Genomic DNA, 57,671 nt, shown 5'->3' with positions numbered 1-57,671 from the left:
ATGGAACTGTGCCCGCAGCTGGACATCAGCATCCCGGTGGGCAAGGACTCGCTGTCGATGCAGGCGCAGTGGCACGACCAGGGCGAAGCACACAAGAGCGTGTCGCCGGTGTCGCTGGTGATCTCGGCGTTCGCGCCGGTCGCCGACGTGCGCCAGCAGCTGACCCCGCTGCTCGACCGCGACGTGGACAGCGAGCTGTGGCTGATCGGCCTGGGTGCCGGCAAGCAGCGCCTGGGCGGTTCGATCCTGGCCCAGGTGCACGCCGACCATGGCGACCTGCCGGCCTTCGCCGGTGCCGCTCCGGACCTGGACGATCCGCAGCGCCTGCGTGGCTTCTTCGAGCTGATCCGCGATGCGCGCCAGTCCGGCCTGCTGCTGGCCTACCACGACCGCAGCGACGGTGGTGCCTTCGCCGCGCTGTGCGAAATGGCCTTCACTTCGCGCCTTGGCCTGGACATCACGCTCGATGCCTGGGGCGATGATCCGTTCCGCAGCCTGTTCAACGAAGAACTGGGTGCGGTGGTGCAGATCGCGCGCGAAGACCGCGCTGCGTTCGCCGACCTGGTCGAACGCCACGCACTGACCGAATGCGCACAGCGCATCGCCAAGCCGACCACCGCGCCGGTGGTGCGCGTGTCGCTGGGTGGCGAGAACCTGGCCGAATGGCGTTGGGACGCACTGTTCGACGCCTGGTGGTCGGTCACCCACGCGATGCAGAAGCGCCGCGACAACCCGGCCAACGCCGATGCCGAGCGCGAGGTCGCCCGTGCCTTCAACGCACCGGGCCTGAAGCCCAAGCTCAGTTTCGACCTGAACGAGGATGTGGCGGCACCGTTCATCAGCACCGGTGCGCGTCCGCGCGTGGCGGTGCTGCGCGAGCAGGGCGTCAATGGCCAGATCGAAATGGCCAACGCCTTCGAACGTGCCGGCTTCCGCGCCTTCGACGTGCACATGAGCGACCTTATCGAAGGCCGCGTGGCGCTGCAGGATTTCACCGGCCTGGTCGCCTGCGGCGGCTTCAGCTACGGCGATGTGCTCGGTGCCGGCCGTGGCTGGGCCACCTCGATCCTGGAGCGCAGTGCGCTGCGTGATGCCTTCGCCGCGTTCTTCGCGCGCGAAGACAGCTTCGCGCTGGGCGTGTGCAACGGCTGCCAGATGATGAGCCAGCTCAAGAACATCATCCCGGGTGCCGGACACTGGCCGCAGTTCCGCCGCAATGCCAGCGAGCAGTTCGAAGCCCGCACCGCGCTGCTGGAAGTGGTGGAATCGCCGTCGATCCTGCTGCGTGGCATGGCCGGCTCGCGCCTGCCGGTAGCGGTGGCGCACGGCGAAGGCCAGGCCGTGTTCGACAACGCCGTCGACCAGGCTGCCGCCCGCGTCTCGCTGCGCTACATCGATGGCCATGGCAACGTCGCCAGCCAGTACCCGCTGAACCCGAACGGTTCGCCGGACGGCATCACCGGCCTGACCAGCACCGACGGCCGCGTCACCATCATGATGCCGCACCCGGAGCGCACCCCGCGCGCGCTCAACCTGAGCTGGGCACCGGCTGAATGGCAGAGTGATTCGCCGTGGATGCGCATGTTCCGCAACGCGCGGGTGTGGTGCGGCTGATCGCATCGTTCCGCGCAGGCCGCAATGCCACCGCGTATGGAAAAACCCGCCGCTTTGTCGGCGGGTTTTTCTTTGTGTGCGTGAAATTGCTGATCTGGCCGCTAGTTACATCCGTTTTCATGCGCCAGCAGTTCGTCACGTATGTCTAACAAAATGCCTTTATAAACACGTGAAATAGTGAACTGCTTCACGGCAATAGGATTTGTCGTGTCAAAGTCTTGACGATCTGCAAAGTTGCCGTTAACACTTGAACCCCGTTTCAGAATCATTCATTTCGCAGTAACCGGTTGGCGCACGCGCTCGGTTTTCTGTCGCTGCGCGCCGTTCGGCAATACCCCGCAGTAAATCACGCGAATAAACGCCCCCAGGGGACGTTGGGCCGGAAAGCCCAGCGGTGGCGTTGCTTTGCCCAAAACCAGTCCAATCAGGAGCCGTACCGATGAATCGGATTTATCGCAAGGTCTGGAACAAAGCACTGGGTCAGTTGGTGGTGGCCTCGGAACTGGCCTCCTCCGACAGCAGCAGTGGCGGGGTCGTCGACCAGCGCCGCGATGCGACACAGGCCACGCCCGCACTGCTGGCGGTGGCACTGGGCCTGGTATTGGGGTTGGGCATGAGCGGCAGCGCGACGGCACAGTCGGTGCAGATCGGCGGCAGCGCCACCTGCGTTGCATTCAGCGGCAAGCTGCTGGAAAAGTGCCTGATCGAAGGCTCGGCCACGGCCAAGGGCAGCAATGCGGTGGCGATCGGCAGCAACAGCAATGCCAGCGCCGCCAACAGCGTGGCGCTGGGCGCTGGCTCCAAGGCCACGCGGGCCAATACCGTGTCCATCGGCGACGCCGGCAAGGAGCGGCAGATCACCAACGTGGCTGCTGGTACGCAGGGCACCGATGCGGTGAACAAGGCGCAGCTGGACGCGCAGGCGCGCGCCACGCAGGCCGCGCTGGCTGATGTCGCCGCCGATGGAAACCGCTATTTCAAGGCCGACGGCGCAGGCGATGACAGCGACGCGGCGAAGATCGAGGGGCAGGGCGCAGTCGCGGCCGGCGCCGGTGCACAGGCGCTGGCCAACGCCACCACCGCCATCGGGACCCAGGCCATTGCCGCCGGTCTCGGCGCCAGTGCCTTCGGCCAGGGCGCCCTGGCCATCGGCGATGCCAGCGTGGTGGTCGGGCAGAGCGCGGCCGCGTTCGGGCTTGGCGATACGGCCGTCGGCGCCAGCGCGTACGCAGCCAGCGAGAACGGTGCGGCCACCGCACTCGGTGCGTTGTCCGAAGCCACTGCCGATGGCGCGACGGCCGTCGGCGGTGGTGCCGTGGCGATGGGTCCTGGCAGCACCGCACTGGGCCGCGGCGCTACCGCCGCCAACGAAGCGTCGATCGCGGTGGGCGCGTTCAGCACTGCCGTGGGTGAGTACAGCACCGCGCTGGGTTCGAACGCCGCTGCGGTTGCCACCGGCAGCGTGGCGCTGGGCGCCGGCTCGCTGGCCGACCGCGTCGATACCGTCTCTGTCGGCGCCGCCGACTACGGCCTGACCCGGCAGATCACCAGCGTCGCTGCGGGTACTGAAGATACCGACGCGGTCAACGTCGGCCAGTTGAAGGGCGTCGCCGCCGTGGCCGATGCCACCGCCAAGCGTTTCCAGGCCACGGGCAGCAGCAACAGTGATGCGGGTGCATTGGCCGAGGGCGACGAGGCGCTGGCGGCTGGCGAGGCCGCCAATGCGATCGGCAAGGGTGCGACGGCCGTGGGCGCCGGTGCGACCGCCGTCGCGCAGAACGCCACCGCCGTTGGCAACAACGCGCTGGCCTCGGGCCAGAACAGTGCCGCGTTCGGCAACAACGCGCAGGCCAACGGCCCAGGCAGTGTCGCCGTGGGGGGGGCTGCGGTGGATGCCGATGGCAATCCGCTGATCACCAGTGGCGGCGTGCCGGTGGAAACCGGCGCCACCAGTGCCGGTGTCGGTGGTACTGCGGTGGGTGCGAGTGCCGAGGCCGGTGGTTTCGCCGCGTCGGCCTATGGCGTTGGCGCATATGCCGCCGGCGCGCAGTCGTCCGCGTTCGGTGCGGTTGCCAATGCCATCGGTGATTACTCCACCGCGCTGGGTACGCAGAGCAACGCCACCGGCACCAGCAGCGTGGCCATCGGCGGCCCGGCCGATCTGATTCCAGGCCTGGGCTTCTTCGTGCAGACCCAGGCCAGCGGCGAAGCGTCGACCGCCGTCGGCGCCGGCGCCATCGCCAGCGGTGATCGTGCGGTGGCCAACGGCAGCCTGACCGAAGCGTCCGGCGCCGAAGCGACTGCGGTCGGCTACTTCGCCTACGCACCGGGCGAGAACGCCAGCGCGCTCGGCGCGCAGACCTGGGCCAGCGGCGCGCAGAGCACCGCCGTGGGCTACTACGCCACCGCACGCGGTGCCAACAGCGTTGCGCTCGGCGCCAACTCCGAAGCGGTGCGTGCCAACAGCGTGGCCGTGGGCAGTGCCGGCAACGAACGGCAGATCACCAGCGTCGCCGCGGGCAGTGAAGCCACCGATGCAGTGAACAAGGCGCAGCTCGACGCGGTGGCCAGCACCGCCGACAGCACAGCGCGCTTCTTCCAGGCCCAGCCGGAAGCAGGCAGCGATGCGGGTGCATTGGCCGAGGGCGAAGGTGCGGTTGCGGCGGGTTCGTCGAGCAATGCGATCGGCGCCGGCGCGGTTGCACAGGGCGCAGCAGCCTCGGCCATCGGTGACGACGCCGTGGCGGTGGGTCGCAACAGCAACGCCACCGGCAATGGCGGTGTTGCCATCGGTGGCCTCGGCCAGGCCTACGACGAGTACAACCAGCCGATCATCGGTGCCGACGGTACGGCACAGCAGGTCGGCACCACTGCCGTCGCCGACGCCACAGCGGTCGGCAGTGGTGCGCAGGCGACCGGTGCTGCCAGCAGTGCGTTCGGCAACGCCGCCAGGGCCAGCGGAGACAACAGCTTCGCGGCCGGCGGCAAGTCGCGTGCGACCGGCAGCTACGCGGTTGCGGTTGGCGACAGCGCCTTCGCCAGCAGTGACGACAGCACCGCCGTCGGTGGCTACAGCTGGGCTACCACAAGCGGGGCGAGTGCGTTCGGTTCCGGCGCCTGGGCAACGGCCACCAATGCCTCGGCATTTGGCAACGCGGCCTGGGCCAGTGGCAGTGGTGCGACCTCCATCGGTTACAACAGCTGGGCCAACGGCACCAGCTCCACCGCCATCGGTCGCGGCGCATTCGGTTATGGCGACAACAGCGTGGCGCTGGGCTTCCAGGCGCTGGGCAACAGCCTCAACAGCATCGCCATCGGCACCAACACGGTGGCCGGTGGTGAAAGCGCGATCGCGCTCGGTGCCGGCAGCAACGCCAGCGCCAGCAACGCCGTCGCACTGGGCGCCGGCTCGGTCGCCAACCGCGCCCGCAGCGTTTCGGTCGGCAGCACCGGTAACGAACGCCAGGTGACCAACGTCGCCGCCGGTACCCAGGCCACCGACGCGGTGAACAAGGCGCAGCTGGATGCCGTGGCGGGCGCGGCAGCCACCACCAGCCGCTTCTTCCAGGCCAGCGGCAACGGCGGTGATGTGGCCGGTGCACTGGTGGACGGTGACAACGCGCTGGCCGCCGGTGATGCGGCCAACGCCATCGGCAACGGGGCCACCGCACTCGGCAGTGGCGCCAACGCGCTGGCCAGCAATGCGCAGGCACTGGGCGTCAACGCCCTGGCCAGCGCCGCCAACGCCAGCGCGGTCGGTGCAAATGCACAGGCGACCGCTGAATACGCAACCGCGCAGGGTGCGGAAAGCGAGGCCAGTGGCGAGCAGAGTGCGGCGTTCGGTGCGGCCAGCATCGCCAGCGGTGCTGGCAGCACCGCGACCGGCGTGCTGTCCGAAGCCTCCGGCGAGGAGGCGGTGGCAGTGGGGTACTTCAGCAATGCCAGTGGCAGCGGCGCCACCGCGGTCGGCAGCGAGAGTGTCGCAAGTGGCACCGCGTCGGCAGCGTTCGGCATCGGTGCCGAGGCGACCGGCGGCTACAGCACCGCCATCGGTGGCTATGCACAGGCCTCGGCCTTCAATGCCACGGCCTTCGGCAACTTCGCCAATGCCTCCGGCTCCAACAGCGTGGCGCTGGGCGGTGATTCGGAAGCCTCCGGTGCCTACAGCACCGCCACTGGCCAGGGCAGCCTGGCCACCGGCACCAACAGCGTCGCCGTCGGCGGATCGCTGTTCGGCGTGCTGGCCACCGAAGCATCGGGCAACTACTCCACCGCCGTCGGTGGCGGCGCCTGGTCCGGTGGCATCAACAGCACCGCGCTGGGCAACGCCGCCGAATCGCGCGCTGCCAACAGCGTGGCGCTGGGTGCCGATTCGATCGCCGACCGCGACAACACCGTGTCGGTCGGCGGCGGTGGCAACACCCGCCAGATCACCAACGTGGCTGATGGCACGCAGGGCAATGATGCGGTCAACAAGAACCAGCTCGACGCCGTAGCCGCCGCAGCGGAAAAGACCAGCAGGCAGTTCCAGGCCAGCGGCAACGCCGATGGCGAAACAGGGGCACTGGTCGAGGGCGACAACGCGCTGGCGGCCGGCGATGCGGCCAACGCCATCGGCAATGGTGCCACCGCGCTGGGCAGCGGTGCCAACGCGCTGGCGGCCAACGCCACGGCCGTGGGCATCGATGCATTGGCCACCGGCAACAATGCGGCGGCGCTGGGCAGCACAGCGCAGGCCAGCGGTGAAGACAGCCTTGCGCTCGGCACCGGTGCCAGCGCCAGCGAGCTCGGCGCCAGCGCGGTCGGTGCGCGTGCACAGGCCAGCGGTGCGTACAGCACGGCAACCGGCACCGAATCCAACGCCAGCGGCACGCAGGCCCTGGCCAGCGGCTTCCGTAGTGCCGCCTCTGCCGATGGCACCACTGCCGTCGGTGGTTATGCCGAGGCCAGTGGACGCCTCGGCACCGCGTTGGGCTACGGCTCGGCGGCCAGTGGTGCCAACACGACCGCCGTCGGCTTCGGTGCTGCTGCAGCCGGTACCGGTGCCGTGGCGGTGGGTCAGTCCAGCGAGGCCAGCGGCGAGGAGAGCGTGGCCATCGGTGGCAGCACCTTCTTCGGCCTGATCCCGTCGCGTGCCAGTGGCACCGGTGCGGCGGCGTTCGGTGCCGGCGCATGGGCGACCGAAGACTACGCCACGGCAATCGGCTGGAACTCGTGGGCCGCCGGCAGCAATGCCACGGCCCTGGGCGCCAACGCCACCGCCAACGGCAGCAACAGTGTCGCCCTCGGTGCCGGCTCCAAGGCCGACCGTGACAACACCGTGGCCGTCGGCAAGGCCGGTGGCGAACGCCAGGTGACCCATGTGGCAGCCGGTACCGAAGCCACCGACGCGGTGAACAAGGGCCAGCTGGATGCCGTTGCCAGCGTCGCCGACAGGACCAGCCGCCAGTTCCAGGCCAGCGGCAACGCCGATGGCGAGGCCGGTGCCCTGGTGGACGGTGACAACGCCTTGGCCGCCGGCAACGCGTCCAACGCCATCGGCAACGGTGCCACCGCGCTGGGCAGTGGCGCCAACGCGATGGCCGCCAACGCCACGGCGGTAGGCGCCGACGCCCTGGCGACCGGCAGCAACGCGGCGGCACTGGGTACCAACGCACAGGCCAGTGGTGTCGACAGCGTGGCCGTGGGCAGCGCTGCCAGCGCCAGTGAACTCGGCGCCAGCGCTACCGGCGCCGGCGCCCAGGCCAAGGGCGCCTACAGCACCGCCAGCGGCGCGCAGGCCACGGCCAGCGGCACGCAGTCGCAGGCCAGCGGTTTCCGCGCCACTGCCTCGGCCGATGGCGCCTCGGCGCTGGGCAGCTACGCCGAAGCCAGTGGTCGACTGGGTACTGCGGTGGGTTACGGCAGCAAGGCCACCGGTGCGAACGCTACCGCGGTGGGTGTCAGTGCCAACGCTTCGGCGGCCGGCAGCATCGCACTGGGCGCAGGCTCGGTGGCTGATCGTGCCAACACCGTGTCGGTCGGTAGTGCCAGCAGTGATCGTCAGATCACCCGTGTCGCCGCCGGTACCGAGCGCACCGATGCAGTCAATCGTGGCCAGCTCGATGCGGTCGCGGCGACCGCCGATGGCACCGCACGCTACGTCAAGGCCAGCGGCGCGGGTACCGCCAGTGCCAGCGGCAGCGATGCCGCAGCGATCGGTTCGGCCGCCAGTGCCAGCGGCGCACGCAGCAATGCGCTGGGTGCAAATGCGATGGCCATCGGCAACGGTGCGCTTGCACTGGGCAACAGTGCCGGCGCGTCCGGTGCGAACTCGGTGGCACTGGGTGCGGGCTCGCGTGCGCTCGATGCCAACGTGGTGTCGGTCGGTGGTGGCAACGGCACCGATGGCCCGGCCGCGCGCCGCATCGTCAATGTGGCCGACGGCCGCATCGCCGCCGGCAGCAGCGACGCGGTCACCGGCTCGCAGCTCAACGTCACCAACCAGCGCGTGGGCGCCGTGGAAACCCGTGTCGGTGATTTCGACTCGCGCATCGCCACGGTCGAGACCACGGCGGCCAGCGCCGTCGGCTATGACGACGCCAGCCGTGACCGCCTGACCCTGTCCGGCTTCCAGGGCACCACCATCGACAACGTCGGCGCGGGCAACATCGCCGCCGGCAGCCGCCAGGCGATCAATGGCGGGCAGCTGTTCCAGTCGCTCAGTGATGCCGCCAGCTTCCTCGGCGGTGGTGCCAGCGTCGGCATGCAGGGTGTGTTCGTGGCGCCGAACTACGTGATCCAGGGCGCCACCTACAGCAATGTCGGCGATGCGCTGGGCGCGCTGGACCGCAAGGTCAGTGAGATTGACCGTCGTACTGCCGGTGGCACGCGTGCAGGCGCGTCCAGCCTGCGCGCAATGAGTGCTTCGCTGGATGAAAGCCCGCAGGCCAGCGTGGCCGACGCACCGGCAACGGCCGATGCCGCGCCGGCCAGTACCGCACGCGTGCAGGGCACGCCGACGGTGGCCGCGGCGGGGGCGGGCATTCCGGTCGGTACCCCGGCCACCGGCTTCAACGCCGTGGCCATGGGCGATGGCGCGGTAGCCAGCGGCGCTTCGTCCACGGCCATCGGCCAGGGCGCCAGTGCCACGGCGGCAAATGCCGTGGCGCTGGGCCAGGGCTCGGTTGCCGATCGTGCCAACACGGTCTCGGTGGGCAGCGAAGGCAACGAACGCCAGGTCACCAACGTCGCCGCGGGCACCACCGCCACCGACGCCGTCAACAAGGGCCAGCTGGATCGTGGCATGGCGACGGCGAACAGCTACACCGACAGTCGCGTCCAGGCCGTTGCCGACAGCTTCGATGTGTTCAAGGGCGAGATCGACGGACGCCTGCGCCACATGGACCGCCGCATCGACCGCCAGGGCGCGATGAGCGCAGCGATGCTCAACATGGCTACCAGTGCCGCCGGTATCCGCACCCAGAACCGTGTCGGCGTCGGCATCGGTTTCCAGGGTGGCGAGTCGGCGTTGTCGCTGGGTTACCAGCGTGCGATCAGCGATCGCGCCACGGTCACCTTCGGCGGCGCCTTCAGCAGTGACGACAGTTCGGTCGGCGTCGGTGCCGGCTTCGGCTGGTAAGCCACTCCATCGCGCCGGCGGCCACCCACGCCGGCGCCGTACCTGCAGTGAGGGCCTGGGGGGAGGTCACGGCAATCCCGGCTGGGCCGGCCGGGAGTCGTCAAGGAATGATGGCCGCAGTGTTGGTTCGATCCATGACCCAGAAGAGGAATTCGACGTGATCAAGAAGCAGAACCTTCGCATCAATGTGCTTGCCGCCGCCGTGCTGTCGATGACGGCGGTCGGTGCCGTCCACGCCGCCGGGTTGCCGACCCGTGAACCGGTGCGCCAGGCCAGCACCGCCCAGCCGCGTACCGAGCGCATCATCGTCAAGTACCGGGCCGGCGCTGCTGCCGCGACCGACCGCTCGGCGAAGCTGTCCACCGTGCAGTCCGCACTGACCCGTGCCAGTCTCTCCGGCGGCACGTCACGCGCCAGCACGCTCGGCCCGCAGGTGGTCCGCAAGCTGTCTACCGGTGCGGACCTCATCCGTGTGCAGGGCCGCCTGGCACCGGCCGAACTGCAGCGCGTGCTGAAGGAACTGAAGGCCGATCCGTCGGTGCAGTACGCCGAAGCCGACGTGAAGCTGCGCCGCAGCGAACTGCGTGCCGGCAACGTGCAGCCGGCGCTGGTGCCGAACGATCCCTTCTACCAGCAGAACCAGTGGCATCTGCACAATGCGGTCGGCGGCATCAACGCACCGGCGGCGTGGGATGTCTCGCAGGGCGAGGGCATCGTGGTGGCAGTGATCGACACCGGCGTCCTGCCGCAGCATCCGGACCTGGTCGGAAACCTGCTGGAAGGCTACGACTTCATCAGCGATGCGGAGACCTCGCGGCGCCCGACCAACGATCGCGTGCCGGGTGCGCAGGACTACGGTGATTGGGTCGAGAACGACAACGAGTGCTATGACGGCTCGCTGGCCGACGACAGTTCCTGGCACGGCACCCACGTCGCCGGCACCGTGGCCGAGCAGACCAACAACGGCGTCGGCATGGCCGGTGTCGCCTACAAGGCCAAGGTGCTGCCGGTCCGCGTGCTGGGCAAGTGCGGCGGCTACCTGTCCGACATCGCTGATGCGGTGACCTGGGCCTCCGGCGGTACCGTGACCGGCATCCCGGCCAACACCAATCCGGCCGAGATCATCAACATGAGCCTGGGGGGCGGTGGTTCCTGCGCCAGCACCTACCAGGACGCGATCAACGGCGCGATCTCGCGCGGTACCACGGTGGTGGTGGCTGCCGGCAATGAAGCCGACAACGCGTCCAAGTACCAGCCGGCCAGCTGCGAAGGCGTGGTGACCGTGGGTGCCACCCGCATCACCGGTGGCATCACCTACTACTCCAACTATGGAGCCCGCGTGGACCTGTCCGGTCCGGGCGGTGGCGGCAGTGTCGACGGCAACCCGGGCGGCTACATCTGGCAGACCGGCTCCAATGCGGCCACCACGCCGGAATCGGGCACGCCGGGCTACATGGGCATGGGCGGTACCTCGATGGCCTCGCCGCATGTGGCCGCCGTTGCGGCACTGGTGCAGAGCGCACTGATCGCCAAGGGCAAGGATCCGTTGACCCCGGCCGCGATGCGTACCCTGCTGAAGGAAACGGCGCGTCCGTTCCCGGTCGCCATCCCGGCGGCGACCCCGATCGGTACCGGCATCCTCGATGCCAAGGCCGCGCTGGCCAAGGCACTGGAAGAACCGTGCACCGAAAACTGCGGGCCGGTGGCCACGCCGCTGACCAACAAGGCCGCAGTCGGCGGCCTGAACGGTGCTGCCGGCAGCAGCAAGCTGTACAGCTTCGAAGCCGTCGCCGGAAAGCAGCTCAGCGTGATCACCTACGGTGGCACCGGCAACGTCTCGGTCTACATTGCCCAGGGGCGTGAGCCAAGCGCCAGCGACAACGACGGCAAGTCGACCCGTCCCGGCACGTCCGAAACGGTGCGGGTGAACAAGCCGGTGGCGGGCACCTATTACATCAAGGTGGTGGGCGAAGCGGCATACAACGGCGTGAGCATTCTCGCCACGCAGTAATCACCTCGTGTCGTAGTTGAACGGCCGACGCCCGTCACCCTGTGTGACGGGCTTCGTCTTTTTACGAAAGGTGGCCGCAGGGCGGCGGAAATCACGGCTTAACTGCTAAAGTCGGGCCGATTGACAGGAGAGTCACGTGAACGCGCTCGCTGCAACCGTTACCGACGACGCCGAAGGCCGCATCCTGGATGCGTTGCTGGCGCGCGGCCGGCTCAAGGAAGGAGACCTGGCACGCGCGCGGCCATTGCATGCCGAGGCCGGCGGCAGTCTGCTGGGCCTGCTGGTGCGCCTGGGCCTGGTGTCTGAACGCGACCAGGCACAGGCCAGCGCTGAGGTGCTGGGCCTGCCGCTGCTGGAGGGCAAGCAGGTGCCGGAGGCCCCGCCGCAGGCGCTGGCCGAGGGACTTCCGCTGTCGCTGCGCTTCCTGAAGCAGTTCCATGTGTGCCCGCTGGAGTTGGATGAACACGGGGTGCGGCTGTGGCTGGCCGATGCCCACGACGCCTATCCACAGCAGGCCGTGCAGTTGGCCCTTGGGGTTCCGGTGACACCGGTGCTGGGCATGCGCGCGGAGATCGATGACCTGGTCGAGCGCTGGTTCGGCCAGGGCCGCAGCGCGATGGGCGCGATCGTGGAAACCGCGGATGGCGAGGGCGGTGCGGTCGACGACATCGAGCACCTGCGCGACCTTGCGTCGGAAGCACCGGTGATCCGCCTGGTCAACCTGGTGATCCAGCGTGCGGTGGAGCTGCGCGCTTCGGATATCCATGTCGAACCGTTCGAGAGCCGATTGAAGGTCCGCTACCGCGTCGATGGCGTGCTGGTGGAGGGCGAAAGCCCGCCGGCCAACCTCACCGCTGCGGTGATCAGCCGCATCAAGATCATGGCCCGGCTCAACATCGCCGAGCGCCGCCTGCCGCAGGACGGCCGCATCATGCTGCGCGTGCAGGGCAAGGAGCTGGACCTGCGCGTGAGCACGGTACCGACCGCGCATGGCGAAAGCGTGGTGATGCGCCTGCTGGACCGCGAAACGGTGGTGTTCGATTTCCACCGGCTCGGCTTCACCGATGCCTTCCTGCCGCAGTTCCGCAAGGTGCTGGAACAGCCGCATGGCATCCTGCTGGTCACCGGCCCGACCGGCTCGGGCAAGACCACCACGCTGTACACCGCGCTGAGCCAGCTCAACACCGCCGACGTCAAGATCATCACGGTCGAAGACCCGGTGGAATACCAGATCGAAGGCATCAACCAGATCCAGGCCAAGCCGCAGATCGGCCTCGACTTCGCCAATGCCCTGCGCAGCATCGTGCGCCAGGATCCGGACATCATCATGATCGGTGAAATGCGCGACCTGGAAACCGCGCGCATCGCCATCCAGTCGGCGCTGACCGGCCACCTGGTGCTGTCCACCCTGCATACCAACAACGCCGCCGGTGGCATCACCCGCCTGCTCGACATGGGCGTGGAGGACTACCTGCTCACGTCCACCATCAACGGCATCCTGGCCCAGCGCCTGGTACGCCGGCTGGAGCCGACCCACGCCGAGCGCTACGAAGCCTCGCCGGAAGAGATCGAGCGGTTCGAACTGCGCCGCCTGCAGCCGGAAGGGCCGATCCACCTGTACCGCCCGAAGCCGTCTGCGCTGGCACCGACCGGCTACCTGGGGCGTACCACCATCATGGAATTCCTGGTGATGAACGATGCGCTGCGCCGTGCGGTGATGCGCCGCGATGGCATGGGCGAGATCGAGCGCATCGCCCGCGAGGCCGGCATGCGCACCATGTACGAGGATGGCCTGTCCAAGGCGTTGAGCGGGCAGACCACCATCGAGGAAGTGCTGCGCGTGACCGAGGAAAGCTGATGCGTGCAGGACGCCGGGGCTGACATGCCGAACTATCGCTACAAGGCGCTCAATCCGCATGGCGAGGTCTTCGATGGGCAGATGGAAGCGGCCAGTGAGGCCGAGCTGATCGCGCGCCTGCAGGACCAGGGCCACCTGCCGATGGAGACGCAGCTGGCCGACGCCGGCGCGATCGGCGGCAGCAGCTGGCGCAACCTGCTGCAGCAGCGCCCGCTGCAGGGGGCGGCGCTGCTGCAGTTCACCCAGCAGTTGGCGACCCTGCTCGGTGCTGGCCAGCCGCTGGACCGCGCGCTGTCCATCCTGCTGGGGTTGCCCGAGGACGAACGATCGCGCCGCGCGATCACCGACATCCGCGACGTGGTGCGCGGTGGCGCACCGCTGTCCACCGCGCTGGAGCGCCAGCATGGGCTGTTCTCGCGCCTGTACGTGAACATGGTGCGCGCCGGCGAAGCCGGTGGCAGCCTGCATGAAACCCTGCAACGCCTGGCCGACTACCTCGAGCGCAGCCGCGCGCTGCAGGGCAAGGTCATCAACGCGCTGGTCTACCCGGCGATCCTGCTGGTGGTGGTCGGTGGCGCGCTGTTGTTCCTGCTCGGCTACGTGGTGCCGCAGTTCGCGCAGATGTACGAAAGCCTGGACGTGGCGCTGCCGTGGTTCACCAACGCGGTACTGCAGCTGGGCCTGTTCGTGCGTGACTGGTGGGTGCTGCTGCTGGTGGTGCCCGGCGTGCTGGTGCTGTTCTTCGAGCGCAAGGCGCGGCAACCGGCGTTCCGGTTGGCGCTGGATGGCTGGCTGCTGCAGCGGCGTGGCATCGGTCGCCTCATCGGCGAGCTGGAAACCGCCCGGCTGGCGCGCACGCTGGGCACACTGCTGCGCAACGGCGTCCCCTTGCTGGGGGCACTGGGCATCGCGCGCAACGTGCTGGGCAACCGCGCCCTGGCCGCTGACGTCGAAACGGCCGCCGATGAAGTGAAGAACGGCGCCGGCCTGTCGCTGGCCCTGTCGCGCGGCAAGCGGTTCCCGCGCCTGGCGCTGCAGATGATCCAGGTCGGCGAGGAATCCGGCGCACTCGATACCATGCTGCTCAAGGCCGCCGACACCTTCGAACAGGACAGCGCCCGGCGCATCGACCGCATGCTGGCGGCGATGGTGCCGGCGATCACCCTGGTGCTGGCCTCGGTGGTCGGCGCGGTGATCGTGGCCGTGCTGGTGCCGTTGTATGACCTGACCAATGCCATCGGTTGACGATGGCACTCCCTGCAACCCCGACACTCCGCAACTGAAAGGACCGTCCATGATTGCCCGTCGCCGACCGATCCGCCTTTCCTTCACCGCCGCGCGCAACCAGTCGGGCATGAGCCTGCTGGAAATCATCATCGTCATCGTGCTGATCGGCGCGGTGCTGACCCTGGTCGCCAGCCGCGTGCTGGGCGGCGCCGACCGTGGCAAGGCCAACATCGCCAAGGCGCAGGTGCAGACCGTCGCCTCCAAGATCGACAACTACCAGATCGACACCGGCAAGCTGCCGGCCACGCTCAACGACCTGGTGACGGCGCCGGCCGGTGTCGGTGGCTGGCTCGGCCCGTACGCCAAGCCCGCCGACCTGAATGACCCGTGGGGCCACGCACTGGAGTACCGGGCGCCGGGCGAAGGCCAGCCGTATGAGCTGGTCAGCCTGGGCAAGGATGGCAAGGCTGGCGGCAGCAGCGTCGACGCTGACATCCGCTACCAGCCGTAACCGCGCATGACGCACTTCCTGCCGCGCCGGTTGCCACGCCCGCGCCTGCACGGCAGGCGCGCGGCTGGACTGTCGTTGCTGGAAATGCTGCTGGTGATCGCATTGATCGCGGCGATCGGCCTGATCACCGCCGCCGGCCTGTCGCGCGGGTTCGCCGGCATGCAGCTGCGCAGCGCCGGCAAGGACATCGCCAGCCAGCTGCGCATGGTGCGCGCGCAGGCGATCGCCCGCGGCGAACCGCAGCGCTTCGTGATCGAACCGGCACGGCGCCGCTGGGAGGGGGCCAACCAGCGCCACGGTGAGCTGCCGGCACAGCTGCAGGTGCAGTTCGAAGGTGCCGCACAGCTGGCCACCGCGCCGGGGCAGGGCGTGATCGAGTTCCATCCCGATGGTGGCTCCAGCGGCGGCCGCATCCGGTTGCAGCGCGACGGTGCCGAATGGCGCGTCGACGTCGGCTGGCTGACCGGCGAGGTCCGCTCCGGCCCCTGGCGGGCGCAATGAAGCGGCGCGCGCGTGGCTTCACCCTGCTGGAAGTGATCATCGCTTTCGCCCTGCTGGGCCTGGCGTTGACCCTGCTGCTGGGCAGCCTGTCCGGTGGCGCGAAGCAGGTACGTGACGCCGAGCTGCGCACGCGTGCGGTGCTGCATGCACAGTCGTTGCTGGCCCAGGCCGGTGTCGACGCGCCGCTGCAGGTGGGCAGCCAGCAGGGTGACTGGGAACAGGGGCGCTATCACTGGGAGCTGCAGGTCCAGCCGTGGGTCGAACCACGCGCCGGCAACGTCGTGCAGGCCACGTCAGCGGGCACCCCATGGCTGGCCGAGCTGCAGCTGCGGGTGCGCTGGGGCGACAGCGAGCGCGAACAACTGCACTGGCGCAGCCTGCGCCTGTTGCCGCCCGACCTGGAGAACGCGCGATGAAGCGGCGCGCCGCGGGCTTCACCCTGGTCGAAGTGATGCTGGCCACCGTGCTGCTGGCCGGCGGCCTGGCACTGGCCTTTGCCAGCGTGCGCTCGGCGATGGCGGTCAGCCAGCGCGGCGAGCAGATCGCCGCTGAAAGCGAACGCATGCGCGCGGTCGAGTCGTTGCTGCGCAGGCAGCTGGCGGGTGCACTGCGCACCCCGCTGGAGGCCCCGGACCCCACCCGCGAACCCATCTTCTTCCAGGGCGAGGAGCAACGCATGCTGTTCGCCGCCGACCTGCCCGGTTACCTCGGCCGTGGCGGCCCCTACCTGCACGCGCTGCAGGTGGACGGACGCGGTGGCCAACAGCGCCTGCTGCTGGACCTCGTGCTGCTGCAGGAAGGCGAGCGCATCGCCGAGAATCCGCCGCGCCCGCCGGAGGTGCTGGTGGACAACCTGAAGTCGGCGCAGCTGCGCTATCGCGGCATCGATGCCAGCACCGGGCAGGTGACCGACTGGCTGCCGCGCTGGGATGACACCCGCCGCCTGCCGATGCTGGTGGAAATCCAGATCGTGCCATCCCGGGGCGCGCCGTGGCCGCCACTGGTGGTGGCGCTGCGTGCCGGTGGCAGTGGAGGCACGCGATGAGCCGTCAGCGCGGGGCGGCATTGGTGCTGGTGCTGTGGCTGATCGCATTGATGACGGCGCTGGTCGGTGCGTTCGCGCTGAGCGCACGGGTCGAGCACCTGCAGCAGCGCGTGCTGGATGACGATGCACGCGGGCAGGAACGTGCGCGCGCCGGCCTCGAATATGCCCTCCTGCGCCTGTCAGCCGATCCGCAACGGGCGCCCTGGCGTGCCGATGGCCGTACCTACCGCTGGCAGTTCGACGACGCCAGCATCGAGATCAAGGTGCTGGACGAGAACGGCAAGATCAACCTGAACCTGGCCGACGCCGCACTGCTGACCGCCTTCCTCAAGGCGCTGGGCGAAGACGATGCACAGGCCCGGCAGTTGGCCGGCGCCATCATCGACTGGCGCGACGAGGACAGCCTGCTGCAACCGGGCGGTGGCGCCGAAGCGCCGGACTACGCCGCAGCCGGATTGCCCTACGGCCCACGCAACAAGCGCTTCGAGACCCTGGGCGAGCTGCAGCGGGTCTTGGGCATGCGCGGACCCCTGTACCGGGCGATGCTGCCGCACCTGACCCTCTACAGCCGCCAGGCACGGCCGGATCCGCAGTTCGCCAGCGCGCCGGTGCTGACCGCGCTGGGCCTGGATGCGGACAGTGTGATGGCGCAGCGCGCACAGCAGGAGCGTGATGCAGATTCCGCTGGCGGCACGACAACGCTTGCCAGCAGCAGCGGCACCTATAGTATCGAGTCCGGTGCCATCGACGGCAGTGGACGCAGGTCGGTGTTGCAGGCAGTGGTACGCAGTGGCTCGGGCGGGGTTCCCGGGCGGACTTACACAGTGCTTCGCTGGGAGCAGGGAATGACAGCAAGATGACGGCGTGGCAGGACAGTCTGCGGCAGGTGCAGGGCCGGATCGGCCCGGGCGCCGGCCGTTTCCTGCGCTGGTGGCGGCAGTCGCTGCTGGCCTGGGTGCCGGTGCGCTGGCAATGGGCATTGGGCTGGGGCCAGGCACGCCTGCTGCTGCAGCACGAGGGCGACCAGCTGCAGGTCTGGCGTGAAGCCGGCGAACGCCGCGAAGCGGTGGCGCGCCTGCCGTGGCCGCTGTCGCCGGTGGAGCTGGACCGCGTGCTGGAGCCTCGCCTGCGTACTCTGCCGCGGGTGTGGCTGCTGCCGGCGACGGACGTCCTGCGGCGTAGCCTGCGCCTGCCTGCCGCAGCGGCCGACCGCCTGCGCGCCGTGGTCGGTTTCGAGATCGACCGGCAGACCCCGTTCGAATCATCCCAGGTCAGTTATGACGTGCGTGAGCTCGGCGCGGGCGGCGAGGGCCAGCTGCAGGTCGAACTGGTGGCGTGGCCATTGCGGCAGCTGGACGCATGGCGCACCAGTGTGGGCCCATGGGCCGATGCGCTGGCGGGCGTCGATGCCATCGATGCGCAGGGCAACGTGCTGCAGGTGAACCTGCTGCCGCCCGCACAGCGCCAACTGCGGCCAGACCCGATGCGACGCTGGAACCTGCTGCTGGCAGTGGCTGCCGTCGTGATGCTGGTACTGGCCGCGGTGCAGCTGCTCGACAACCGCCAGGCCGCCGCCGATGAGCTGCGTGCACAGGTCGAGCGCAGCGCGCGCAGTGCGCGAGGTGTGGCCAGCGAACGCGCGCAGCTGCAGGCGCTGATCGATGGCGCCGCATTCCTGGAGAAGCAGCGCAGCCAGCGCGCCGGCACCGTTGAAATCTGGAACGAACTGACCCGGCGCCTGCCGGAAGGTACCTACCTGGAGAAGCTGGCGATCGAGAACAACAACCTGCAGCTGATCGGCCTGAGCCGCGAGGCGTCGCAGCTGGTGCAGCTGCTGCAGGACGCACCGCAGTGGCGCAAGGTCAACCTGACCGGGGTGCTGCAGGCCGATGGCGCGGCCAGTGGCCGCGACCGCTTCACCATGACCGCCGAACTGCAGCCGTTGCCGGCCGCCGCACCAACCCCGGAGGCGGCCGATGCCGATGCCAAGCGCACGCCGTGACCGCTGGCTGGCGCTGGCACTGCTGCTGGCAGTGCTGGGCCTGGCCTATCTGCTGCTGGTGCACCCCTGGTTCACCCAGCCGCTGCGCGCGATCGATGCCGATGTCGCCGCCCTGCGCGAACGCGAGTCGCGCGTGCAGGCGCAGCTGCAGCAGCAGCCGCAGATCGAACAGCGCCTTCGCACTACCCGCGAGGCACTGCAGCAGCGGCCAGGCTTCCTGCGCGAAGCCACTGCCGAAGCTGCCGCCGCTGCATTGGGCGCCCGGCTGCAGGATGCGGTGGCGATGGCCAGCCCGGGCAACCGCAGCTGCACCATCAGCAACCGCACGCCGCTGACCGACAACCGGCGCGACGCCGAGTTCGTGCGCGTCGCCATGCAGGTGCGCCTGCGCTGCGGGGTGGCCGAACTGGCCACCGTGCTGCACAGCCTGGAAACCGGCAGCCCACGCCTGTTCGTCGACAACCTCAACCTGATCGCGCAGCGCTTCCAGCAATCACCGAACGAATCGGGGCTGGGCCTGGACGTGTCCTTCGAGCTGGCCGGCTATCTGCTGCCGGGCGCTGCCGCCGATGGCACGGTTCCGGCGCCCGCTGCGACACCGGCACCGTCCGCGTCGCCGGCCGAGGCCGTACCTGCGCCGCAGCCGGCGCCCCCGTCCGAAGGGCAGGAGGTGGCCGATGAAGCTTGAGCAGATCAGCCTGCGTACCGGCTTCCTGCTGGCGCTGGCCGGTTGGGCGGCCGCCGTCTGGCTGGCGACCGGCTTCGGGCTGGGCAGCCAGCTGCCGGGTGCCGGCGGTGATGCCGACGCCGCGCCATCGCTGCCATCGCTGCCGCCGCTGGCGGCCGAGCGCATGGCCAGCGCCGACAGCTACAGCGCGATCGGTGAGCGCCCGTTGTTCGCCGAAGACCGCAGGCCGCGGCCTTATCTGCTGGGTGGCAGCGAACCGGCGGCCAGCGCCGCGTTGCGCCTCACCGGTGTGCTGCTGACCGGCGATTTCGGCATGGCCACGTTCACCACCGAACAGAACCGCTCGCTGCGCCTGCGCCTCAACGGCGAAGCCGTGGATGGCTGGCAGCTGGTGGCGCTGCAGCCGCGCCAGGCGACGGTGATCGGCCCCGGTGGCAACCAGGTCCTGGAACTGGCGGTGTTCAACGGCCAGGGCGGTGAGCCGCCGACGGTGCTGCGCGGTGCCAACGGCGCACCGCCTGCAGGTGCGATCGTGGTGCCGCCCTCGGCGGGCGCTCCGCCGGCGCCGCCACCGCCCGCGGCAATCCCATCGCCGTCGCCCGCTGGCAATGCACCAGCGCCTGCGGCGGCCGCTGCAACAACCCCACCGGCCAACAACAACGGTCCCAGTGAAGCGCAGATGCAGGCCATCCGCGAGCGCATCCAGGCCCGCCGCCGCCAGCTGCAGCAACAGCAGCAACAACCGTCGCCGCCCCCGGGCGATGGCACCAACCGATAGAGTGAATGCATGAACCTGCGTTTTCTTCCCTGGTCCTTTGCCCTCGCGCTGCTGGTCGGCTGCAGTACGGTGTCCGCGCCGCACGTGCAGCGCAACGGCAATCTGTCGCCCAGCGCCGACGCCGGCCAGGCAGCCGATGTCGCTGCCGATGCCGCCCGTGAAAGCCAGGGGGCACCGCAGGCGGTGATCCGCCGCGGCACCGGCACCATGATCAACCGCGAGGCCGCGCGTGCGCCGGCACCGGCGCTGCACGGTGCCAGTACCGGCGAGGCGACCTTCAACTTCGAAGGCGAATCGCTGCATGCGGTGGTCAAGGCCATCCTTGGTGACATGCTTGGCCAGAACTACGTGATCGCGCCAGGCGTGCAGGGCACGGTCACCCTGGCCACGCCCAAGCCGGTATCGCCGGCGCAGGCACTGAACCTGCTGGAGATGGTGCTGGGCTGGAACAACGCGCGGATGGTCTACAGCGGTGGGCGCTACAACATCGTCGCCGCCGACCAGGCGCTGGCCGGCACGGTCGCGCCAAGCACGGCACCCGCGGCCAGCGCGCGCGGCTTCGAAGTCCGTGTGGTCCCGCTGCAGTTCATCTCCGCCACCGAAATGAAGAAGGTGCTGGAGCCGTACGCGCGCCCCAACGCCATCGTCAACGTGGACAGTGGCCGCAACGTGATCACCCTGGGGGGTACCCGCGCGGAACTGGAAAACTACCTGCGCACCGTCGAGATCTTCGACGTCGACTGGTTGTCGGGCATGTCGGTGGGCGTGTTCCCGATCCAGTCGGGCAAGGCCGAGCAGGTCGCGGCCGACCTGGAAAAGGTGTTCGGCGAAGAGAGCAAGACGCCCAGCGCCGGCATGTTCCGTTTCCTGCCGCTGGAGAATGCCAACGCCGTGCTGGTGATCACGCCGCAGGTGCGCTACCTGGACCAGATCCAGCAGTGGCTGGATCGCATCGACACCGCTGGTGGCAGCGCCCGCCTGTTCTCCTACGAGCTGCGCTACATCAAGGCGCGCGACCTGGCCGAGCGCCTCAGCGAGGCCTTCGCCAGCAGTGGCAACCGCGGCGGCTCCAGCCCGGCCTCGCTGGCACCGGGCGCCATTCCGTCGCAGCTGGGCGGCGACGGCGACCGTGGCATGGACAACAGCAGCAGCAACCTGGGTTCGACGCTGGGCGGAACCAGTGGTAGTGGCAGTGGCAGCAGCAATGGCAGCCTGAACCTGCCGCAGCGCCAGCCCGGCAACGTCAGTGTCAGCCTGGAAGTGGAGGGCGACCGCGTCGGCGTGTCGGCGGTGGAGGAAACCAACACCCTGCTGGTGCGCTCGACGCCGCAGGCGTGGCGCTCGATCCGCGAGGTGATCGAGAAACTGGACGTGATGCCGCTGCAGGTGCACATCGAAGCCCAGGTGGCCGAGGTCTCGCTGGATGGCGACCTGAAGTACGGCGTGAACTGGTTCTTTGACAATGCCGTGGCCGGGCGTGCCCTGACGGGCGCATTGGGCGGCGTGACCCTGCCGGCGGCAGCGGGTGGCTCGTGGAGCAGCTTCGCCGGTGCCGCAACGGGCGGCGAAGGCCTGGGCTGGGCATTCACCGGCCACAATGGCGCGGCGGTGGTAAGTGCGCTGGACAAGGTCACGGATGTACGCCTGCTGCAGACGCCTTCGGTGTTCGTGCGCAACAACGCCGAGGCCACGCTCAACGTGGGCGACAAGGTGCCGATCAACACCACCACGGTGAACACCGGCGTGGGCACCAGCACCTACAGCTCGGTGCAGTACATCGACACCGGCGTGATCCTGAAGGTGCGCCCGCGCGTGACCCGCGATGGCACGGTGTTCCTGGATATCGTGCAGGAAGTGAGCAGCGCCTCGAACGTGCCCGACAACTGCAATCCGACCGAGCGCAACTGCAACCCGCGAATTTCCACAAAGAAGCTGTCGACCGAAGCGGCGGTGCAGAGCGGCGACACCATCATGCTGGCTGGCCTGATCACGGATTCGGGCACCGATGGCAGCAGCGGCATTCCCGGCCTGAGCCGTATTCCGGTAGTTGGCGCGCTGTTCGGGCAGAAGAGCCGCTCCAGCCGCCGTTCCGAGGTGATCGTGCTGCTGACCCCGAGCATCGTGCGCAACAGCCTGGAATCGCGCAACCTGACCGACGAGTACAGCAAGCGCTTCCGCGCGATGGAGCCGCTGAACCAGCCGCGCGCGAAGAAGTAAGGGGTTACGGCCGGGCGGCGCCCGGCACCCGCCAAGGCCGGAGCAACGGCAACGGCCAAAGCGAAAGCAACAGCAACAGCAACAGCAACAGCAACAGCGGGTTTACTGAGGGAGGGTGGGTCGGCGTGGGGTGGCAGGACACGCCGTAAACCCGTCCCTGGGGCTCGATGGCGCCATCCATGGCGCCAACGGTCCTGCCACCCCACGCCGACCCACCTCTGACAGACTCCCGCGGCTGTTGGTAGGTGTCGACCTTGGTCGACACGATCCACGCCATGCGTGGATGACTGTCTGTCAGATTTCGAAATCAGAAAATGGGGTCAGATCCGTTTTCCTCTGGAAAACGGATCTGACCCCAGGCTTTGCCGACAGATCGCAGAAATCTGTCGAAGGCGGGGTGGGTCTGGTTGCGGGGGCGTGAGCCGCATGGATGCGGCGACCGAGCTTACATGGACGTACTTGCAACGTCCCCCGCAACCGGACCCACCCCGCCATCCCACGGATAGCCGGCTTCTGCTGTTGCTTCGGCTTCGGCTCCAGCCTCCGCGGGTGCCGGGTGCAACCCGGCCGATACCCTCCCGGTGCTACGCTGTGGCCACCGACAACCACGGAGGCGGGATGGGGGCGATCGTGTTGTTGCCGCTGTGCGTGGACGATGCCGCACTCGACCGCTGCCTGGCCGCGCTGGATGCCGGCACGGCGCCAGGGACCGCGGTCTGGTTGGCCGATGACGCACAGACCGGGCCACGCGCGCAGGCGGTGGTGGAACACTGGCTGGCGCATACGCCGCTGCAGGCCGAGTACACCCGGCGCGCGCGGCCACTGGGCGAAGTCGCCCATCTGGACGAGATGCTGCGCGCCTGCGATGGCCTGGACGTGGCCGTGCTGGCGCCGGACAGCGTGCCATCACCCGGCTGGTTGCAGCAGTTGCAGGATGCCTTCGCCCGCGATGCCGCGATCGCCACCGCAACCCCCTGGTGCAATGCCGGCGAGACCGCCGCGTGGCCACGGCTGGGCGAGATCAATCCCGAGCCGCAGGACCCGGTCCTGCTGGCGCACACCTGCGCGACGCTGCCGACGCTGCACCCGGAGCTGCCATCGGCGGTCACCCACGCGGTGCTGGTGCGCGGCAACGCGCGCCGTCGCGCCGGCGGCCTGGACGTGGACAGCTACGCTGGCTGGAACGCGGCACTGGTCGACCTCAGCCTGCGCATGGCCGGCCTTGGCTGGCGCAACGTGTTGTGCGAGACCGCCTTCGTCAGCCGGGCAGGGGAGGCGGTCAGCCGCGATGGCGATCTGGAGGCCCTGGCCGCGCGCTGGCCGGCCTGGGTACCGCGGCTGGCCGATTTCCTGATGCACGACCCGCTGCACGGGCTGCGCGCCGACCTGCAGCAGCGCATGCGGCAGGCGATAATGCCGAAGGAACAGGGCGACCTGTTCGTCCCGTCAGTGCCGGAGCCACCCGTTTGAATGTTGCCATCGCCGCCATCGTCGTCACTTACCAGAGTGGCAGCACCATCGATGCCTGCCTCTCGCGCCTGCGCCAGGCGCAGGATGTGGCCGAGATCCGGGTGATCGACAATGGTTCGCTGGATGGCACCCTGGACATCGTGCAGCGGCATGCCAGCCACGATCCACGCGTGCGCTTCGTCGGCAACCCGGACAATCCCGGCTTCGCCGCCGCCAACAACCAGGGCGTGGCCGACTCGCACAGCCCGTGGCTGGCCTTCATCAACCCGGACCTGATGGTCGAGCCGGACACGCTGGCCGAACTGCGCTCCCGCGCCGAAGCGCTGGGCGACTGCCTGCTGGGCGTTGAACAGGTGGACGAGCATGGCCATGCCGACGAGGCGGTGCGCCGCCGCGACCCGGATTTCCTGAGGATGCTGCGTTCGCCCGGCAAGGGCTCGAAGCTGGCGGTTCCGCGTGAGCCGCACCAGGCACTGCAGCGGGTGCCGGCACTGTCCGGCGCACTGCTGATGATGCCGCGCGCGCTGTTCGACCGTATCGGTGGCTGGGACGCAGGCTATCGCCTGCACGCCGAGGACCTGGACCTGTGCCGGCGCGCGCGCGAAGCCGGCGCGGTGGTAGCGATCGCCAACGACCTGCAGGTTACCCATGTGCGCGGTGTCTCCAGCCGCTCGCGGCCGTTCTTCGTGGAATGGCACAAGCACAGGGGGCTGTGGCGCTACTTCCAGAAGTTCGAGGCCAGGCAGCGTTCGCTGCCGGTGCGCGCGGCGGTATGGGCTGCGATCTGGGCGCATGCGCTGATGCTGGTGCCGCGCCTGCTGCGCAGGTCGTTGTAGAGCCGAGCCCACGCTCGGCTGCATGGAAAGGGTCATCCACGCATGGTGTGGCTCCACTCGCCGCGCCCACGGTTCACTCCGCCGGGCGCATAATCCGCCCCATGCCTATCATCCAGTCCCTGCTCGACACCGACCTGTACAAGTTCACCATGATGCAGGCGGTGCTCCACCAGCACCCCGGCGCCCAGGTGCAGTACCGGTTCAAGTGCCGCACCCCCGGCATCGACCTGGCAAGCTACATCGCCCAGATCGATGAGGAAATCGACCACCTGTGCAGCCTGCGTTTCAGCGACGCGGAACTGGACTACATGCGTGGCCTGCGCTTCGTGAAGCCGGACTTCGCCGATTTCCTCGGCCTGTTCCATCTGGACCGCAAGTACATCCAGCTGCGTGCGTCGACGGCCGTGCCCGGCGAGATCGAGCTGGACATCACCGGCCCGTGGCTGCACACCATCCTGTTCGAAGTGCCGCTGCTGGCGATCATCAACGAAGTCTGGTTCCGCAACACCACCACGGCCGACTTCGCCGAAGGCGAGCGCCGCCTGCAGGCCAAGGCCGCGCTGCTGCGCGATACCCCCGGTTTCGAGCACTGCCGCATCGCCGACTACGGCAGCCGCCGCCGCTACTCGCGTGACTGGCATGCCCGCCTGCTGCCGCTGCTGCGCGACGCACTTGGCCCGCAGCTGGTCGGTACCAGCAACGTCCACTTCGCGCGCCTGTATGGCATGACCCCGCACGGCACCATGGCCCACGAGTACCTGCAGGCGTTCCAGGCGCTCGGCCCTCGCCTGCGTGATTCGCAGGTGGCGGCACTGGAATCGTGGGCGCGCGAGTACCGCGGCGATCTTGGCATCGCGCTGTCCGACGTGGTCGGCCTGGACGCGTTCCTGCGCGACTTCGACATGTATTTCTGCAAGCTGTTCGACGGTGTGCGCCATGACTCCGGCGATCCGTTCGACTGGGGCGACCGCATGCTGGCGCATTTCCAGCAGCGCCGGGTCGATCCGCGCAGCAAGGTGCTGGTGTTCAGCGATGGGCTCGACATCGCCAAGGTGATGCGGCTGTACGACTACTTCCGCGGTCGCTGCCAGGTCGCGTTCGGCGTTGGCACCCACCTGACCAATGACCTCGGCCCGACGCCGCTCAACATCGTCATCAAGATGGTCCGCTGCAACGGCCAGCCGGTGGCCAAGCTCAGCGATTCGCCGGGCAAGAGCATGTGCGACGACCCGGGTTACCTGGCCTACCTGCGCCAGGTGTTCGAATTGCCGCAGCCGGAGTAATACCGGCCTGCAGGGCTTACAGGTAGTCGACGACCACCAGGTAGGCGCCCTGCAGCGGCTGCTGCTTCGAAGCCTGCACGCTGTATCGCTCGGAGAAGGCGATATCGCCGGCGCGCATCGCGCTGGCCGACACCGACAGCTTCTGGCCCTGGCGCTTGCCGTCACGCAGCGTCGCCGCCTGGCCATCGGCCAGTGCCGTCACGGCCACCGTCGAGCCCTTGGCCGACGGTGGGCAGGCCGCCAGGCTCAGCTCACCCTGGGACAGGTTCGTCGTGCAGCCCGGCTCGGCGATACGGCCGCTGAAACGGATGCTGCCGCTGCTGGCCTGGGCCAGCGCACTGACGGACATCAGGGCCACGCACAGCAGAATGGAGTTCCTCATGACACGTTCTCTGGTTCGGTGTGTCCTAGTTAGCGACAGGATCGATCAACCTTTAATAGGACGATTCCGAATCTGCTAGGGCCATCACCAAGAAAGAGTGATGCGCATCAAAGAAGCCAAATTCCCCCTGAAAAATGCCTGTTTCCGCGCGTGCCGAACGCGTCGCGCAATGCGACATCCCCAGTCGTTTGTAGCGTGACCGGGCCCCGCGTCAAATCCCCCGCACCCCGAGGCTGTGATTTCGCCTAGCACGTCACATTTAATGCGTCAATGAATTGGCGTTCAGAAAAATAATGAGACTTTCATCACATTTGTGCCTATACTTGCGTCACGGATTCAGGGAGAGGTATGTCCGAGTCCGGCCACAGGTGAGACGCAAGGATGGGTCTTGTTAGCCCGGCAGTGCTCCTTGCTTCCTCCTCTACTTCTCATCTCTTCAGTAGGGTTAGGTAAAAGCGAATGCACAAGATGAACCTCATTGCCGCTCTGATGCTGGCCGCCGCTCCGCTGGCCGCCAACGCCGCCGACGGCACCATCACCTTCAATGGCAAGGTGACCGACAAGACCTGCACCATCTCGACCCCGGGCGGCAAGGACTTCGCCGTGACCCTGCCGACCGTGTCCAAGAACACCCTGGCCACCGCCGGTGCCGTTGCGGGCCGTACCCCGTTCGCCATCAACCTGACCAAGTGCAGCGCCGGCAACGTCGCCACCTACTTCGAGCCGGGTTCGACCGTCGACTTCAACAGCGGCCGCCTGGTCAACCAGGCCTCGGCCAACGCTGCCACCAACGTGCAGCTGCAGCTGCTGGGCTCGAACAACCAGTTCCTGCCGATCAAGGCTGCTGGCGCTGGCCTGGCGCAGACCAACTCGCAGTGGGTCACCGTCGGCACCGACGGCTCGGCCGATCTGAACTACTACGCTGAGTACTACGCCACTGCCGCCGCCACCCCGGGCGACGTCACCAGCAGCGTCAAGTACACGATCATCTACAACTGATCGTCGTCGTACCCGCATTGGCCGGCGTACGCGCCGGCCAGTGCTTCGCGGCCCCTGGCCACACCCCTCGAGCGTAGTACTTCCGATGAAAGCAATCTTTCCCCGGGCGCTGCTGCTGGCAGCGTTCACGCTGCCCTTCTGCCAGAACGCTCTGGCCGGCGTGGTGGTCAACGGCACGCGAGTGATCTATCCGGCGCAGGCGCGCGAAGTGACCGTGCAGGTCGACAACGTGGGCGATTCGCCGGCGCTGGTCCAGGCCTGGATCGACAGCGGCGACGCCAACCAGACCGCCGACAACAGCGACGCCCCGTTTGTACTGACGCCGCCGATCGCGCGTGTCGAGCCGGGCCGCAGCCAGGCGCTGCGCGTGATCTTCTCCGGTGCGCAGCTGCCGACCGACCGTGAGTCGGTGTTCTGGCTCAACGTGCTGGATGTGCCGCCGTCGCCCGACAACGCCGACAGCGGCGACCAGAATTACCTGCAGGTCGCGTTCCGTTCGCGCCTGAAACTGTTCTACCGGCCGCAGGGCCTGAAGGGCGTCGCCAACGACGCGCCGGCAGCGTTGCGCTGGACCCGCACGGGCGATCGCCTGCGGGTGGAAAACCCCAGCCCCTTCCACGTCACGCTGGCCGAAGTGCATGCCGTGACCGGCAGCAGCGAGAAGACCGTCGAGGACAAGGGCGCCATGGTCGCGCCGAAGCAGAGCCTGGAGTTCACCGCACCGGCGGGCTCCGACCAGGTGCGCTTCATCACCATCAACGATTACGGCGGTCGGGTGGAGCACACGGTCCGCCTCGGCAGTACCGGGGGCTGAACGCGCCGCGCCGGCCATGGGCCTGCGCATCCCGCCACCGCCGCCGTGCGGCGAATTGAAGGAATGTCAGTGTGATCGGAAACAGATTGACATTGTCGATCCACCAGGCGATCTGCCTGCTGGTTGCTGGCGTGGCCTGCCCAGGATGGGCGCTGGCTGCGCCGGCCAATCTCGGCGAACAGGCGCTGATGGCGCAGAGCGGTGCGGCCAATGCGCGTGCACCCGAGTCGGCCCAGTTCAACTCCAGCTTCCTCTCCGGCCAGGCCAAGCAGGTCGACCTGGCCTCCTTCACCAATGGCAACCCGATGGTGGCTGGCACCTACCGTGTCGACGTCTACGTCAACGGTGGCTGGCAGGGCCGTCGCGATCTGCAGTTCAAGGCCGATGAGCAGGGCCGCGTCGACGCCTGCCTGCCGCTGCCGATGCTGGAAGAAATGGGTGTGGACAGCGAGGCCGTGCTGCTGCAGCAGGACCCGACGCTGCCGACCGACACGACCAGCTGCGTGCCGGTACAGCGGCGCATGGCCAATGCCTATGGCATCTATGACAGCGGCAACCTGCGCTACGACCTCAGCATCCCGCAGGTGTTCCTGCGCCGCGAGGCGCGCGGCTACGTCAATCCGTCGCTGTGGGACCGCGGCATCAACGCTGGCTTCGTCGGCTACAGCTTCAACGCCATCGACAGCGACAGCCGTGTTGAAGGGGGGCAGCGCAATCGCAGCGCCTACCTCGGCCTCAACGCCGGCCTGAACCTGGGAGGCTGGCAGTTCCGCCACGATTCCAACCTGACCTGGTCCGAAGGCAACGGCCGCCACTGGCAGAGCATTGCCACCTATGCGCAGCGCGGCATCCCGCAGGTGCGCGGCATGCTCACCATTGGTGAGGCCTACACCACGGGCGAGCTGTTCGATTCGATCGGCTACCGGGGTGCCAGCCTGGCCAGCGACGACCGCATGCTGCCCGATTCGCTGCGCGGTTACGCGCCGGTCGTGCGCGGTATTGCCGAAACCAACGCGCGCATCGAAGTGCGCCAGAACCAGCAGCTGATCTACTCCTCCACCGTATCGCCGGGCAGCTTCGTCATCGACGACCTGTACCCGACCGGCTACGGCGGCGACCTGGAAGTGAGCGTGATCGAGGCCGACGGCCGCCGCCGCGAATTCAAGGTGCCGTTCGGTTCTGTGCCGCAGATGCTGCGCGAAGGCGTGTCGCGCTACTCGCTGACCGCCGGCCAAGTGCGCAACAAGCTGCTGGCCGATGAGCCGTGGCTGGCGCAGGGTACCTACCAGCGTGGCATCGGCAACCAGTTGACCCTGTACGGCGGCAGCGCGCTGAGCGAAGGCTACCTGTCGCTGCTGTACGGTGTCGGCCTGTCCACGCGCGTCGGTGCCTTCGCTGCCGACGTCACCCATGCACGGACCTCGTTCGACCACTACGGCAGCCATGCCGGCGCCAGTGTGCGGCTGAGCTACAGCAACATGATCGGCGAGACCGGGACCAACCTGACCCTGGCCGCCTACCGCTACTCCACTGAAGGCTTCTACAGCCTGCAGGACGCGCTGTATGGCCGTGATTCGGACAAGCGCGGCATCGACCCGACCACCCGTGGCCGTCAGCGCAGCCAGTTCCAGGTAACGCTGAACCAGCCGCTGGGCCGACGTGGCGGTGCGCTGTACGTGACCGGCTCGGTGCGTGACTTCTACGACCGTTCCGGCACCTCCAAGCAGTACCAGGTGGGCTACAACAACGCCTGGCGCTCGGTGAACTACGGCTTCTCGGCGCTGCGCACCGAAGAAGGCGTGCTCGGCCGTTCCGATACCCAGTACCTGCTGTCGATGAGCGTGCCGCTGGGCCGGGGCACCCACCCGGTGTCGTTCAGCGCCGACCTTGGCGCGCGCGACCGCGGTGGCTACGACAACAGCCGCGTCGGCATCACCGGTTCGGCCGGCGTCGACAACAACTTCAGCTACGGCGTGGCCCTGTCCGATTCCCGCGAGGGTGGCACCACTGCGGTCGGCAATGCCGAGTACCGCAGCCGCTACTCGGCGTTGAACGCCACCTACAGCCACTCGCGTGATTTCCGCCAGGCGTCGGTCGGTGCCAACGGCAGCGTGGTCGTGCATCCGGGCGGCTTCACCTTCACCCCGCAGCGCGGCGACACCATGGTGCTGGTCGAAGCGCCGGGCGCGCGCGATGCGATCGTCAGCAACGCGCCGGGCCTGCGCGTCGATGGCCGCGGCTACGCCGTGGTGCCGTACGTGTCGCCGTACCGCCTCAACACCGTCACCCTCGATCCGCAGGGCATGGCCCACGACGTCGAACTGGAAAGCACCAGCCAGTCCATCGCGCCGTTCGCCGGTGCCATCAGCTACCTGCGCTTCGACACCCGCAAGGGCAACGCGCTGCTGATCCAGGTGCGCAACGCCGATGGCCGCAGCATGCCGTTCGGTGCGCAGGTCAAGGACGAACAGGGCCAGCCGGTCGGCATGGTCAGCCAGGGCGGCCGCCTGTACGTGCGCAGCGAGAAGAACCAGGGCCAGTTGCAGGTCGAGTGGGGCGCCGGTGCCGACCAGCGCTGCACCATTGATTACCAGGTACCGGCGGGCGCCGATGCGTCCAAGACCGGCTTCATCCCGCTGGAGGCAGCATGCCGATGATTTCTTCCCGTGGCCGCCAGGCGCTGGCCGCGCTGGCCGTACTGGGCGGCGTGCTGCTGGCGCAGCAGGCCAGCGCCGCCTGCCGCATCCAGAACAGCTGGTTCATCGCCCAGGACGTGACCATGGACATGGGCCAGATCGTGATCCTGCCCAGCACCCCGGTCGGCGGTGTGATCAAGGAAATCAGTGAACCGATCACCCAGCAGAACAGCGTTGCCCGCTGCGATTCCTGGACCGGCGGTCGTTCGATCGGTGAGTACGTCAACGCAGCGCAGAAGCGCCCCGTGGCCGGCTTCTCGAACGTCTATGAAACCGATGTGGCAGGCGTCGGCATCCGCCTGTACCGCGATTCGGGTGCGATCCAGACCTACTACCCGCACTCGATCAACTTCGGTGGCGGTTCCGTGGTCAGCCTCATCGGTGGCCAGTTCCGCATCCAGCTGATCAAGACCGCTGCGCAGACCGGTTCGGGCGTGATCGCGCCGAACGGCCGCTTCACCAACTACTACTTCGACGGCGATGGCCCCGGGCGCCCGGTACTGACCTCGACGTTCAAGGGCTCGGGCACCACCGTGGTCAGCCCGACCTGTGAAGTGCAGGCCGGCAGCCGCAACATTGCCGTCGATTTCGGCAGTGTGCCCAACACCACCTTCACTGGTGTCGGCTCCAAGGCCGTTGATCGCGACTTCGAAATCCGCCTGAACTGCCAGGGCAGCAACGTTGCCGCCTACCAGAGCAAGATCGGCATCCGCCTCGATGCCGACCAGGACAGCTCGAACATGCCGGGCGTGCTGAAGCTGAGCGCGGCCAGCAACAGTGCCACCCGCATCGGCATCCAGATGGTCCAGCGCGATGGCAGCACCGAGCGTGAAGTGCGCTTCGGCCAGACCATCAGCGTTGGCACCACCGCGCCGGGTACCAGCGTCATGGCGCTGCCGCTGCGCGCGCGCTACGTGCAGACCCAGGCCGGTACGGTGGGCGCGGGTGTCGCAAACGGCCAGGCCACGTTCACCATCCAGTACGAGTAAGGCCGCCCCGGCGGCGGCCCCTGCTGCGTTCCGCCGCAACGTCGCCCGGCTCACGGGCGGCGTTGACTGCGTCTTGATCCTGCAACGATGAAGATCGATGCCACGACGCGCATACAGACGCCTTAGTGTGATGTATGTCGCGAATTTGGAGTTTCCTCATGAGGTGACCGTCTCCTGCCTGCGGGTGCTGGACGGCAACGCCGAAAGGATCCAGACGTGGCTACTGCTGCTTGCACCCTTCCGCGCCGGCTTTCGGGAGCGCTCCGGTGAAGGTCCTGTCGGTGTTCGGCACGCGACCGGAAGCCATCAAGATGGGGCCGCTGGTGCGCGCCCTGGCACACGCTGCGGATATCGAATCGGTGGTCTGCATCACCGGGCAGCACCGGGCGATGCTCGACCAGGTGATGGCGCTGTTCGAGATCACCGCCGACCATGACCTCGATGTCATGGTGCCCAACCAGACCCTCAATGGCCTGTGTTCCAGGCTGTTCGAACGGCTTGACGCGCTCTACACGCAGGTCCGCCCCGACTACGTGCTGGTGCATGGCGATACCACCACGGCGATGACCGCGGCCCTGGCCGCGTTCCATCACCGCATCCCGATCGGCCATGTCGAGGCCGGCCTGCGCACCGGCGACATCCACCGGCCGTGGCCGGAGGAGATGAACCGGCGGGTGATCGATGTGGTCGGCCATCAGTTGTATGCACCCACTTCCGGCTCGCGCGCCAACCTGGCCCGTGAGCACCTGGGCGGGCAGATCCTGGTCACCGGCAACACCGTCATCGATGCCCTGCAGCAGACCGTGCAGCGGCTGGATGCCGATCCGGCACTGCGTGCGCAGGCCGACGAACCCTTCCATATGCTCGAACCCGGCCGCCGGCTGCTGCTGGTCACCGGCCATCGCCGCGAGAGTTTCGGCCAGGGCTTCGAGGACATCTGCCGTGCGCTGGCCGAGCTGGCACGGCGGCCGGACCTGCAGGTGCTGTACCCGGTGCACCTCAACCCGAACGTGCAGGGCCCGGTCAATGCCCACCTCGGCAACCTCGACAACGTGCACCTGGTGCCGCCGCAGGATTACCTGCGCTTCGTGCGCCTGATGCAGCGCGCCGACGTCATCCTCACCGACTCCGGTGGCGTGCAGGAAGAAGCCCCGGCGCTGGCCAAACCGGTGCTGGTGATGCGCGATGTCACCGAACGGCCGGAGGCGGTCGAGGCCGGTGTGGTCACGCTGGTCGGCACTACGCCCTCGCGCATCGTCGATGCGGTCAACGCGGTGTTGGCACGCCCCCCGCAGCCGGCCCGCTTCGACCCCGATGCCAGCCCTTACGGGGATGGCCGCGCCAGCGCCCGCATCGTCGCCGCCCTGCGCGGTGCGCCCCTTCCCGAATTCTCGCCCGGCGTCCGCAGCAGCGGCGCCGTCCACCCCATCCACGCGAAGTGACGCCATGACCCAGACCGGCCGCTCTTCCCTGTTTGCATCCGCCGCTGCGTTCGTCCTGTCGGGCGTGGTTGGCAGTGCCCATGCCGCCGACAGCGTCGCCGGCCAGTTCACCGAATGGAGCAGCGACAGCACGGTGCACCGGCAGATGACCCTGCGCGAACTCGGTTTCCGCCAGCCACTGGTGCTGAGCGGGCAGGAGAGCCAGCGCGAGGTCTACCTGCCGGTGCCGGCCGGTGTGGCCACCCGCGACGCGCAGCTGCAGCTGGATGGGCGCTATGTGCGCGGCCACGCCGGGCGCACCTCGGGCCTGTGGTCGGTCGATGGCGACCCGATCGCGGCGCGTTCGATCACCGATGCCCAGGGCGATGCCAGCCAGCTGCTGGCCATCGATGGCGAACCCCGCCAGAGCGGCTTCGTACGGGTCGGCGTCGGCTGGTGGTCGATCGTGTCCGATTACCAGTGCGCCGACCAGAGCGCGCCGGCCAATGTGCTGCGGCTGTCGCCGGACTCGCGTTTCAGCTACCGCTTCGACGGCCGCGCCGTGGATACCGTGGCCAAGGCGTGGGGGGCGCTGCCACCGCGGGTGCGCCTGCTGGTGGATGGCAAGGCGCTGCAGGCACCGGCCTACGATGCGGCTTGGCGCATCGGTACCGCGTTGCAGGCCGGGGGCAAACAGGTGCAGGTGGTGGCCCTGCCCAAGGTCGGTGACAGCGTTGACCTGGCCGGTATCAGCATCCCGGCCAGCCTGCAGGGCGTGCCGGCCTACGCCGCGCTGGCCACGGGTGAGCGCGCGCATGCGATCAGGGATCTGGCCGAAGTCGGCGCGCTGCTGTCATTGCGCGACAGCGGGCCGTTGGCCGCCGATGTGATGATCGGCAGCGATGCACTGCGCGCCGGCGTGCGTGCGGCGCTGGATGCGCTGGCCGTACAGGTCGGCGCGGCGGGGGCCGATGCGGGCACCGCGTTCGCCGCGTGGCGCGGCACCGGCATGGGCGGCCTGGAAAAGCCCGCCGCCAACGCGTCGGTCAGCGTGGTGGCCGTGGCCGGGCGTCCGACGCTGGTGGTCGACCCGGCGGCGGCGGGCAAGGTCGCCGGGCTGCTCGCCGAGCAGTGGCGCAGCTATGCACTGGGCCGCAGCCTGCAGGTCAGCGCAGCGGGCACGCCCAGACTGGACGGTGACCAGGTACTGCTGAGCCGGCTCGGCAACATCACCGGCACCATGGATGTGGTGACCCGCGCCGACCGCAGCGCCAGCTTCGACCTCGGCGCACTGTCGGCCGATGGCCGCCTGCCCGAGCAGGTGGTGATCGATGTCTCGGCGGCCCCCAACGCGGCCGGGCAGGGCGCGGTCGCCACGATCTACCTCAACGATTACCTGTTGGGTGGCAAGGTGCTGTCGGCCAACGGCCAGCCGCAACGGCTGGTGGCCAAGGTGCCGGCCTACGCGCTGTCGGCACGCAACGAGATCCGTGTCAGCTTCCTGCGCCAGCCGGCGCGTCCCTACTGCCACGATCCGGCCACGGGCTATCCGGTCTCGATCCTGCCCAGCAGCCACCTGACCTTGGCCAAGCGTTCGCTGGGCAGTGACTTCGTGGGTGCCAGCAGCCAGCTGTCGCGCGGCAACCAGGTGTTCGTGCCCGGCACCTGGCTGCAGGATGCGCCGGCCTCGCTGGGCAAGGTCATCGCGGTGACCAGCGCAGTGGGCGCATCGCCGGAGGCATCGGAACTGAAGGTGGTCGAAGCCGGTGCCGTGGTCAGCCCGGGCGCGCCGTGGCTGGCGTTCGGCGTGGCGCCAGCCGGTGTCGATGTGGCCGGCCTGAAGGATGGCCACCTGCTGATCGGCGGCAAGCCGCAACCGCTGTTGGATGTGAGCGGGCTGGATCGTGCCGCGGTGGTGCAGGTGGGGTCGTCCGGTGGCCAGCTGGGCGTTGTTTACAGCGACCTCGGTGCGCAGTCACCGCCGTTCGGCGCCCCATTCCGTTTGCTGCGGGGCGATCTCGCCGTGCTCGACGGCAGTGATGCCGTGCGCGAATTCGACCGCCAGGATCCCTACGGCACGCGTATCGCGCAGGACGGCAACCCGCAATCGAAGTGGGAACGGCACATGGTCTGGCTGCTGCTGCTGGTCGGCGTGATCGTGTTCGCGCTGCTGGCCGCCCGCGTCACCCAGGTGCGTCGCCGCAAGTCCGCCAACACAGGGCACTGATCCACCGTGGACGGTCTGTTCTGGAACATCCAGCTGGCCAACTACTACGCCGCCCTGGAAACCACGGCGGCGGCGGTGGCCGTGCTGATCCTGATCTCCAGCCTCGATGACCTGTTCATCGATGTCTGGTACTGGGTACGCGAGAGCTGGCGCGCGCTCACGATCAAGCGCCGCGATGCCTACCGGCCGCTGACCCAGGACGACCTGCTGCAGCGCCCGCAGCAGCCGCTGGCGATCATGGTGCCGGCGTGGATGGAGTACGACGTCATCGCGCAGATGGTGGAGAACATGATCAACGTGCTCGATTACCGCGAGTACGTCGTGTTCGTCGGCACCTATCCCAACGACCAGCAGACCATCGATGAGGTCGAGCGCATGCGTCGCCGCTACAAGCGCCTGCGCCGCGTGGAAGTGCCACACGACGGGCCGACCAGCAAGGCCGACTGCCTGAACTGGCTGATCCTGGCGATCTTCGACTACGAGAAGCGCCACGACATCGAGTTCGCCGGGGTGATCCTGCACGACAGCGAGGACGTGCTGCATCCGATGGAACTGCGCTTCTACAACTACCTGCTGCCGCGCAAGGACATGATCCAGCTGCCGGTCACCTCGCTGGACCGCGAGTGGTATGAGCTGGTTGCCGGTGTCTACATGGACGAATTCGCCGAATGGCACGCCAAGGATCTGGTCGTGCGTGAAAGTGTTTCCGGCATGGTGCCATCGGCGGGCGTCGGTACCTGCTTCTCGCGGCGCGCGCTGCTGGCGCTGAGCGCGCAGACCGACAACCAGCCCTTCAACACCGACAGCCTCACCGAGGACTATGACGTCGGTGCGCGGCTGGCGGCGATGGGCATGCAGTCGATCTTCGCCCGCTTCCCGGTGCAGTTCCGCGTGCGTCGCCCGTCCTGGTTCGGCTGGGGGCCGGTGCGCGAGCGCACCCAGCAGATGGCGCTGTGCGTGCGCGAGTACTTCCCCGACAACTTCCGTGCCTCGTACCGGCAGAAGGCGCGCTGGGTGCTGGGCATCGGCCTGCAGAGCTGGGAGTCGCTGGGCTGGCGTGGCTCGCTGGCCACCAAGTACCTGCTGGCGCGCGACCGCAAGGGCATCATCACCTCGTTCGTCAGCATCATTGCCTACCTCATCTTCCTGCAGCTGCTGTTGTTCTGGCTGCTGAAGATGTCCGGGGTGTGGACGATGCAGTTTCCCAGCGTGTTCCAGGCCGGTACCTGGCAGATGAACGTCGCGCTGCTGACCACCGCAGCGCTGGCCACCCGCGTCGTGCAGCGCTTCTACTTCGTCAACCGGCTGTACGGCTGGGAGCATGCCTTGATGTCGATCCCGCGGATGGTGGTCGGCAACATGATCAATTTCATGGCCACCGCGCGTGCGTGGAAGGTGTTCCTGGCTTACCTGCTGTTCGGCAAGCGCATGGTCTGGGACAAGACCATGCACGACTTCCCGGATGCGGCGCAGCTGGTGCAGACGCGCAAGCAGCTCGGCGAGCTGTTGACCACCTGGCAGGCGGTGGAGCCGGAGCGCCTGCAGCAGGCGCTGGACCAGCAGCACGCCGGCCGGCAGCAGCCACTGGGCCGCATCCTGCTCACCCAGGGGTGGCTGGATGATGAAACGCTGGCCGAGGCGATCGCCTTCCAGGGCGACCTGCCTCGTGCGGTGATCGACGTGGACTACCTGCGCGCCTTCCACTTCCCGGTCAGTGCCGATGCCTGCGTGCAATGGCGCATGTTGCCGCTGCCACCGCGCCAGCAGGGCACCCTGCGGCTGGCCGTGGCCAGCCCATTGCCCGAAGAAGCGTTGGCGCTGCTGAAGCAGGAAACCCGCAGCGAGCACATCGAACAGAGCATTGCCCGCGAAAGCGAAATCAACGCAGGCCTGCGCCTGATCGGCGGCGACCGGCACTGGCAGCTGGACAACGTGCCGCTGCTCGGGGACCTGCTGGTGGAGATGCGCCTGATCGATCACGCGCGCTTCGAGATCGCACTGGATGCCTACAAGCCGCAGCGCGATGGCCGCATCGGCGATTACCTGGTCAAGCAGGGCGTCACCACCGAGGACGCCGTCGCCCAGGCCATGCAGGAGCAGCGCCGGCGTGCGGCCGTGCTGCAGTCGCCGCCTCCCGGAGCCTTGCCGGCATGAAGACCACGCTGCTGTCCACCGTCATTGCCGTGGCACTGGCCACGGCCGCCACGCCGGTACTGGCACAGGCCGATGCGGCCCTGCCGCTGTCCGGCGCTGCATATCGCGTCGCCGAGCAGGCCTTCACCGCTTACGAGCGCGGCGACTATCAAGCGGCTTACCAGCAGTCCACCGAAGCGATCCGGCTGCGCCCAGACGTGGTGCGGCTGCGCCTGTTGCAGATCTACGCGCTGCAGAAACTGGGCCGGCCGGCGGAGGCCCAGCAGCAGGCACGTCGTGCACTGGATGCGGGGTTGAAGGATCCGGCGTTGCCGGCGCTGGCCGCTGCCACCGCTGCGCGCAGCACGCCTCCGGATGCCAGGAGCGGGCGCGCACCCTCCCCACCGCGCGTGGCTGGCAGCGGCGCAGACCGCGCCAGGCAGCAGGCCTACGCGCTGGCCACCGAGGCCTACGCCGCTTATGACGCCGGGCGGATGGGAGAGGCAGCCAGCAAGGCCGAGCAGGCCTTCCGGCAGCAGCCAACGCAGGGCGCCTGGGCGATGCTGTGGGTGGCCGCGCTGGAAGCACAGCAGCAGCCCGAACAGGCCGACGCCGCCATTGCCACCGCGCTGCAGCTGGGCGCGCCGAATGTCGAGGCATTGCGCGCACGGCGCGTGGCGCTGGATCGACAGCGCGCGCTGCTGCAGGCCCAGCAGGCGTACCGGTCGCTGTCCACGCAGGATGATGCCGCGGCCGTTGCGCAGGCACGTGCCGCTGTCGAGCTGGCACCGGAGGTGGCGACGTACCGGTTGCTGCTGATTACCGCGCAGCTGCAGCAGGGGCAGCTGGCCGACGCCGAGCGCAGTGCCGACCAGGCGTTGCAGGCCGACGGCCAGGATCTCAATGCGCGGGTACCTGCGCCAGCGCCAGGGCAACAGCCTGCTGGCCAATGAAGACTTCGACGCCGCACTCGCCGCGCCGGGGTCAACCATGCAGCAGCGCAACGTGCGCCTGCTGGCCGTGGATGCGGCCCTGGCCGCTGGGGACCGCACACGTGCGGGTGCACTGCTGGCGCCGCTGCGCGCGGCATTGCCAGCAGATGCCAGCGATGCACGCGCGCAGCAGCTGCTGCAGCAGGGCATCGAGCAGCGCGCCAAGGCGGTCCGTTCCAGTCGCGAGCGTCCGCGCATGAGCGCGCAGACCTATCCGGCGCCGTTCCAGCACTGCCAGTCTGGCGACAGCGGCAACCGTTGCGAGTTGATGCCGGCCGACCTGCAGGGCGACGGTGGTGCCGCACAGCGTGCCTACGCGGCCTACGCGCGCCGGGACTATGCCGAGGCCATCGGCGAGGCGCGGCAGGCCGTGCAGCTCGCACCGGAGGACGCGGGCCTGCAGGGGCTGCTGACCAGCACGCTGGCGGCAGGCAACCGCAGCCAGCAGGACGAAGCACGGCAGCGCCTGGATGCGGCGCTGGCACAGCGCCCTGACGATGCGGAGGCGCTGATGCAGCGCGGCTACCTCAACCAGAAGGCGCACGAGCCGGCGCGCGCACTGGCCGACTTCCGTGCCGCCGAGGCCACCGGCAGGGCACCAAAGGGCGTGGTGCTTGACCAGGCCTACGCCAGCGCGGCCAACGGCGATCACCCGCAGGCGGTGACCCTGCTGCGGACGGCCATTGATCGTGCCGATGCCGGCGAGCTGCCACTGGATGCGCACCAGCGCTACAACGTGCGCAATGCCATCGCCAACTATTCGCGCGAGTGGGGCGTGATCGCCTCGGCCGGCTTCCGTGGCGCGCGCCAGGCGGCGACCAATGTCGGCGGCGCGGCGATCAGTACGCCGGGTGATTCGGTGTTCAGCACGCTTGAAGCGTTCTGGCGCCCGCCGGCTTTCAATGACCAGCACGGCACGCTGGAGCTTTACGCGCGGCTGCTCAACACCCTGTACGACGAGGGTGGCACCTACGAGTCGATCCGCGCCGTGGACCCGTGCACCGGCGAATCGACGCCCGATGCACGCGCGCGCGCCGAACGGCTCAGCCGCTCGCGTTCCACCACCGGCTGGCCGTCCACCATCGCCTCGTTCGGCCTGCGCTACGCCTTCGGCCAGACCGGCCTGAGCGCCGGCATCGAGCGTCGCCAGTTCCTCGGCAGCGCCACCCGCACGGGCGATGTCTACCCCGCTTCGGCGGCCGTGCAATGCAGCCTGCAGCTGGCCCGCAACCCGCCACTGGAAGCCAGCACACTGGCCCGCTACCGCCTGGCCAGCGGTTCCGGTGGCTGGATGTCCTACCTGACCTACGGCTATTACCACGGCACCGACCTGCGCACCGACGTGAATCAGTGGTGGATGGTCAGTGGCTACGCGCAGGGCGGTTACACGTGGGATGACAACAGCGCGCATTTCACCCTCGACGCACTCGATGCCAATGGCGCGCCGGTGCGCCGGGTGGGCGATGCCAACGGGCGCCTGCATCGCGAACAGTGGTTCGCTGCCGGTGAACTGCGTGCCGGCCGCAGCTTCCGCTTTGGTGCCGGGCAGACCCACTGGGTGGTCACGCCGTATGTGGTGGTGGGGGCGGACTGGCTCGACCAGCGCTCGCGGGTGCGCGACATCCGCTACCCGCTGTTCCCGGCGCAGTCGTTCGCACTCAACGATACGCAGCGCAGCTGGTCACTCGGCGCAGGGCCGGGCGTGGGCGTGCGCTACTGGTTCCGCGAAGACCACTACAACACGCCGCGTTCCTACCTGGACCTGACCGTGCAGTACCGCTTCGCGATCGGCGGCGGTGATACGCAGCGCGCCAAGGGCCTGTTCGCGACCGCCATCCTCTCCTACTGAGGCAGGCCCCAACGTCGTCGCAGCGCCGCGGCCTGCGGCGTGTCCTGGGTCAGCCACGGCTCCAGTGCATAGACCAGCACGTGCTGCGCACCGCTGTCGTGCGCCCACGCCAGCTGCCGCTGGATGCGCGCGGCATCTGCGGTTTCGCCCTTGAACGCGCTGCCGTCGGCGGGGCTGCCGGGCAGTTCGCGGAACAGTTCGACGATCGCATCGAACCCGATGCCCTGTGCCCGGAAATGGCCGAGCAGCGGTTGCAGCTGCTGCACGTTGCCGGCGCCGGCCACCCCCACGCCGTCCTGCACCATCGGCCGCAGCGCGGCCCGTGCCAGCACCGCCTGCCACAGCGCGACCAGGTCGCCGTCGGTCTGCAGGCGGCTGAAGTAGCAGGAGATCGCACAGTCACCGCCGCGCGCGCTGGCGGCCTGCGCCAGCCCGTGCAGCCACTGCGCCAGCCATTGCTGGCGGGCCGGATCGGCCCAGTGGAACTGCTCCAGTTCGTAGGGCAGGTACCAGCCGCCGAAGGCGGGCTGCTGCGCCCACGGCGCCTGTGCCAACCAGCTGCGCGCGTGCGCCAGGCTGTCGGCCAGGAACGCCTGCAGCGTGGCGTCGTCGGCGCCGATGGCCTGCCACCAGCGTTGCTGGAAGGGCAGGCCAACGCGGATGCGGATGTCGTTCTCGCTGGCGGCGGTGAACAGCTGCTGCAGGTTGCTGTCCGGCAGCGACCAGTCGCCATCGCTGCCACCGACGATGCCGGTCCACTGCAGCACCAGCTGCCGGCAGCCCAGCGCGTGGGCAAGCTTCAACGAACGTTGCCAGTCGGCCGGGCCCCACTGCAGATGGCTGCGCCAGGGCTGCAGGAAGGTGCCATCCACCTGCACCGGCAGCGAACAGCCGGGCAGGGTGGCGAGCGTAGCGGCCAACGGCGCCAGCACTGCCGCGCGCAGCAACCGGCGGCGCAACGGCGAAGACGGATCCGTGGGAAGGTCGGGCCGAACCATGCCCGCATCATCCCAGAGCACCGTGGGTGGGAGGTGAACCCCGCGCCGGGTGGTGCCGGCCGCTGGCCGGCATCGTGCCCCGGGTGGCAGGTGAATCACCATCCGGTAGTGCCGGCCGCTGGCCGGCATCGCGCCCCGATTATTCCAACGCGTAGCGCAGCGCGAACAGCACCGCCACCAGCCACACCGCCGGATGCACTTCGCGCCAGCGGCCGGTGCCGGCCTTCAGCGCCGCATACGCGATGAAGCCAAACGCCAGGCCATTCGCGATGGAGTAGGTGAACGGCATCGCCAGGGCACACAGTGCGGCCGGCACCGATTCGGTCAGGTCGCTCCAGTCCACGTCCACCAGTTCGCGCAGCATCAGGCCGGCCACGAACAGCAGCGCCGGTGCGGTGGCATAGCCGGGCACCATCGCCGCCAGCGGCGAGAACAGCAGTGCGGCCAGGAACAGTGCCGACACCACCAGTGCAGTCAGGCCGGTGCGGCCGCCCACCTGCACGCCCGAGGCGCTTTCAGCGAACGCGGTAGTGCTGCTGGTGCCCAGCAGCGAACCGGCCACGATCGCCGTGCTGTCGGCCAGCAGCGCGCGGCCGAAACGCTTCTGCGCGCCCGGCAGTTTCAGCAGTCCGGCGCGACCGACCACGCCATACAGGGTGCCGGTGGCATCGAACACTTCCACCAGCACGAACACCAGCACCACCTGCAGCAACACAGCGATCGGCGCGCCACCGTTGTGGTGCAGCAGGCCCGGCAGGTCCAGCTGCAGGAAGGTCGGCGCCAGGCTCGGCGGCAGCGAGACCAGGCCCTGGTACTGCACGTCGCCCAATGCCCAGCCCGCGCCGGTCACCGCCAGGATGCCGATCAGGATCGCGCCACGGATACGGCGCGCTTCCAGCACCGCGATCAGCAGGAAGCCGGCCAGTGCCAGCAGCGGCGGCGCCGTGTTCAACGGGCCCAGCGCCACCAGCGTGTCTTCATTGCCGACGATCACGCCGGACTTCTGCAGCGCGATGATCGCCAGGAACAGGCCGATGCCGGCCACGATCGCCGAGCGCAGCGACGAAGGAATGCCCGACACCAGCCACGCCCGCACACCGGTCAGCGACAGCACCAGGAACACCAGGCCGGAGATGAATACCGCGCCCAGTGCCTGCTGCCACGGCAGGCCGGCGGCACCGACCACGGTGAAGGCGAAGAACGCGTTCAGGCCCATGCCCGGTGCCATGCCGACCGGGAAGTTGGCCGCCAGTGCCATCACCGCCGAACCCAGCGCCGCGGCCAGGCAGGTGGCCACGAACACCGCACCCGCGTCCATGCCGGTGGTGCCGAGGATCTCGGGGTTCACGAAGACGATGTAGGACATCGTCAGGAAGGTGGTGACACCGGCCAGCAGCTCGGTACGCACGGTGGTGCCGTGCTGCTGCAGCTGGAACAGGCGCTCGAACAGGGACATGGGGCTTCTCGCGACAATAAGGTGTCACGACCAACGGTCGTGACCTACCCGAATGCAGAACGGCCGCGCAGAGCGCGGCCGTTCTTCCTTTCTTACTTCAGCGCCTTGAAGCGCAGGCGCTTCGGCGCGGCATCGTCGCCCATGCGACGCTTCTTGTCTTCCTCGTACTCGCGGTAGTTGCCCTGGAAGAACTCCACGTGCGAGTCGCCTTCGAAAGCGATGATGTGCGTGGCGATGCGGTCCAGGAACCAGCGGTCGTGCGAGATCACGAAGGTGTTGCCCGGGAACTCCAGCAGCGCGTCTTCCAGCGCACGCAGCGTTTCGATGTCCAGGTCGTTGGACGGTTCGTCGAGCAGCAGCACGTTGCCGCCCTGCAGCAGGGTCTTGGCCATGTGCAGGCGGCCACGCTCACCACCGGACAGCGAGCCGACCATCTTCTGCTGGTCCTGGCCCTTGAAGTTGAAGCGGCCGATGTAGGCGCGCGACTGGATCTCGATGCCGTTGATGTTGAGGATGTCCAGGCCACCGGCGATTTCCTGGAAGACGTTGTGGTTGCCTTCCAGCTTGTCGCGGCTCTGGTCCACGTAGGACAGCTGCACGGTCGGGCCGATCACGATCTCGCCCGAATCCGGCTTCTCCTGGCCGGTGATCATCTTGAACAGCGTCGACTTGCCGGCGCCGTTCGGGCCGATGATGCCGACGATCGCGCCCGGCGGAATCAGCATCGACAGGTTGTCGATCAGCAGGCGGTCGCCGAACTTCTTGGAGACGTTCTTGAACTCCATCACCATGTTGCCCAGGCGCTCGCCCGGCGGGATGAAGATTTCGTTGGTCTCGTTGCGCTTCTGGTAATCCTGCGACTGCAGCTCTTCCAGGCGGGCCAGACGGGCCTTGCCCTTGGAGCGGCCGCCCTTGGCGTTCTGGCGCGACCACTCCAGTTCCTTCTGGATCGCCTTCTGGCGGGCCTTTTCCTGGTTCTCTTCCTGCTTCAGGCGCTCATCCTTCTGCACCAGCCATTCGGTGTAGTTGCCCTTCCACGGAATGCCGCGGCCGCGGTCCAGTTCCAGGATCCACTCGGCGGCGTTGTCCAGGAAGTAGCGATCGTGGGTGACGGCCACCACGGTGCCGGTATAGCGCGCCAGGAACTGTTCCAGCCATTCCACCGACTCGGCGTCGAGGTGGTTGGTCGGTTCGTCGAGCAGCAGCATGTCCGGCTTCTGCAGCAGCAGGCGGCACAGTGCGACGCGGCGCTTTTCACCGCCGGACAGGTTGGCGATCTTGGCATCCCACGGCGGCAGGCGCAGCGCATCGGCAGCCACGTCCAGCTGGTTTTCCAGGGTGTGCGCGTCGCCGGCGGCCAGGATCGCCTCGAGGCGCTCCTGTTCCTTGGCCAGCGCGTCGAAGTCGGCGCCTTCCTCGGCGTAGGCGGCGTACACCGCCTCCAGCGCGGCCTGGGCCTGCAGCACTTCGCCCACGCCTTCCTCGACCGACTCGCGCACGGTCTTGTTCGGGTCCAGTTCCGGTTCCTGCGCCAGGTAACCGACCTTGATGCCGGGCTGCGGGCGGGCTTCACCCTCGAAATCGGTGTCCACGCCGGCCATGATCTTCAGCACGGTGGACTTGCCGGCGCCGTTCAGGCCCAGCAGGCCGATCTTCGCGCCCGGGAAGAAGGACAGGGAAATGTCCTTGATGATCTGCCGCTTGGGCGGGACCACCTTGGACACGCGGTTCATGGTGTAGATGTATTGCGAGGACATGCGGTCTCCGTAGGCGCGGCCCTGCGCCCGACCCGTCACGGGAACATCCCGTTGCGGCAGCGGGCACAGACTGGAATGGAATACCGCCAATTATAGCCGGAACCGGTTCCGGCCCGCGCCCGGCCGGAGCCGCGCAGGCTGGCCGTGGCCTGAATACTCCGTCACAGTCCTGCAGCGGGAAGCGTTTCCAGCCGGAAACGGTTCAGATCGGTTGCGCAATATGGGCTCACCACCCACCCAAGCAGAGGTCTGACATGCGCATCAATCGAGTAATGGCCGGCGCCGTGGCCTCTGTGCTGGCGCTGGGCGCCGTGACCCCGGCCTTCGCCGACAACGACCATCGCCGCGACCACGACCGCCGCGAGTGGCGCGAGGATCGCCGTGAGTGGCGCTAGGACCGCCGCGACTGGGAGCGCGACCGCCGCGAGGCCCGGCGCGACTGGGAACGCGACCGCCGCGACTGGCACCGTGACCATGATCGCTACTACCGCCCGGCACCGCCGCGCGTGGTCTATCGCCCGGCCTATGGCCCGGGCTATGGCTGGAAGGTCGGCCACCGCTACCGCGACTACTACCGCGGCCCGGTCTACGTGGTGAACGACTACCCGCGCTACAACCTGCGCCGCCCGCCGTACGGCCATCAGTGGATCCGGGATGATCGCGGCAACATGCTGCTGGTGGCCATCGCCACCGGTGTGATCGCCCAGTACGTGCTCAGTCGCTGAGGATCGCGGCCGGGGTCGGATCCCTTTCCAACGGAAAGGGCTCTGACCCTTGCGCTGATGGGGTCGGATCCCTTTCCAACGGAAAGGGCTCTGACCCCACAACATCAATCGAAACCATACGGGGCCGGATTCCTTCGGGGATGCCGGCCCCGTCCGTTTCGGCCCCAGCGGGCCAGTGCGGAGCTACAATCGAGGGCTGAGCCGTACCCCTTTTCCCTGCCTGCTGGAGTACCCGATGTTCCCGCGTGACGTCCGCATCGAATCCTACGATCCCGAACTGGCCAAGGCCATCGCCGCTGAGACCCAGCGCCAGGAAGACCACGTCGAGCTGATCGCCAGCGAGAACTACACCAGCCCGGCGGTGATGGAAGCCCAGGGCAGCCAGCTGACCAACAAGTACGCCGAAGGCTACCCGGGCAAGCGCTACTACGGTGGCTGCGAATACGTGGACATCGCCGAGCAGCTGGCGATCGACCGCCTGAAGCAGCTGTTCGATGCGGACTATGCCAACGTGCAGCCGCACAGCGGTTCGCAGGCCAACCAGGCCGTGTACTTCGCCCTGCTGCAGCCGGGTGACACCATCCTCGGCATGAGCCTGGCCCACGGTGGCCACCTCACCCACGGCGCCAAGGTCAATGCCTCGGGCAAGCTGTTCAACGCCGTGCAGTACGGCGTCAACGACCAGGGCCTGATCGATTACGACGAAGTCGAGCGCCTGGCCCTGGAGCACAAGCCGAAGATGGTCGTGGCCGGCTTCTCGGCCTACTCGCAGGTGATCGACTGGGCGCGCTTCCGCGCCATCGCCGACAAGGTCGGCGCCTACCTGTTCGTCGACATGGCCCACGTCGCCGGCCTGGTCGCCGCAGGCGTCTACCCGAGCCCGCTGGAACACGCCCACGTGGTCACCTCGACCACCCACAAGACCCTGCGCGGCCCGCGCGGCGGCATCGTCATCGCCAAGGGCGCCGACGAAGACCTGGTCAAGAAGCTGCAGTCGATCGTGTTCCCGGGCATCCAGGGCGGTCCGCTGATGCACGTCATCGCCGGCAAGGCCGTGGCCTTCAAGGAAGCGCTGGAGCCGGGCTTCAAGGCCTACCAGCAGCAGGTGGTGAAGAACGCCCAGGCGATGGCCAATACGCTGATCGCGCGTGGCTACAAGATCGTCTCCGGCGGCACCCAGAACCACCTGATGCTGGTGGACATGATCGGCAAGGACGTGTCCGGCAAGGACGCGGAAGCCGCGCTGGGCAAGGCCCACATCACCGTCAACAAGAACTCGGTGCCGAACGACCCGCGTTCGCCGTTCGTGACCTCGGGCCTGCGCCTGGGTACGCCGGCGGTGACCACCCGTGGCTACGTCGAACAGGACTGCGTGGATCTGGCCAACTGGATCGCCGACGTGCTCGACGCACCGAACGATGACGCGGTCATCGCCCGCGTGCGCGACGCCGTCAGCGCGCAGTGCCGCAAGTACCCGGTCTACGGCTGATCGGGGCCGGGGTCAGAGCCCTTTCCTGGCGGAAAGGGATCCGACCCCGCCTTCCGGATCGACGCAGGGGTCGGATCCCTTCCCGCAGGGAAGGGCTCTGACCCCGTCATCAGGAATCCCGCGCATGGATGAGCGCCGCCTCAAGTACCTGTACATCGCACTGGCGGTGCTGTTCGGCCTGCCCAGCCTGTTCTTCGGCGGTGCCGGCGCCTGCATCGCCGTGGTCATGGGCGTGATCGGGCTCGTATCGCTGGACGCGGACAAACTGTGGTTTGCCGTCGGCATGTTCGCGTGGGGATCGTGCGCGATCGCCGGCCTCGTGGCCTGGGTCGCACTCAGCATCGTCTGGCTGCGCGATGGCGCACGCGGGCTGCACATGGCATCACGCCGCTGGTGGCTGCTGCTGGGCCTGGGCGTGCTGGCGGGCCTGCCCCTGCTGGCGATGGCGCTGTACTACTTCGCCGAGCTGGGTCCGTCCGTGCTCAGCGGGCTGTTCGCCGGGCCGTCCCTGCTGGTGCCCACCGGTATGTTGATCCTCCTGCGGCTGCGTGCCGACGCCATGGGCGAGCCATCCGGCCCGGCACGGTCAAAGGAGTAGGCCCGCGTGGATGAGCGCCGCGCCCGGTATCTGTATGCCATCCTGGCGGTGGTCTTCGGCCTGCCCAGCCTGGTGGTGGGCGGTGCTGTAGCGACGATGCTGCTGCTGATGGGGCTGGGCCAGTTCGGTCATGGCACGCTGGCCTCGGTGACGGTGATGCCGCTGTGGGGCCTGGCCGGCATTGCCGGTTGCCTGGCCTGGTTGTGGCTCAGCGCGGGTTTTCTGCTGCAGGGGCGTGCCGGGCTGCACGTGCACCGCCTCTGGTGGTGGATGCTGCTGGCGGGCGGTCTCGCCGCCTTGCCCCCGCTGGGGCTGGCGCTGTGGTGGGGCATCGCCGTGCATGCCGAAGGCATCGGCTTGTTGCTGCTGGGCCCGTCGATGCTGGTGCCGGCTGCGATGCTGGTGTGGATCAAACGCCGCGCATGACGTGGCCCATGGAAGGACATCGAACGCATGGATGAGCGTCTGCACAAACGCTGGATGGCGATCGCCGGCCTGCTGGTGGGCCTGCCCACCGTGGCGGCAGGCGGCACGGGTGCCGTGCTGGGGCTGATGGTCGTATGGGACGGCAAGTACCTGACGGGCGACGAGCACACGTGGTTGCTGCTGTGGTCGTCGGCTGGAATCATCGGCCTGCTGTCGTGGTTGTGGCTGAGCGGCCTGTTCCTGTGGCGCGGTGTTGCCGGCCTGCGCCAATCACCGGTTGTCGCCTGGGTCGGCCTTGCGCTGGGGGTGCTGGCCGCGTTGGCCGTGGTCGCCGCCGCGTTGTACTTCACCTTCAAGCATGGGGAAATCTCGACCCTGGCCTTCCTTGGGTTCGGCCCGCCGCTGCTGGTGATGGCCGGGCACCTGGCGTGGCTGCGCTGGGCACGCGCGGCCCCGGTGCCGTCGGCACCTGGTTGAACGTCTGGTCCTGCTGACCTCACTGGACGCTCTGGTTGGCCGAAATGCAGGTACTTCCGCGCAGACAGCATTTGCCGCTGCGCCCTTTCTCAGGTACCTTTGCGACGCTGCCATGACCGTGGCAATAGGTACTTTCCTGAGCCAGGCGTTCCATGCACTGCCCCTTCTGCCAACATGCCGATACCCGGGTCATCGACTCGCGCGTCTCTGAAGACGGCGCGACGATCCGTCGTCGGCGTGAATGTGAAGCCTGCGGCGAGCGCTTCAGCACCCTGGAAACGGTCGAACTGAAGCTGCCGGCCATCGTCAAGAGCGATGGCACGCGCGAGGCGTTCGACCAGCGCAAGGTCCGCGCTGGCTTCGACCGCGCGCTGCAGAAGCGTGCGGTGGCCGAAGACAAGATCGAAGCAGCGGTGCGTGCGGTGGTTCACCAGCTGCGCATCAGCGGCGAGCGCGAAGTGCCCTCGATCAAGGTCGGCGAGTTCGTGATGAACGAACTGCGCAAGCTCGATCATGTCGGCTACGTGCGCTTCGCTTCGGTCTACCGCAGCTTCGAGGACGTGGCCGATTTCCGCGAGGAGATCGAGAAGCTCGAGCGCGACCTGCCGTCCAGTACCGAACAGCTGCAGCTGCTGGGCGATGTGATCGCCCTGACCAAGAAGAAGAAGGGCTGACTGCCTCTGCCTTGGGGGTGCCAACCTTGGTGGGCACCGGTGGCCGCATTCACTGGTGGGTGCCAACCGTTGGTTGGCACTGACGGCATGGATCAACACCGGCGGCGTTACCATGGCTGCATGACCACTTCGTTCTCCGTCCTCGACCACCTGCACATGGCCAACGCGCTGCGCCTGGCCGAGCGCGCTGCCTATACCACCCGCCCCAACCCGATGGTCGGCTGCGTGATCGCCCATGGCGAACGCGTGGTCGGGCAGGGCTGGCACCAGCGCGCCGGTGGCCCGCATGCGGAAGTGTTCGCCCTGCGCGAGGCCGGCACCGAAGCACGCGGTGCCACCGCCTACGTCACCCTGGAACCCTGCGCCCACTACGGGCGCACGCCACCGTGTGCGCTGGCCTTGATCGAAGCTGGCGTGTCGCGCGTGGTCGCGGCGATGCGTGATCCATTCCCGAAGGTCGATGGCGGTGGGTTCGATCTGCTGCGCAATGCCGGCATCGACGTCGCCGAAGGGCTGATGGCGGCGCAGGCGCGCGAGCTCAACAAGGGCTTCCTGTCGCGCGTGGAGCGCAATCGGCCGTGGTTGCGGGTGAAGCTGGCCGCCAGCCTGGATGGCCGTACCGCGATGGCCGATGGCAGTTCCAAGTGGATCACCGGGCCGGCCGCGCGCGAGGACGTGCAGCACTGGCGCGCGCGCGCCGGTGCGATCCTGACCGGCGGCGACACGGTGCTGGCCGACGACCCGATGCTGACCGTGCGCCTGGCCGATACCGAAGTGATGGCACCACTGCGTGTGGTGCTGGATTCGCGCCTGCGCTCGCTCGAATGCAGCCGCGTGCGCGAGGGCGGGGCACCGACGCTGTACCTGCACGCTGCGGCGGTGAGCGCGCCGGATGCGGCCGATGCCGAATTCGCCAGCGTGCCCAGCGCAGAGGGGCGGTTGGACCTGGGCGCGGTGCTGGCGCTGCTGGCCGAGCGCGGCATCAACGAAGTGCACACCGAAGCCGGCGCGACACTGGCCGGTGCGCTGCTGCGCGGTGGCTGGGTCGATGAGCTTCTGCTCTATCAGGCGCCCACGCTGCTGGGCGACAACGGCCGCCCGCTGCTGGCTGGCCTCGGCATTGATGCCATGGACCAGCAGCGTCGCCTGCGCGTGGTTGACCAGCGCCAGGTCGGCGAGGACAACAGGCTGCTGCTGCGCCCATGAAGGAATGACGCAGGGCAGGGGGCTACGCCCATGGCGTCAGGCCGCTTCGTCGTCTTCTTCGCCAACGGGGCATTGGCCTTTCCATTGCTGCTTCCACAGCACATGCAGGTCGCGGCAGTACGCGCCGAGCGCCTCGCCCGGCAGTTGCCTCGCCTTGAACCGCAACTGGCGACGCGTAAAACCGTCGTCGTACTCATCCGGCAGTACCAGCACGGCACACTGGTCGTGGTACATCAGGAAGTCGCGGCAGTGATCATCCTCACTCATCCACGCATCCAGGTGCCTGTCGCTCAGCTGCGTTGACTCGAAGGCGACCGAGGGTTGGACGACGATGATCTTCGTGGCTTTGAACCTGGACGCCTCGGCCTGCCAGCACACCATCAGCGCCAGCAACATGAGCGCGGTCGACGTCATACGGTGTTTCATGCGGTTGCCCTGGTGGAAGAGGGCAACAGCATTGACCATGCAGGCCGCGCAGGGCCATGCAAGGGTTCTGAAAATGCAGTTGCCCTTGCCGTCGGCAACGCTGGGCAGCGCGTAGGCTCGGCGTTACATCGCACTTACGCGCATTCGTCGGTCCACATCATCTCGGCGATCGGGCGCAGTGCCTTGCATTCCTGCGTCATGTCTTCGGCTGACTTCACCTTCGCCTTGGCCTTCAGTTCCTCGGTCATGGCATCCACGCCACTGATCTGGTCCGGCGCGATCTTCGCCACGCAGGCGCGGTGCTGCTGCAGCAGCAGGTCACAGCCGGGTACGCCGGTCACCTTCGGTGCGCTGGCCGCCTGCGCGTCCTGCATCCAGTCCTCGAACGGTGCCAGCGCGCCGGTCACGGTACCCACCAGATCGTCGAAGTTGCCGCTGTACCAGTAGCCGTTGTCCTTGGCCGGGTACAGGGTGAAGGTGCCGCTGACCGGCACGCGCGCACCGCTCTGCAGCGCCTGGGTGTAGGCGTCGGTGAACTGCCTGCGCGCGGCCGGGCTGGCGTCGGCCGCAAGGCTGGCGGCGAACAGCGGGCGCACCTTGCCGAGGTCGGGCACCTGGCAGCTGAAAGTGATGCGCGCCAGCTTCTGGTCTTCCACGTACTCGTTGTCTTCAATCACGCTCTTGCTGGCGCGGCACTTCGAATCACGCAGGGCCTTGGCATACAGCGCTTCGCTGGCGGCCGCGTCGGCCTTTGCGCCGGTGCTGGCAAGCACGACCTGCCACGGATCGGCCAGCGCCTTGGCCAGCGCACCCGGGTTCGGGGTCACCGCGTCCTGGCCTTCGAACGCCGGCTTCAGTGCATCGTTGAGCGCGCGGGTCGCCACGGCGTCATCTTCCAGCAGCACGCGTGCGTACAGGTCGAAAGCCTGTTCGGGCGTCAGTGTGGCCGGGGCGGCGCCGGCCAGCAGCGGGGCCGCCAGCAGGGCGCTGGCCAGCAGGGTACGCAAGGGAGTCTTCATGACGGTGTTTCCTGTTCCAGAGGCGCGCAAGCGTAGCGCATCTTTGCGCAGGCCCGTTGGTGCCTGTGGCCGCCTGCCGGCGCGCGCGGGCCCAAAAAAAACGGGCCCCTTGCGGGGCCCGTTCGATCGCACGACGAGGAGCGATCGGTAAATCAGAAGCTGGCGCGGACGCCGACCGAGTACTGGGTGACGTCGCGGTAGCCGGCGATCTCGCCCACTACACCCCAGGTCTTGGTGAAGTTGACCTGGCCGCCGACGGTGCCGACCCAGGTGCCCTTGTAGTTGTTGCCGCCATCCATGTAACCGGCCTTGGCCCAGGCTTCGGTCATGCGCGACGGCTTGCCGCGGATACCCATGGTGACGCGGCCCAGGTTGGTGTGGTCCTTGCCGTGGTAACGCACGCCGTCGTAGCGCAGGGTCGATTCGGCGTTCTGGCGCACCCAGGCGGCATCGGCGGTGAAGTCCAGGCGGTCGGTCCACGGCATGTGGTAGCCGATACCCAGCTCCGGCTGGTTCAGTTCCAGCTTCAGCGAGTCTTCGCCGTAGTGGCGGGTCTTGCTGGTGCGCGACCAGCCACCGAACACGTAGACCTGCTCGGCCAGCGCGACCGAGCCGCGCAGGTAGCCACCGTCGACCTTCGGGTCGTCCAGCACGTTGTCGTCAACCTGGACCTGGGTCCAGCCGCCTTCCACGTAGGTGTAGCTCAGGGCGTCGGCCGAAGCCGAGAACGGAGCAGCGGCCAGCAGGGCGGCCACGATCAGGATCTTGCGCATGGGAATTCCTGTGAATTTCAGTCCATTGGCGGGCCTGCCCTCGCGGCTGCCCGTGGCGACCTCATGTCGTCCGCTGCGGATTTTAATGAAAGTTTTACAAAATGCGAGAGACGGCCGTCACAAGCTGGTCTGGCTTGGCCGGGGTCAGAGCCCTTTTCTGCGGAAAGGGATCCGACCCCGGCCATCAGAGTGCGAGCCGGCCTGCATCGGGGTCGGATCCGTTTTCCGTCGGAAAACGGCTCTGACCCCTCGCGATTTCGAGGGACCCGGGGTCAGAGCCCTTTCCTGCGGAAAGGGATCCGACCCCGGTCATCAGAATGCGAGCGGGCCTGCATCGGGGTCGGATCCGTTTTCCGTCGGAAAACGGCTCTGACCCCTCCGCGATTTCGAGGGACCCGGGGTCAGAGCCCTTTCCTGCGGAAAGGGATCCGACCCCGGTCATCAGAGTGCGAGCGGGCCTGGATCGGGGTCAGATCCGTTTTCCGTCGGAAAACGGCTCTGACCCGTAGCGATTTCGAGAGGGCCGGGGCCAGAGCCCTTGCCTGCGGAAAGGGATCCGACCCCGGGCATCCCACCCCGTTCAGCACGGGCTGGTACACTAGCCGCGCCGGTTCGCCGGTACACAAACGTCTTCAGGGCGGGGTGCAATTCCCCACCGGCGGTAGGTGCGCAAGCACGAGCCCGCGAGCGCCCCGGCCCACGGCCGGGGGTCAGCAGATCCGGTCCAATGCCGGAGCCGACGGTCATAGTCCGGATGAAAGAAGACGGTGCCACAGGGCCTTCGCGGCCCTGCGCCCGCCTGTTTGCCTTGCGGCGTTTTTCGCTCACTTTTCGCGGAGAACGTTACTTGTTTACTGGAATCATCGAAGGCGTCGGCCGTCTGGCCGCACGCGAATCCATCGGCGGCGATGTCCGCTTCACCTTCCACGTCGGGAATCTGCCGTTCGACCACGTGCAGATGGGCGAGAGCATCGCCATCAACGGCGTCTGCCTCACCGTCATCGCGTTCGACGCCAGCAGCTTCCAGGCCGATGCCTCCACCGAGACCCTGGGCCTGACCACGCTGGGCCAGTTGGGCGAAGGGGCGGTCATCAACCTGGAGCGCGCCATGCGCCCGACCGACCGCCTGGGCGGCCATCTGGTCAGCGGCCACGTCGACGGCCTCGGCCAGGTGCTGTCCATCCATGACGACGCGCGGGCCCAGCGCTGGCGTTTCGCCGCGCCGGCCTCGCTGCGCCGCTATATCGCCAAGAAGGGCTCGATCTGCGTTGACGGCGTCAGCCTCACCGTCAACGAAGTGGACGACGACGGTTTTGAAGTCGCCCTGATCCCGCACACCGTGGCGAACACCGCCTTCTCCGCCACCGGCGTGGGCAGCGCGGTCAATCTGGAAATCGATCTGGTGGCCCGTTACGTCGAGCGATTGATGGGTGTGCCGAGCAACGGTCAGCACCCACAGGGAGACGCAGCATGAACTTCGCCCCGATTCCGGAAATCCTGGAAGACATCCGCCTGGGCCGCATGGTGGTCATCGTCGATGACGAAGACCGCGAGAACGAAGGCGACCTGATCATGGCCGCCGAGCTGGTCAAGCCGTCGGACATCAACTTCATGGTCACCCACGGCCGCGGCCTGGTGTGCCTGCCGCTGACCCGCAGCCGCGCCGCCGACCTCGGCCTGGCGCCGATGGTGCAGGCCAATACCGCCCAGTTCCAGACCAACTTCACGGTCAGCATCGAGGCCGCCGAGGGCGTCACCACCGGCATTTCGGCGCATGACCGCGCGCATACCATCCGCACCGCGGTAAAGCCCAATGCCAAGCCGTCGGACCTGCACCAGCCGGGCCACATCTTCCCGCTGATCGCCCAGCCGGGCGGCGTGCTGACCCGCGCCGGCCACACCGAAGCCGGCGTCGACCTGGCCATGCTCGCCGGGCTGGAACCGGCCGGCGTGCTGGTGGAAATCCTGAACCCGGATGGCAGCATGGCGCGCCGCCCGGAGCTTGAAGTGTTCGCCCGCGAGCACGGCCTGAAGATGGGCTCCATCGCCGATCTGATCGCCTACCGCCTGGCCACCGAAAAGACCGTCGAGCGCGTGGACGAGCGCGAGATCGACACCGAATTCGGTCCGTTCAAGCTGGTGACCTACCGTGACCGCATCGCCCACGACCTGCACTTCGCGCTGGTTCGTGGCACGCCGGATGCGGACACCCCGACCCTGGTGCGCGTGCAGGTGGAAAACCCGCTGGCCGACCTGCTGCACTGGCGCCGCGACGACTTCGGCGTGGCGGCCACCTATGCCCTGCGCGCGATCGATGCCGAGGGCGCTGGCGTGATGGTGGTGCTGTCGGCCCCGCGCGATGGCGAAGCCCTGCTGGCCCGCCTGCGCCAGCAGCCGGCGCCGGTGGTGCCGGGCAAGGACAAGGATGTGGGCCAGTGGCGCCGCAACGGTGCCGGTGCACAGATCCTGTCCGACCTGGGCCTGGGCAAGCTGCGGGTGCTGGGCACCCCGCGCCGCCAGGTTGGCCTGGCCGGTTACGGCCTGGAAGTGGTGGAGACGGTCACCCTGTAATGGGGGATTGCCGGCCAGCGGCCGGCACTACCGGTGGGTGCCGGCCCCATGCCACCGGTGGGTGCCGACCGTTGGTCGGCACACCCTGCGGGCCCCCGCCAGCCACGGCCGGGGCCCATCCACGCTAGAATTACCCCCTTATCGAGTCCCCAAGCCGCATATGAGCCACTACGAAGGCGATCTTCGCACTCCCGAGTCGGCGCGCTTCGCCATCCTGGCCAGCCGCTGGAACGCCCGCATCACCGACGCGCTGGTCGCAGGCGCGCGCCTGAGCCTGGCCGGCAACGGCATCACCGAAGCCAACATCGACGTGATCCGCGTGCCGGGTGCCTGGGAACTGCCGCTGGTGGCCGCGCGCCTGGCCGCCGCCCATGAACACGCCGCCATCCTCACCCTGGGCTGCGTGATCCGTGGCGACACCCGCCACTACGAACACGTGGCCGACCGCTGCGCCGAAGGCCTGATGCGCGTGCAGCTGGATTTCGGCGTGCCGGTGCTGAACGGCGTGCTGGCGGTGGAACGCGTTGAAGACGCCGAGGCCCGCGCAGGCGGCAGCCACGGCAACAAGGGCGAGGAAGTCGCACTCGCCGCACTGGAAATGGTCAATCTGCTGGAGCAACTGCCATGAACAAGAACACCCAGGGCAAGCCCTCCGGTAAACCCGTCCGCCGCGATGGCGTCGATCCGGTGCTGCGCTCGCGCGCCCGCCGTCGTGCCGTGCAGGCCATCTACGCCTGGCAGATCTCGGGCGGTAACGCACAGTCGCTGATCGCCCAGTTCGTCCACGAGCAGGCCCGTGAAATCGCTGACCTGGCGTACTTCGAGGCGCTGCTGCACGGCGTGCTCGACAACCGTCGTGACATCGACGAAGCGCTCGGCCCGTACCTGGACCGTGGCATCGAGGAAGTGGACGCGATCGAACGCGCGGTGCTGCGCCTGGCCGCCTACGAGCTGCGCTACCGCCTGGACGTGCCATACCGCGTGGTGATCAACGAAGCGATCGAATCGGCCAAGCGCTTCGGTTCCGAACACGGCCACACCTACGTCAACGGCGTGCTGGATCGTGCCGCCGTGGAATGGCGCAAGGTCGAATCGGGTCACTGACCCGATTTCTGTAGAGCCGAGCCATGCTCGGCTCACCGTGCAGCGCACGGTTGCGTTCGGCAATGCGGCGCGTGATCGAACTGCAGCCGAGCATGGCTCGGCTCTACAAAAAAGCAGAACGCCCCATGTCCCTGGCCGAATTCGCCCTCATCGACCGCATCCGCGCCCGCACCCTCGAGCGCGACGACATCCTGCTCGGCATCGGTGACGACGCCGCGCTGCTGCAGCCGCGTGCCAACGAGCAACTGGTGGTCACCGCCGATACGCTCAACAGCGGCGTGCACTTCCCGGTTGAGACGCCTGCCTTCGACATCGGCTGGAAGACCCTGGCGGTCAACCTGTCGGACCTGGCCGCGATGGGCGCGCGCCCGGCGTGGTGCACGCTGGCACTGTCACTGCCGGAAGCGTCTGAAGACTGGATCGAGGCCTTTGCCGATGGCTTCTTCGCCCTGGCCGACCAGCACGACATCGCGCTGATCGGTGGCGACACCACGCGCGGTCCGCTGTCGCTGTCGGTGACCGCGATGGGCCAGGTCGGGCGTGGCCAGGCCCTGCGGCGCGACCGCGCACAGGCAGGCGATGACATCTGGATCAGTGGCACGCTGGGCGATGCCGCCGGCGCGCTGCGCCTGTGGCAACAAGGTGCGTTGAGCATCGCCACCGCCACGCTGCTGGCCGACTACGAAAGCCTGCGCCTGCGCCTGCTGCGGCCGACGCCGCGCGTGACCCTGGGCCTGCGCCTGCGGGCCTTCGCGCACGCGGCGGTGGATGTGTCCGACGGCCTGCTGGCCGACCTCGGTCATATCGCCACGCGTAGCAACGTGGCCGCGCATGTGGATGCCGATTCGCTGCCGATCTCGCACGCGCTGCGTGAGCTGCTCGGCCGCGACACTGCGCGCGACTGCGCACTGCGCGGGGGCGACGACTACGAACTGTGCTTCACCGCCGCCGCCGACCAGCGCGACGCACTGCACTACCTCGCCGAATCGCTGGACGTGCCGCTCACCCGCATCGGTCGGATTGCCGAAGGGCAGGGCGTGAATGTGGATGGCGAAGCCGCCGACGGCGGTTACCAGCACTTCGCGTAGCCGCAGCGGTACCGCCCTGCTGGGTGCCAAGCTTCGGGGTGGGGTCAGATCGATGTTGCTCTGGTAGGTGCCAACCTTGGTTGGCACGGATGTGTCAGCCGCGCGTGCCAACAGCGTGTCGACCAAGGTCGACACCTACCCAGGCGGGAACACCTTGGTGTTGCTCTGGCAGGTGCCAACCCTGGTTGGCACGAATGTGTCAGCCGCCCGTGCCACACCGTGTCGACCAAGGTCGACACCTACCAAAGCGGAGGCGTATCGGTGCGCTCTGGCAGGTGCCAACCTTGGTTGGTACGAATGTGTCAGCCGCCCGTGCCAACAGCGTGTCGACCAAGGTCGACACCTACCCAGGCGGGAATACCTCGGTGTTGCTCTGGTAGGTGCCAACCTTGGTTGGCACGAATGCGTCAGACGCGCCGTGCCAACCAGCGTGTCGACCAAGGTCGACACCTACCCAGGCGGGAATACCTCGGTGTTGCTCTGGTAGGTGCCAACCTTGGTTGGCACGAATGCGTCAGACGCCCGTGCCAACCAGCGTGTCGACCAAGGTCGACACCTACCCAGGCGGGAATACCTCGGTGTTGCTCTGGTAGGTGCCAACCTTGGTTGGCACGGATGTGTCAGCCGCCCGTGCCAACACCGTGTCGACCAAGGTCGACACCTACCCAGGCGGGAATACCTCGGTGTTGCTCTGGTAGGTGCCAACCTTGGTTGGCACGA

The 57,671-nt window shown here is 68.2% G+C and carries 41 protein-coding genes, 3 pseudogenes and 1 riboswitch (1 of these 45 running past the window's edge); of the genes and pseudogenes, 37 read left to right on the top strand and 7 right to left on the bottom strand.

The annotated features are described in order from the left end of the window. From purL to pncB, 17 genes are all read left to right on the top strand, one after another. Positions 1 to 1,614, top strand: the 3' portion of a protein-coding gene (gene purL / locus AC5P7F_RS16890; RefSeq protein WP_088375314.1) for a phosphoribosylformylglycinamidine synthase. 2,271 nt of this gene lie to the left of the window's left edge; 1,614 of the gene's 3,885 nt are visible here — the last part of the coding sequence; the start codon falls outside the window, past its left edge; it ends in the stop codon at positions 1,612 to 1,614. A gap of 439 nt (positions 1,615 to 2,053) precedes the next feature. Beyond that, positions 2,054 to 9,235, top strand: coding sequence for an ESPR-type extended signal peptide-containing protein (locus AC5P7F_RS16885; RefSeq protein WP_046428729.1), 7,182 nt, complete (start codon positions 2,054 to 2,056; stop codon positions 9,233 to 9,235). A gap of 157 nt (positions 9,236 to 9,392) precedes the next feature. Next, positions 9,393 to 11,246, top strand: coding sequence for a S8 family peptidase (locus AC5P7F_RS16880; protein ID WP_046428732.1), 1,854 nt, complete (start codon positions 9,393 to 9,395; stop codon positions 11,244 to 11,246). A 136-nt stretch (positions 11,247 to 11,382) separates the two neighbouring features. Further along, on the top strand, positions 11,383 to 13,104 hold the full coding sequence (gene gspE, locus AC5P7F_RS16875; RefSeq protein WP_014035931.1) for a type II secretion system ATPase GspE: 1,722 nt from the start codon (positions 11,383 to 11,385) through the stop codon (positions 13,102 to 13,104). A 24-nt stretch (positions 13,105 to 13,128) separates the two neighbouring features. Then, positions 13,129 to 14,349: a type II secretion system protein XpsF gene (gene xpsF, locus AC5P7F_RS16870; protein ID WP_032956504.1), complete on the top strand. Its 1,221-nt coding sequence runs from the start codon at positions 13,129 to 13,131 to the stop codon at positions 14,347 to 14,349. Between the two features lie 49 nt (positions 14,350 to 14,398). After that, positions 14,399 to 14,842 (top strand): type II secretion system major pseudopilin GspG, encoded by a 444-nt coding sequence (gene gspG / locus AC5P7F_RS16865; protein WP_014645890.1) that lies wholly within the window; start codon positions 14,399 to 14,401, stop codon positions 14,840 to 14,842. Between the two features lie 6 nt (positions 14,843 to 14,848). After that, entirely contained in the window at positions 14,849 to 15,343 is a 495-nt protein-coding gene (gene xpsH / locus AC5P7F_RS16860) for a type II secretion system protein XpsH (RefSeq protein ID WP_046428736.1), read from the top strand. Beyond that, entirely contained in the window at positions 15,340 to 15,759 is a 420-nt protein-coding gene (gene xpsI, locus AC5P7F_RS16855) for a type II secretion system protein XpsI (RefSeq protein ID WP_032956500.1), read from the top strand. Before xpsH ends, xpsI begins: the two co-directional genes overlap by 4 nt. Then, entirely contained in the window at positions 15,756 to 16,388 is a 633-nt protein-coding gene (locus AC5P7F_RS16850) for a type II secretion system protein J (RefSeq protein WP_046428740.1), read from the top strand. Before xpsI ends, AC5P7F_RS16850 begins: the two co-directional genes overlap by 4 nt. Next, positions 16,385 to 17,248: a type II secretion system minor pseudopilin gene (locus tag AC5P7F_RS16845; RefSeq protein ID WP_046428741.1), complete on the top strand. Its 864-nt coding sequence runs from the start codon at positions 16,385 to 16,387 to the stop codon at positions 17,246 to 17,248. Before AC5P7F_RS16850 ends, AC5P7F_RS16845 begins: the two co-directional genes overlap by 4 nt. Next, a complete protein-coding gene (locus tag AC5P7F_RS16840) occupies positions 17,245 to 18,390 on the top strand; it encodes a PilN domain-containing protein (RefSeq protein WP_014645895.1) in 1,146 nt (381 codons plus the stop codon). The genes AC5P7F_RS16845 and AC5P7F_RS16840 overlap by 4 nt, the downstream gene beginning before the upstream one ends. Then, positions 18,371 to 19,078, top strand: coding sequence for a type II secretion system protein GspM (gene gspM, locus AC5P7F_RS16835; RefSeq protein WP_230548472.1), 708 nt, complete (start codon positions 18,371 to 18,373; stop codon positions 19,076 to 19,078). Before AC5P7F_RS16840 ends, gspM begins: the two co-directional genes overlap by 20 nt. Further along, a complete protein-coding gene (locus tag AC5P7F_RS16830) occupies positions 19,068 to 19,856 on the top strand; it encodes a type II secretion system protein, XpsN-like (RefSeq protein ID WP_014645897.1) in 789 nt (262 codons plus the stop codon). Before gspM ends, AC5P7F_RS16830 begins: the two co-directional genes overlap by 11 nt. Before the next feature lie 9 nt (positions 19,857 to 19,865). Further along, on the top strand, positions 19,866 to 22,073 hold the full coding sequence (gene gspD, locus AC5P7F_RS16825) for a type II secretion system secretin GspD (protein WP_049404733.1): 2,208 nt from the start codon (positions 19,866 to 19,868) through the stop codon (positions 22,071 to 22,073). 618 nt (positions 22,074 to 22,691) lie between these two features. Next, positions 22,692 to 23,543, top strand: a complete 852-nt coding sequence (locus AC5P7F_RS16820) for a glycosyltransferase family 2 protein (RefSeq protein ID WP_046428748.1) — start codon at positions 22,692 to 22,694, stop codon at positions 23,541 to 23,543. Then, entirely contained in the window at positions 23,540 to 24,379 is an 840-nt protein-coding gene (locus AC5P7F_RS16815; protein ID WP_014645900.1) for a glycosyltransferase family 2 protein, read from the top strand. Before AC5P7F_RS16820 ends, AC5P7F_RS16815 begins: the two co-directional genes overlap by 4 nt. Before the next feature lie 101 nt (positions 24,380 to 24,480). Further along, the gene (gene pncB, locus AC5P7F_RS16810) at positions 24,481 to 25,662 is read left to right on the top strand and encodes a nicotinate phosphoribosyltransferase (protein ID WP_014645901.1); all 1,182 of its coding nucleotides are present in this window, start codon (positions 24,481 to 24,483) and stop codon (positions 25,660 to 25,662) included. A 16-nt stretch (positions 25,663 to 25,678) separates the two neighbouring features. Here the strand turns inward: pncB and AC5P7F_RS16805 are convergent, their stop codons facing one another. Continuing rightward, positions 25,679 to 26,044: a hypothetical protein gene (locus tag AC5P7F_RS16805; protein WP_014645902.1), complete on the bottom strand. Its 366-nt coding sequence runs from the start codon at positions 26,042 to 26,044 to the stop codon at positions 25,679 to 25,681. Between the two features lie 459 nt (positions 26,045 to 26,503). Between AC5P7F_RS16805 and AC5P7F_RS16800 the strand changes: the two genes are divergently transcribed. The 8 genes and pseudogenes from AC5P7F_RS16800 to AC5P7F_RS16765 all read left to right on the top strand — a co-directional run bounded on the left by AC5P7F_RS16800 (position 26,504) and on the right by AC5P7F_RS16765 (position 40,164). Next, positions 26,504 to 27,043, top strand: a complete 540-nt coding sequence (locus AC5P7F_RS16800) for a fimbrial protein (RefSeq protein ID WP_014645903.1) — start codon at positions 26,504 to 26,506, stop codon at positions 27,041 to 27,043. A gap of 85 nt (positions 27,044 to 27,128) precedes the next feature. Then, positions 27,129 to 27,857 (top strand): fimbrial biogenesis chaperone, encoded by a 729-nt coding sequence (locus AC5P7F_RS16795; protein ID WP_014645904.1) that lies wholly within the window; start codon positions 27,129 to 27,131, stop codon positions 27,855 to 27,857. 92 nt (positions 27,858 to 27,949) lie between these two features. Further along, entirely contained in the window at positions 27,950 to 30,514 is a 2,565-nt protein-coding gene (locus tag AC5P7F_RS16790; protein WP_046428752.1) for a fimbria/pilus outer membrane usher protein, read from the top strand. Then, complete coding sequence (locus AC5P7F_RS16785) at positions 30,505 to 31,542, top strand: fimbrial protein (protein WP_046428755.1); 1,038 nt, start codon at positions 30,505 to 30,507, stop codon at positions 31,540 to 31,542. Before AC5P7F_RS16790 ends, AC5P7F_RS16785 begins: the two co-directional genes overlap by 10 nt. Positions 31,543 to 31,808: 266 nt before the next feature. Continuing rightward, positions 31,809 to 32,992: pseudogene (wecB, locus tag AC5P7F_RS16780) on the top strand (non-hydrolyzing UDP-N-acetylglucosamine 2-epimerase). After that, on the top strand, positions 32,989 to 35,190 hold the full coding sequence (locus AC5P7F_RS16775) for a membrane protein (RefSeq protein ID WP_046428760.1): 2,202 nt from the start codon (positions 32,989 to 32,991) through the stop codon (positions 35,188 to 35,190). The pseudogene wecB and the gene AC5P7F_RS16775 overlap by 4 nt, the downstream one beginning before the upstream one ends. Before the next feature lie 6 nt (positions 35,191 to 35,196). Then, positions 35,197 to 37,344, top strand: coding sequence for a glycosyl transferase family protein (locus tag AC5P7F_RS16770; protein ID WP_046428763.1), 2,148 nt, complete (start codon positions 35,197 to 35,199; stop codon positions 37,342 to 37,344). Further along, positions 37,341 to 40,164, top strand: a pseudogene (locus AC5P7F_RS16765) (NfrA family protein). Before AC5P7F_RS16770 ends, AC5P7F_RS16765 begins: the two are co-directional and overlap by 4 nt. Here the strand turns inward: AC5P7F_RS16765 and AC5P7F_RS16760 are convergent. The 3 genes from AC5P7F_RS16760 to ettA all read right to left on the bottom strand — a co-directional run bounded on the left by AC5P7F_RS16760 (position 40,158) and on the right by ettA (position 44,375). Then, the gene (locus AC5P7F_RS16760; protein WP_230548470.1) at positions 40,158 to 41,162 is read right to left on the bottom strand and encodes a DUF4434 domain-containing protein; all 1,005 of its coding nucleotides are present in this window, start codon (positions 41,160 to 41,162) and stop codon (positions 40,158 to 40,160) included. The pseudogene AC5P7F_RS16765 and the gene AC5P7F_RS16760 sit on opposite strands and share 7 nt — an antisense overlap. Before the next feature lie 139 nt (positions 41,163 to 41,301). After that, a complete protein-coding gene (locus AC5P7F_RS16755) occupies positions 41,302 to 42,618 on the bottom strand; it encodes an NCS2 family permease (protein WP_032962452.1) in 1,317 nt (438 codons plus the stop codon). A 92-nt stretch (positions 42,619 to 42,710) separates the two neighbouring features. Further along, positions 42,711 to 44,375 carry an energy-dependent translational throttle protein EttA gene (gene ettA, locus AC5P7F_RS16750; RefSeq protein ID WP_005415249.1) on the bottom strand — a complete coding sequence of 555 codons (1,665 nt, stop codon included), beginning with the start codon at positions 44,373 to 44,375 and terminating at the stop codon, positions 42,711 to 42,713. 254 nt (positions 44,376 to 44,629) lie between these two features. Between ettA and AC5P7F_RS16745 the strand changes: the two are divergent. The 7 genes and pseudogenes from AC5P7F_RS16745 (at position 44,630) to ribD (ending at position 49,970) form a co-directional block, all read left to right on the top strand. Further along, positions 44,630 to 45,100 (top strand): annotated as a pseudogene (locus AC5P7F_RS16745) (RcnB family protein). A gap of 235 nt (positions 45,101 to 45,335) precedes the next feature. Continuing rightward, positions 45,336 to 46,589: a serine hydroxymethyltransferase gene (glyA, locus tag AC5P7F_RS16740; protein WP_046428769.1), complete on the top strand. Its 1,254-nt coding sequence runs from the start codon at positions 45,336 to 45,338 to the stop codon at positions 46,587 to 46,589. A gap of 124 nt (positions 46,590 to 46,713) precedes the next feature. Beyond that, positions 46,714 to 47,187 carry a hypothetical protein gene (locus tag AC5P7F_RS16735; RefSeq protein WP_046428771.1) on the top strand — a complete coding sequence of 158 codons (474 nt, stop codon included), beginning with the start codon at positions 46,714 to 46,716 and terminating at the stop codon, positions 47,185 to 47,187. A gap of 6 nt (positions 47,188 to 47,193) precedes the next feature. Further along, positions 47,194 to 47,613: a hypothetical protein gene (locus AC5P7F_RS16730; RefSeq protein WP_046428774.1), complete on the top strand. Its 420-nt coding sequence runs from the start codon at positions 47,194 to 47,196 to the stop codon at positions 47,611 to 47,613. Positions 47,614 to 47,640: 27 nt separating this feature from the next. After that, complete coding sequence (locus tag AC5P7F_RS16725) at positions 47,641 to 48,090, top strand: hypothetical protein (protein WP_032962449.1); 450 nt, start codon at positions 47,641 to 47,643, stop codon at positions 48,088 to 48,090. Between the two features lie 152 nt (positions 48,091 to 48,242). Next, the gene (gene nrdR / locus AC5P7F_RS16720) at positions 48,243 to 48,764 is read left to right on the top strand and encodes a transcriptional regulator NrdR (RefSeq protein WP_010481984.1); all 522 of its coding nucleotides are present in this window, start codon (positions 48,243 to 48,245) and stop codon (positions 48,762 to 48,764) included. Positions 48,765 to 48,884: 120 nt separating this feature from the next. Beyond that, positions 48,885 to 49,970: a bifunctional diaminohydroxyphosphoribosylaminopyrimidine deaminase/5-amino-6-(5-phosphoribosylamino)uracil reductase RibD gene (gene ribD, locus AC5P7F_RS16715; protein WP_046428779.1), complete on the top strand. Its 1,086-nt coding sequence runs from the start codon at positions 48,885 to 48,887 to the stop codon at positions 49,968 to 49,970. A 36-nt stretch (positions 49,971 to 50,006) separates the two neighbouring features. Here ribD and AC5P7F_RS16710 read toward each other — a convergent pair whose 3' ends face one another. From AC5P7F_RS16710 to AC5P7F_RS16700, 3 genes are all read right to left on the bottom strand, one after another. Continuing rightward, positions 50,007 to 50,384: a hypothetical protein gene (locus tag AC5P7F_RS16710; RefSeq protein WP_014645918.1), complete on the bottom strand. Its 378-nt coding sequence runs from the start codon at positions 50,382 to 50,384 to the stop codon at positions 50,007 to 50,009. A 146-nt stretch (positions 50,385 to 50,530) separates the two neighbouring features. Then, a complete protein-coding gene (locus tag AC5P7F_RS16705) occupies positions 50,531 to 51,415 on the bottom strand; it encodes a hypothetical protein (RefSeq protein ID WP_014645919.1) in 885 nt (294 codons plus the stop codon). 152 nt (positions 51,416 to 51,567) lie between these two features. After that, on the bottom strand, positions 51,568 to 52,188 hold the full coding sequence (locus tag AC5P7F_RS16700) for a hypothetical protein (protein WP_014645920.1): 621 nt from the start codon (positions 52,186 to 52,188) through the stop codon (positions 51,568 to 51,570). Positions 52,189 to 52,812: 624 nt separating this feature from the next. Next, positions 52,813 to 52,958: riboswitch (FMN riboswitch) on the top strand. A gap of 77 nt (positions 52,959 to 53,035) precedes the next feature. Between AC5P7F_RS16700 and AC5P7F_RS16695 the strand changes: the two genes are divergently transcribed. The 5 genes from AC5P7F_RS16695 to thiL all read left to right on the top strand — a co-directional run bounded on the left by AC5P7F_RS16695 (position 53,036) and on the right by thiL (position 56,951). Then, positions 53,036 to 53,662: a riboflavin synthase gene (locus AC5P7F_RS16695; RefSeq protein ID WP_014645921.1), complete on the top strand. Its 627-nt coding sequence runs from the start codon at positions 53,036 to 53,038 to the stop codon at positions 53,660 to 53,662. Then, positions 53,659 to 54,759, top strand: coding sequence for a 3,4-dihydroxy-2-butanone-4-phosphate synthase (gene ribB, locus AC5P7F_RS16690; RefSeq protein WP_495204185.1), 1,101 nt, complete (start codon positions 53,659 to 53,661; stop codon positions 54,757 to 54,759). The genes AC5P7F_RS16695 and ribB overlap by 4 nt, the downstream gene beginning before the upstream one ends. Positions 54,760 to 54,919: 160 nt before the next feature. After that, positions 54,920 to 55,387 carry a 6,7-dimethyl-8-ribityllumazine synthase gene (ribH, locus tag AC5P7F_RS16685; protein ID WP_005415267.1) on the top strand — a complete coding sequence of 156 codons (468 nt, stop codon included), beginning with the start codon at positions 54,920 to 54,922 and terminating at the stop codon, positions 55,385 to 55,387. Then, complete coding sequence (gene nusB, locus AC5P7F_RS16680; protein ID WP_495204184.1) at positions 55,384 to 55,863, top strand: transcription antitermination factor NusB; 480 nt, start codon at positions 55,384 to 55,386, stop codon at positions 55,861 to 55,863. The genes ribH and nusB overlap by 4 nt, the downstream gene beginning before the upstream one ends. A gap of 125 nt (positions 55,864 to 55,988) precedes the next feature. Continuing rightward, entirely contained in the window at positions 55,989 to 56,951 is a 963-nt protein-coding gene (gene thiL, locus AC5P7F_RS16675) for a thiamine-phosphate kinase (protein WP_046428783.1), read from the top strand. Positions 56,952 to 57,671 lie beyond the last annotated feature (720 nt).

This window comes from Stenotrophomonas sp. YJH_SMC_105-26 (assembly GCF_059368915.1).
The sequence above is the reverse complement of the archived record's forward strand: the minus strand, read 5'-3'. Positions and strand labels throughout refer to the sequence as shown.

Excerpts from the sequence above, each read along its gene's own strand:
- AC5P7F_RS16775 (WP_046428760.1), top strand. The coding sequence starts at position 32,989 with ATGACCCAGACCGGCCGCTCTTCCCTGTTTGCATCCGCCGCTGCGTTC.
- AC5P7F_RS16710 (WP_014645918.1), bottom strand. The coding sequence starts at position 50,384 with ATGACGTCGACCGCGCTCATGTTGCTGGCGCTGATGGTGTGCTGGCAG.
- gspM (WP_230548472.1), top strand. The coding sequence starts at position 18,371 with ATGCCAAGCGCACGCCGTGACCGCTGGCTGGCGCTGGCACTGCTGCTG.
- nusB (WP_495204184.1), top strand. The coding sequence starts at position 55,384 with ATGAACAAGAACACCCAGGGCAAGCCCTCCGGTAAACCCGTCCGCCGC.
- AC5P7F_RS16735 (WP_046428771.1), top strand. The coding sequence starts at position 46,714 with ATGGATGAGCGCCGCCTCAAGTACCTGTACATCGCACTGGCGGTGCTG.
- AC5P7F_RS16760 (WP_230548470.1), bottom strand. The coding sequence starts at position 41,162 with ATGGTTCGGCCCGACCTTCCCACGGATCCGTCTTCGCCGTTGCGCCGC.
- AC5P7F_RS16800 (WP_014645903.1), top strand. The coding sequence starts at position 26,504 with ATGCACAAGATGAACCTCATTGCCGCTCTGATGCTGGCCGCCGCTCCG.
- ribH (WP_005415267.1), top strand. The coding sequence starts at position 54,920 with ATGAGCCACTACGAAGGCGATCTTCGCACTCCCGAGTCGGCGCGCTTC.
- xpsI (WP_032956500.1), top strand. The coding sequence starts at position 15,340 with ATGAAGCGGCGCGCGCGTGGCTTCACCCTGCTGGAAGTGATCATCGCT.
- AC5P7F_RS16795 (WP_014645904.1), top strand. The coding sequence starts at position 27,129 with ATGAAAGCAATCTTTCCCCGGGCGCTGCTGCTGGCAGCGTTCACGCTG.
- nrdR (WP_010481984.1), top strand. The coding sequence starts at position 48,243 with ATGCACTGCCCCTTCTGCCAACATGCCGATACCCGGGTCATCGACTCG.
- xpsF (WP_032956504.1), top strand. The coding sequence starts at position 13,129 with ATGCCGAACTATCGCTACAAGGCGCTCAATCCGCATGGCGAGGTCTTC.
- AC5P7F_RS16705 (WP_014645919.1), bottom strand. The coding sequence starts at position 51,415 with ATGAAGACTCCCTTGCGTACCCTGCTGGCCAGCGCCCTGCTGGCGGCC.
- AC5P7F_RS16785 (WP_046428755.1), top strand. The coding sequence starts at position 30,505 with ATGCCGATGATTTCTTCCCGTGGCCGCCAGGCGCTGGCCGCGCTGGCC.
- AC5P7F_RS16820 (WP_046428748.1), top strand. The coding sequence starts at position 22,692 with ATGGGGGCGATCGTGTTGTTGCCGCTGTGCGTGGACGATGCCGCACTC.
- AC5P7F_RS16840 (WP_014645895.1), top strand. The coding sequence starts at position 17,245 with ATGACGGCGTGGCAGGACAGTCTGCGGCAGGTGCAGGGCCGGATCGGC.
- thiL (WP_046428783.1), top strand. The coding sequence starts at position 55,989 with ATGTCCCTGGCCGAATTCGCCCTCATCGACCGCATCCGCGCCCGCACC.
- AC5P7F_RS16830 (WP_014645897.1), top strand. The coding sequence starts at position 19,068 with ATGAAGCTTGAGCAGATCAGCCTGCGTACCGGCTTCCTGCTGGCGCTG.
- xpsH (WP_046428736.1), top strand. The coding sequence starts at position 14,849 with ATGACGCACTTCCTGCCGCGCCGGTTGCCACGCCCGCGCCTGCACGGC.
- AC5P7F_RS16805 (WP_014645902.1), bottom strand. The coding sequence starts at position 26,044 with ATGAGGAACTCCATTCTGCTGTGCGTGGCCCTGATGTCCGTCAGTGCG.
- AC5P7F_RS16845 (WP_046428741.1), top strand. The coding sequence starts at position 16,385 with ATGAGCCGTCAGCGCGGGGCGGCATTGGTGCTGGTGCTGTGGCTGATC.
- gspD (WP_049404733.1), top strand. The coding sequence starts at position 19,866 with ATGAACCTGCGTTTTCTTCCCTGGTCCTTTGCCCTCGCGCTGCTGGTC.
- AC5P7F_RS16850 (WP_046428740.1), top strand. The coding sequence starts at position 15,756 with ATGAAGCGGCGCGCCGCGGGCTTCACCCTGGTCGAAGTGATGCTGGCC.
- gspG (WP_014645890.1), top strand. The coding sequence starts at position 14,399 with ATGATTGCCCGTCGCCGACCGATCCGCCTTTCCTTCACCGCCGCGCGC.
- AC5P7F_RS16700 (WP_014645920.1), bottom strand. The coding sequence starts at position 52,188 with ATGCGCAAGATCCTGATCGTGGCCGCCCTGCTGGCCGCTGCTCCGTTC.
- AC5P7F_RS16725 (WP_032962449.1), top strand. The coding sequence starts at position 47,641 with ATGGATGAGCGTCTGCACAAACGCTGGATGGCGATCGCCGGCCTGCTG.
- ribB (WP_495204185.1), top strand. The coding sequence starts at position 53,659 with ATGAACTTCGCCCCGATTCCGGAAATCCTGGAAGACATCCGCCTGGGC.
- pncB (WP_014645901.1), top strand. The coding sequence starts at position 24,481 with ATGCCTATCATCCAGTCCCTGCTCGACACCGACCTGTACAAGTTCACC.
- ribD (WP_046428779.1), top strand. The coding sequence starts at position 48,885 with ATGACCACTTCGTTCTCCGTCCTCGACCACCTGCACATGGCCAACGCG.
- ettA (WP_005415249.1), bottom strand. The coding sequence starts at position 44,375 with ATGTCCTCGCAATACATCTACACCATGAACCGCGTGTCCAAGGTGGTC.
- AC5P7F_RS16885 (WP_046428729.1), top strand. The coding sequence starts at position 2,054 with ATGAATCGGATTTATCGCAAGGTCTGGAACAAAGCACTGGGTCAGTTG.
- AC5P7F_RS16755 (WP_032962452.1), bottom strand. The coding sequence starts at position 42,618 with ATGTCCCTGTTCGAGCGCCTGTTCCAGCTGCAGCAGCACGGCACCACC.
- glyA (WP_046428769.1), top strand. The coding sequence starts at position 45,336 with ATGTTCCCGCGTGACGTCCGCATCGAATCCTACGATCCCGAACTGGCC.